The sequence below is a fragment of the Enterococcus sp. HMSC076E04 genome (genome assembly GCF_001814285.1).
In the GTDB taxonomy this organism is placed as follows: Bacteria; Bacillota; Bacilli; order Lactobacillales; family Enterococcaceae; genus Enterococcus_B; species Enterococcus_B lactis.
The window spans coordinates 30,417-77,760 of the sequence record NZ_KV815607.1 but is presented as its reverse complement, the minus strand read 5'-3'; the positions used below and the strand labels follow the sequence as shown (position 1 = coordinate 77,760).

At 37.7% G+C, this 47,344-nt stretch carries 44 protein-coding genes and 1 pseudogene; 15 read left to right on the top strand and 30 right to left on the bottom strand.

What is annotated here, in order from left to right:
- Nucleotides 1-198: 198 nt before the first annotated feature.
- The 3 genes from HMPREF2961_RS08860 to HMPREF2961_RS08850 are packed head-to-tail and all read left to right on the top strand — an operon-like array spanning nucleotide 199 to nucleotide 2,053.
- Nucleotides 199-1,011, top strand: a complete 813-nt coding sequence (locus tag HMPREF2961_RS08860) for a hydroxymethylpyrimidine/phosphomethylpyrimidine kinase (RefSeq protein WP_002315008.1) — start codon at nucleotides 199-201, stop codon at nucleotides 1,009-1,011.
- Entirely contained in the window at nucleotides 1,001-1,486 is a 486-nt protein-coding gene (locus tag HMPREF2961_RS08855) for an ECF transporter S component (protein WP_002290784.1), read from the top strand. Before HMPREF2961_RS08860 ends, HMPREF2961_RS08855 begins: the two co-directional genes overlap by 11 nt.
- A gap of 21 nt (nucleotides 1,487-1,507) precedes the next feature.
- A complete protein-coding gene (locus HMPREF2961_RS08850) occupies nucleotides 1,508-2,053 on the top strand; it encodes a TIGR01440 family protein (RefSeq protein ID WP_002290783.1) in 546 nt (181 codons plus the stop codon).
- Between the two features lie 63 nt (nucleotides 2,054-2,116).
- Here the strand turns inward: HMPREF2961_RS08850 and HMPREF2961_RS08845 are convergent, their stop codons facing one another.
- The 13 genes from HMPREF2961_RS08845 to HMPREF2961_RS08785 all read right to left on the bottom strand — a co-directional run bounded on the left by HMPREF2961_RS08845 (nucleotide 2,117) and on the right by HMPREF2961_RS08785 (nucleotide 15,406).
- A complete protein-coding gene (locus tag HMPREF2961_RS08845; RefSeq protein ID WP_002315007.1) occupies nucleotides 2,117-3,769 on the bottom strand; it encodes a glycoside hydrolase family 13 protein in 1,653 nt (550 codons plus the stop codon).
- Between the two features lie 128 nt (nucleotides 3,770-3,897).
- Complete coding sequence (locus HMPREF2961_RS08840) at nucleotides 3,898-6,141, bottom strand: AAA family ATPase (RefSeq protein WP_002315006.1); 2,244 nt, start codon at nucleotides 6,139-6,141, stop codon at nucleotides 3,898-3,900.
- 32 nt (nucleotides 6,142-6,173) lie between these two features.
- The gene (locus HMPREF2961_RS08835; protein ID WP_002290778.1) at nucleotides 6,174-6,653 is read right to left on the bottom strand and encodes a DUF6530 family protein; all 480 of its coding nucleotides are present in this window, start codon (nucleotides 6,651-6,653) and stop codon (nucleotides 6,174-6,176) included.
- A 233-nt stretch (nucleotides 6,654-6,886) separates the two neighbouring features.
- Nucleotides 6,887-7,735 carry a DegV family protein gene (locus HMPREF2961_RS08830; RefSeq protein ID WP_002315005.1) on the bottom strand — a complete coding sequence of 283 codons (849 nt, stop codon included), beginning with the start codon at nucleotides 7,733-7,735 and terminating at the stop codon, nucleotides 6,887-6,889.
- Between the two features lie 157 nt (nucleotides 7,736-7,892).
- Entirely contained in the window at nucleotides 7,893-9,503 is a 1,611-nt protein-coding gene (locus HMPREF2961_RS08825; protein ID WP_002315003.1) for a polysaccharide biosynthesis protein, read from the bottom strand.
- Between the two features lie 243 nt (nucleotides 9,504-9,746).
- On the bottom strand, nucleotides 9,747-10,064 hold the full coding sequence (locus HMPREF2961_RS08820; RefSeq protein ID WP_002290769.1) for an AzlD domain-containing protein: 318 nt from the start codon (nucleotides 10,062-10,064) through the stop codon (nucleotides 9,747-9,749).
- Nucleotides 10,057-10,836, bottom strand: coding sequence for an AzlC family ABC transporter permease (locus tag HMPREF2961_RS08815; RefSeq protein WP_002306712.1), 780 nt, complete (start codon nucleotides 10,834-10,836; stop codon nucleotides 10,057-10,059). The genes HMPREF2961_RS08820 and HMPREF2961_RS08815 overlap by 8 nt, the downstream gene beginning before the upstream one ends.
- A 132-nt stretch (nucleotides 10,837-10,968) precedes the next feature.
- Nucleotides 10,969-11,904, bottom strand: coding sequence for a cation diffusion facilitator family transporter (locus tag HMPREF2961_RS08810; protein ID WP_002315000.1), 936 nt, complete (start codon nucleotides 11,902-11,904; stop codon nucleotides 10,969-10,971).
- 74 nt (nucleotides 11,905-11,978) lie between these two features.
- Nucleotides 11,979-12,371, bottom strand: coding sequence for a DUF4430 domain-containing protein (locus HMPREF2961_RS08805; protein ID WP_070704588.1), 393 nt, complete (start codon nucleotides 12,369-12,371; stop codon nucleotides 11,979-11,981).
- On the bottom strand, nucleotides 12,352-12,870 hold the full coding sequence (locus HMPREF2961_RS08800) for a hypothetical protein (RefSeq protein WP_002290764.1): 519 nt from the start codon (nucleotides 12,868-12,870) through the stop codon (nucleotides 12,352-12,354). Before HMPREF2961_RS08800 ends, HMPREF2961_RS08805 begins: the two co-directional genes overlap by 20 nt.
- Nucleotides 12,871-13,017: 147 nt before the next feature.
- Nucleotides 13,018-14,091: a hypothetical protein gene (locus HMPREF2961_RS08795; RefSeq protein ID WP_002290763.1), complete on the bottom strand. Its 1,074-nt coding sequence runs from the start codon at nucleotides 14,089-14,091 to the stop codon at nucleotides 13,018-13,020.
- On the bottom strand, nucleotides 14,084-15,001 hold the full coding sequence (locus HMPREF2961_RS08790; protein WP_070704585.1) for a coiled-coil domain-containing protein: 918 nt from the start codon (nucleotides 14,999-15,001) through the stop codon (nucleotides 14,084-14,086). Before HMPREF2961_RS08790 ends, HMPREF2961_RS08795 begins: the two co-directional genes overlap by 8 nt.
- 213 nt (nucleotides 15,002-15,214) lie before the next feature.
- Nucleotides 15,215-15,406 (bottom strand): hypothetical protein, encoded by a 192-nt coding sequence (locus tag HMPREF2961_RS08785; protein WP_002290760.1) that lies wholly within the window; start codon nucleotides 15,404-15,406, stop codon nucleotides 15,215-15,217.
- A gap of 158 nt (nucleotides 15,407-15,564) precedes the next feature.
- On the opposite strand from HMPREF2961_RS08785, the gene HMPREF2961_RS08780 reads away from it, so the two are divergent.
- The 3 genes from HMPREF2961_RS08780 to HMPREF2961_RS08770 all read left to right on the top strand — a co-directional run bounded on the left by HMPREF2961_RS08780 (nucleotide 15,565) and on the right by HMPREF2961_RS08770 (nucleotide 19,286).
- Nucleotides 15,565-17,073 carry a DUF1846 domain-containing protein gene (locus HMPREF2961_RS08780; RefSeq protein ID WP_002314997.1) on the top strand — a complete coding sequence of 503 codons (1,509 nt, stop codon included), beginning with the start codon at nucleotides 15,565-15,567 and terminating at the stop codon, nucleotides 17,071-17,073.
- A 386-nt stretch (nucleotides 17,074-17,459) separates the two neighbouring features.
- Nucleotides 17,460-18,641, top strand: a complete 1,182-nt coding sequence (locus HMPREF2961_RS08775; protein WP_002314996.1) for a NupC/NupG family nucleoside CNT transporter — start codon at nucleotides 17,460-17,462, stop codon at nucleotides 18,639-18,641.
- A gap of 87 nt (nucleotides 18,642-18,728) precedes the next feature.
- A complete protein-coding gene (locus HMPREF2961_RS08770; protein ID WP_024635212.1) occupies nucleotides 18,729-19,286 on the top strand; it encodes a guanylate kinase in 558 nt (185 codons plus the stop codon).
- 192 nt (nucleotides 19,287-19,478) lie between these two features.
- On the opposite strand, the gene HMPREF2961_RS08765 is transcribed toward HMPREF2961_RS08770, so the two are convergent.
- The 14 genes from HMPREF2961_RS08765 to HMPREF2961_RS08700 all read right to left on the bottom strand — a co-directional run bounded on the left by HMPREF2961_RS08765 (nucleotide 19,479) and on the right by HMPREF2961_RS08700 (nucleotide 34,400).
- On the bottom strand, nucleotides 19,479-19,991 hold the full coding sequence (locus tag HMPREF2961_RS08765) for a GNAT family N-acetyltransferase (protein ID WP_002335053.1): 513 nt from the start codon (nucleotides 19,989-19,991) through the stop codon (nucleotides 19,479-19,481).
- A 6-nt stretch (nucleotides 19,992-19,997) separates the two neighbouring features.
- Nucleotides 19,998-20,993, bottom strand: a complete 996-nt coding sequence (locus tag HMPREF2961_RS08760; RefSeq protein WP_002314994.1) for a sce7725 family protein — start codon at nucleotides 20,991-20,993, stop codon at nucleotides 19,998-20,000.
- Between the two features lie 5 nt (nucleotides 20,994-20,998).
- Nucleotides 20,999-21,688 (bottom strand): hypothetical protein, encoded by a 690-nt coding sequence (locus HMPREF2961_RS08755; RefSeq protein WP_025477249.1) that lies wholly within the window; start codon nucleotides 21,686-21,688, stop codon nucleotides 20,999-21,001.
- 123 nt (nucleotides 21,689-21,811) lie between these two features.
- On the bottom strand, nucleotides 21,812-22,471 hold the full coding sequence (locus tag HMPREF2961_RS08750; protein WP_002306693.1) for an amino acid ABC transporter permease: 660 nt from the start codon (nucleotides 22,469-22,471) through the stop codon (nucleotides 21,812-21,814).
- On the bottom strand, nucleotides 22,471-23,307 hold the full coding sequence (locus HMPREF2961_RS08745) for a transporter substrate-binding domain-containing protein (protein WP_002306692.1): 837 nt from the start codon (nucleotides 23,305-23,307) through the stop codon (nucleotides 22,471-22,473). Before HMPREF2961_RS08745 ends, HMPREF2961_RS08750 begins: the two co-directional genes overlap by 1 nt.
- A gap of 21 nt (nucleotides 23,308-23,328) precedes the next feature.
- Nucleotides 23,329-24,780 carry an amidase gene (locus HMPREF2961_RS08740; protein WP_002314992.1) on the bottom strand — a complete coding sequence of 484 codons (1,452 nt, stop codon included), beginning with the start codon at nucleotides 24,778-24,780 and terminating at the stop codon, nucleotides 23,329-23,331.
- A gap of 134 nt (nucleotides 24,781-24,914) precedes the next feature.
- On the bottom strand, nucleotides 24,915-25,859 hold the full coding sequence (locus tag HMPREF2961_RS08735; protein WP_002314991.1) for a dihydroorotate oxidase: 945 nt from the start codon (nucleotides 25,857-25,859) through the stop codon (nucleotides 24,915-24,917).
- Between the two features lie 83 nt (nucleotides 25,860-25,942).
- A complete protein-coding gene (locus tag HMPREF2961_RS08730) occupies nucleotides 25,943-26,590 on the bottom strand; it encodes a PepSY domain-containing protein (RefSeq protein ID WP_025477248.1) in 648 nt (215 codons plus the stop codon).
- A gap of 233 nt (nucleotides 26,591-26,823) precedes the next feature.
- On the bottom strand, nucleotides 26,824-27,990 hold the full coding sequence (locus tag HMPREF2961_RS08725; RefSeq protein WP_002314989.1) for a class I SAM-dependent methyltransferase: 1,167 nt from the start codon (nucleotides 27,988-27,990) through the stop codon (nucleotides 26,824-26,826).
- 150 nt (nucleotides 27,991-28,140) lie between these two features.
- Nucleotides 28,141-28,956: a maltodextrose utilization protein MalA gene (locus tag HMPREF2961_RS08720; RefSeq protein ID WP_002309215.1), complete on the bottom strand. Its 816-nt coding sequence runs from the start codon at nucleotides 28,954-28,956 to the stop codon at nucleotides 28,141-28,143.
- A gap of 12 nt (nucleotides 28,957-28,968) precedes the next feature.
- The gene (locus HMPREF2961_RS08715) at nucleotides 28,969-29,820 is read right to left on the bottom strand and encodes a sugar ABC transporter permease (RefSeq protein WP_002290731.1); all 852 of its coding nucleotides are present in this window, start codon (nucleotides 29,818-29,820) and stop codon (nucleotides 28,969-28,971) included.
- Nucleotides 29,821-29,823: 3 nt separating this feature from the next.
- The gene (locus tag HMPREF2961_RS08710; RefSeq protein WP_002290728.1) at nucleotides 29,824-31,125 is read right to left on the bottom strand and encodes a carbohydrate ABC transporter permease; all 1,302 of its coding nucleotides are present in this window, start codon (nucleotides 31,123-31,125) and stop codon (nucleotides 29,824-29,826) included.
- A 147-nt stretch (nucleotides 31,126-31,272) separates the two neighbouring features.
- Complete coding sequence (locus tag HMPREF2961_RS08705) at nucleotides 31,273-32,532, bottom strand: extracellular solute-binding protein (RefSeq protein ID WP_002306680.1); 1,260 nt, start codon at nucleotides 32,530-32,532, stop codon at nucleotides 31,273-31,275.
- A 101-nt stretch (nucleotides 32,533-32,633) separates the two neighbouring features.
- Nucleotides 32,634-34,400, bottom strand: a complete 1,767-nt coding sequence (locus HMPREF2961_RS08700) for a glycoside hydrolase family 13 protein (RefSeq protein WP_002314987.1) — start codon at nucleotides 34,398-34,400, stop codon at nucleotides 32,634-32,636.
- Nucleotides 34,401-34,807: 407 nt separating this feature from the next.
- On the opposite strand from HMPREF2961_RS08700, the gene HMPREF2961_RS08695 reads away from it, so the two are divergent.
- The 5 genes from HMPREF2961_RS08695 (at nucleotide 34,808) to HMPREF2961_RS08675 (ending at nucleotide 38,465) form a co-directional block, all read left to right on the top strand.
- Nucleotides 34,808-35,656, top strand: coding sequence for a YitT family protein (locus tag HMPREF2961_RS08695; protein ID WP_002314986.1), 849 nt, complete (start codon nucleotides 34,808-34,810; stop codon nucleotides 35,654-35,656).
- Nucleotides 35,657-35,759: 103 nt separating this feature from the next.
- A complete protein-coding gene (locus HMPREF2961_RS08690) occupies nucleotides 35,760-36,194 on the top strand; it encodes a VOC family protein (RefSeq protein WP_002314985.1) in 435 nt (144 codons plus the stop codon).
- A gap of 176 nt (nucleotides 36,195-36,370) precedes the next feature.
- The gene (locus HMPREF2961_RS08685; RefSeq protein WP_002290719.1) at nucleotides 36,371-36,781 is read left to right on the top strand and encodes an organic hydroperoxide resistance protein; all 411 of its coding nucleotides are present in this window, start codon (nucleotides 36,371-36,373) and stop codon (nucleotides 36,779-36,781) included.
- 56 nt (nucleotides 36,782-36,837) lie between these two features.
- Nucleotides 36,838-37,278, top strand: coding sequence for a MarR family winged helix-turn-helix transcriptional regulator (locus HMPREF2961_RS08680; RefSeq protein WP_002290718.1), 441 nt, complete (start codon nucleotides 36,838-36,840; stop codon nucleotides 37,276-37,278).
- Nucleotides 37,279-37,427: 149 nt separating this feature from the next.
- The gene (locus HMPREF2961_RS08675; RefSeq protein ID WP_002319949.1) at nucleotides 37,428-38,465 is read left to right on the top strand and encodes an AI-2E family transporter; all 1,038 of its coding nucleotides are present in this window, start codon (nucleotides 37,428-37,430) and stop codon (nucleotides 38,463-38,465) included.
- A 134-nt stretch (nucleotides 38,466-38,599) separates the two neighbouring features.
- Here the strand turns inward: HMPREF2961_RS08675 and HMPREF2961_RS08670 are convergent, their stop codons facing one another.
- Nucleotides 38,600-39,697 (bottom strand): LPXTG cell wall anchor domain-containing protein, encoded by a 1,098-nt coding sequence (locus HMPREF2961_RS08670; protein WP_002319950.1) that lies wholly within the window; start codon nucleotides 39,695-39,697, stop codon nucleotides 38,600-38,602.
- A gap of 147 nt (nucleotides 39,698-39,844) precedes the next feature.
- On the opposite strand from HMPREF2961_RS08670, the pseudogene HMPREF2961_RS08660 reads away from it, so the two are divergent.
- A pseudogene (locus HMPREF2961_RS08660) lies at nucleotides 39,845-41,397 on the top strand (helix-turn-helix domain-containing protein).
- A 110-nt stretch (nucleotides 41,398-41,507) separates the two neighbouring features.
- On the opposite strand, the gene uxuA reads toward HMPREF2961_RS08660, so the two are convergent.
- Together uxuA and HMPREF2961_RS08650 are read right to left on the bottom strand one after the other, a co-directional pair.
- The gene (gene uxuA, locus HMPREF2961_RS08655) at nucleotides 41,508-42,593 is read right to left on the bottom strand and encodes a mannonate dehydratase (RefSeq protein ID WP_070704582.1); all 1,086 of its coding nucleotides are present in this window, start codon (nucleotides 42,591-42,593) and stop codon (nucleotides 41,508-41,510) included.
- Nucleotides 42,593-44,230 (bottom strand): mannitol dehydrogenase family protein, encoded by a 1,638-nt coding sequence (locus HMPREF2961_RS08650; RefSeq protein ID WP_070704577.1) that lies wholly within the window; start codon nucleotides 44,228-44,230, stop codon nucleotides 42,593-42,595. Before HMPREF2961_RS08650 ends, uxuA begins: the two co-directional genes overlap by 1 nt.
- A gap of 183 nt (nucleotides 44,231-44,413) precedes the next feature.
- Between HMPREF2961_RS08650 and HMPREF2961_RS08645 the strand changes: the two genes are divergently transcribed.
- From HMPREF2961_RS08645 to ahpF, 3 genes are all read left to right on the top strand, one after another.
- Nucleotides 44,414-45,073: a GntR family transcriptional regulator gene (locus HMPREF2961_RS08645; RefSeq protein ID WP_002316279.1), complete on the top strand. Its 660-nt coding sequence runs from the start codon at nucleotides 44,414-44,416 to the stop codon at nucleotides 45,071-45,073.
- Nucleotides 45,074-45,217: 144 nt separating this feature from the next.
- The gene (ahpC, locus tag HMPREF2961_RS08640; RefSeq protein ID WP_002314981.1) at nucleotides 45,218-45,781 is read left to right on the top strand and encodes an alkyl hydroperoxide reductase subunit C; all 564 of its coding nucleotides are present in this window, start codon (nucleotides 45,218-45,220) and stop codon (nucleotides 45,779-45,781) included.
- Between the two features lie 9 nt (nucleotides 45,782-45,790).
- Nucleotides 45,791-47,320, top strand: a complete 1,530-nt coding sequence (gene ahpF / locus HMPREF2961_RS08635; protein ID WP_070704574.1) for an alkyl hydroperoxide reductase subunit F — start codon at nucleotides 45,791-45,793, stop codon at nucleotides 47,318-47,320.
- The last annotated feature ends 24 nt before the right edge of the window (nucleotides 47,321-47,344 follow it).

Here is a 47,344-nt window from a genome sequence, read left to right as displayed (position 1 = left end):
TCATATTTTGCCGTTTGTTGAGCTAATATCGAGGACCAGCTAATTGAAGACCGTTTATTGGAAAAAGGGAATGTGACACGATTTTTGTCACATTCCCTTTTCGCTTCTTTTGAAAATTGGATGAGATAAAAATATGCCAATTGGCTGTTTTTCTTTTTTGAAAATTTCGTTATACTCTTATTCATGGAGGGAAATGTTATGAAAAGAATCTTGACGATTGGTGGTTCTGATCCATTTGCTGGCGGAGGAATCCAAACAGACTTAAAAACTTTTGAAGATTTTGGTCTATTCGGGCTAAGCGCCCTGACATCTATAGGGGTACTAGATACGAATGGGCGATTTATCTTGGAATCTATTCCTTCAGAATTGCTTGAACGACAGTTGGCTTCAATTGATCAAATGACTACATTAGATGGAATCAAGATCGGGTTATTAAATTCAAGTGAAGCAATCATGGTTGTTCGAGACTTCATAAAAGCAAAACAAAATATCCCAATCATCTTAGACCCTGTTTTGGCATTCAAAGAAACTGAATCTGTGATCAATCAATTGTATATTTCACAGCTCATCGAAGAACTTTTTCCACTTGTTACGATGATTACGCCTAATTTGGCAGAAGCTGCTTTACTTTCTGGTCAAGCTCTCCCCTCTTCGTTGATAGAAATGATCCATCTCGCTAAAGAGCTCACTGCTTCAGGAGCAAAGAAAATTGTAATAAAAGGCGGCACAAGGATGGCTGGCGAACAAGCTGTGGATCTTCTCTATTCAGTTGACCATCAGGAGGTGTTTTCTCAGAAAAAAGTCGACACCCCAACAGTAAATGGTGCCGGTTGTGCCTTTTCTTCTGCAATAACAGCGAATCTTGTATTAGGATTAGATGTTTCAAAAGCCGTAGCAGAAAGTAAAAAATTTGTTGCCCATTGTATTTCCAATGGTGTGCTGATGAATGATCATACGGGAAGCGTCTGGTCTGGCGGTATCCAAAAAGGAGGAACGATAAATGAAAACTAAACAACTAACAATCTATGCGATGCTGATTGCGTTGACCGTTGCACTTTCATTAACTATTTTGATCCCTGTGCCGGCTACGAACGGTTTTGTGACATTATGTGAGGCTGGAATCTATACTGCTTCTTTTCTTTATGGTCCAATGGGTGGATTAGTTGTCGGTGCTTCCAGTGGACTATTAATCGATTTGATTTCAGGGTATCCGCAATGGGCTATTTTTTCATTAGTGATTCACGGATTACAAGGATATGTTGCCGGATCTTTCAGTAAATCTTCTACTCGCATGTGGCTATTTGGTCTTTTTTTAGGAAGCTTAGTTATGATCGTCGGCTATGGTATCGCCGGTTGGATTTTGTATGATTGGCCGGCTGGAGTGGCTTCTATCCCAGGGAATATCTTTCAAAATCTTATCGGTATGGGCCTTGCCTTTCCTATAACTGCAAGTCTTCAACGTATTCAAGCACGGAAGCAATATTAATTGAAAAGAAGGTTTTAGAGAATGAAGTTGTCAGAAAAAGAATTGAAAGTTCAATTGACTGAAATAGTTAATGACGTATTGGCTGAGGCACACTTGAAAAAAGGAGATCTCTTTGTTTTAGGGTGCAGCACAAGCGAAGTCGTCGGTGGACATATTGGAAAAAATTCCAGTGCGGAAGTTGGTCAGTGGATCATTCGTACGTTAAAAGAGCTATTAGATCCTAAAGAAATTGCGTTAGCTGTCCAAGGTTGCGAACATCTGAATCGAGCATTGGTGGTAGAACGAACAGTGGCAGAAGCAAAAAAATTCGAAATCGTCTCTGTTATTCCTGCATTACATGCTGGAGGTGCTTGTTCTGTTGCTGCTTTTGAGCAGTTCAATGATCCTGTCGAAGTAGAGCATGTAATTGGGCAAGCCGGCATCGATATCGGTGACACTTCGATTGGTATGCATATCAAACATGTCCAAGTGCCTGTCAGACCTCGTTTGAAAACCTTGGGACAAGCCCATGTGACAGCCCTTCGCTCTCGTCCTAAATATATCGGTGGTCCTAGAGCAAATTATTAAGATGGGTAAATCAGAAAAACTTCCTCGGAAAGTCCAACTATTGAACTTTAACGAGGAAGTTTTTTAATTGTTTGTTTTATACAGACAAGCTTCATAAGGTGCTAGTGTTCCTTTTTTTTCAAAGTTTCCGTTAGAAGAATTTGACAAGAGTAATGTCCATGACTGATCTGCTTCTTTTGGGAGTTCATAGTCAGCAAATGATTCTGTCAAGTTTACCATAATAAGATACTGTTCATCTTCTAAATCTCTTTCATAGACATATAGTTGTGGATGTTCATGAAGATACTCTTTAAAAGAACCGTATATCAGGCCTCTATTGATTTGTCTAATGCGGATCATGTTCTTATAGAATTGCAAGATCGAATCCGGTTCATGTTCTTGTTGTTCTACATTGATCGTTTTGGTATTTGGATTAGTGATCATCCAAGGCTCCTGTGTAGAAAAGCCAGCATATTCTTCTGAAGTCCATTGCATGGGTGTTCTGCTATTGTCTCTGGTGGTTTCACGAATAATATCCAATGCTTCTTCTCTTGTCTTATAATCCGGAAATCCAAGTAGTCTTTCGTATAGTCTTTTCGAATCCACTGCATCAACTTGATCGATCGATTCAAAAGGCATATTCGTCATTCCAATTTCTTGTCCTTGATAAATAAATGGCGTTCCTTGCAAAAAGAAATACATCATAGCAATTGCTTTTGCAGACATAGCCCAAAATTCGGGACGGGTATCTCCGAACACAGAAACGGCACGAGGAACATCATGGTTTTCCATATATAAAGCGTTCCATCCGATACCATCTAGGGAAGTTTGCCAAGCACTTAATGCATGTTTTAACTTAAGGACGTCTAATTGCCCTTCTTTTTCTTGCTGCCAAATATGGATATGATCGAATTCAAAGATCATATCGAAATAACCGTCTTTTCCTACCCATTCCGGCCCTTCTTCTGCAGTGACGCCGCTTGCTTCTCCGACTGTCATGATATCGTATTCTTCGAAAACATGTTTCAAATCAGTCAAATGTTCTTCGATTCCCGAGACATTCTGAAAGGGTGAAAAAAAAGGGTTCTCTGTGGCTTTTACTGAATATTCATCTTTTTTTACATGAGAAATCGCATCTAAGCGAAATCCGTCTATCCCTTTATCTAGCCACCATCGAATCATATTGAATAGTTCTTCTTTCAATTTCTCACTTTCCCAATTTAAGTCTGGTTGTTCTTTCGCAAAGACATGCAGATAATACTGTCCTGTTTCGTGAGAATATTCCCAAGCAGAGCCGCCGAAAATCGATGTCCAATTATTTGGTTCTTTGCCATCTACTCCATCGACCCAAATGTAATAATCTCGATAAGGGCTTTCTTTGGATTTCTTCGATTCTTCAAACCATTGATGCTGATCCGAACTGTGGTTGATGACAAGATCCATAATGACTTTGATTCCCAGTTCATGTGCTTCTTTCAGCAATAAATCAAACTCTTCCATCGTCCCGAATCGCTTTTCTATGTCTTGATAGTCACTTACGTCATAACCATTATCGATAAATGGAGATTGATAGATTGGATTGATCCAGATAAATCCGATGCCAAGATCTTTCAAGTATCCAAGTTTTTCGCGGATCCCATTGATATCTCCTTGTCCATCGCCGTTGCTATCTTTGAAACTGGCCGGATAGATTTGATAGCCTACTGCTTCTTTCCACCATTTTTGTTCTTGTATCATATCGTTTCACTCCTTTAACGGTCCCTCTTGATTATAACCGATTCTATTTTAGAAGTATCCTTGTTACCGGTAACTAGAAACGAAAAGCTCAACGAATCTGCTAAGTGCGTTCGTTGAGCTTTATTTTATCATAGATAACGGGCAATCAATTGAATCATTTGCTTGGGAAATTCATTTAGGTCAGTAATATCTACAAAACGGCTTTCACCGTAGATCGACTTGATCTCTTCTTTGTCTTGACCAATAGCTGCGGAAACAAATAATATGCCTTGACGCTCGTATTCTTTCAAAACAGACTGGATGTCCTCTTTTGCTTTTTTGCCAGTATAATCTGGCAACGCCTTTGGCTGACCGTCACTAATATTAAGCAACAGTTTGGTTGTGGCGGATTGTCTGTTTAATTTTTCTGCTGCTAAACGAAGTGCCGCTCCATCACGATTGTTTTGTCTTGGTTTCATAGTGACTAATTTTTCATTTAACCATTGAAACCCGTCTTCAAATTCTTTATAAGAAAACAAAGAAGTTTTTTCTCTTGCTGAACGGTCTGCTGTATCCCCGTAAATCAACAAGGGGATATCAACTTTCTTAGCAAATTCTGCAATAGCAATCGCTGCTTTTTTTGCCGCTTCGATCCGATCATCCCGTATCATTGATCCAGATTCATCGATCCGCACAGCTACCGCTAAGGAAGGTTGCTCATGTGGCGGGTTCTTTTTGTCAAAATTTCTCAAATCACCATATGCTACTCTACTTGCGTTAAACCGCTGTCCTTCATATTTTCCCTTTTGGTACGTCTCTGTTTGTTCATTATCCAGTAATTCTAAAATTTGTCGGCTAAGTGATTCTACTATCGGCATGACTTGCATTTGTAGCTCACGTGCTTCTTGCGTTTTTCCTTGGAAAGCTGGTCGGTGAACGATGAGACCTTCTTTTTCATGAATCGTTTCCTTCATGATTTGCCGCGCTTCTTTATTTAATTGCTTCTTGATTTCCTTATCATGTGTTTCCATGTCAGAGGCAGACATTTCTTGGGAATCCTCTTCTGTTTGTTGTTGTTCCTTCTGATTTTTCCCTTCGATATCGCTCTTGCGTTCTTTTTGCATTTGAGGAGGCATCTCGTTTTTTTCTGTTGTTTTCTCTAGTCTCTCTGCTCCCTCATTTGGTTCTTCAGCAGACAGTTGTTTCTTTTCATCTAAGCGCAAAGTTTCTTCAGCATCTTCAGTGATGTTTCGTTCGTTTGCTTCTTCGGCGCCGATAGTTCTTCCTTTTGCATGCTCAGATTGAGGTTCTATTTGAGGATAGCCCCATTTTTCTTTTCTCAAAATGTCTTGAAGTTCCAATAGCAATCCACTCTCAGACAAAGCTTGCTCAAGGATCGCCAATTCATCTGGATCAGTGGATAATTTATACAAAACTTTTGGATAAATCGACTGGAGTAAATCTTGTCCTTGCTTATAGGTATTCGCCCAATAAAAATATGAACGCATTCCTGCTACACCTTTGATGGCATTTGCTTTTGCAGTTTCATCCAATAAACGGATAATCTCTGCCATCTTCATAAGGAGTTCTTGATTTTGAATCTGGGTTTTCGCCATCGCACGTTCTGCCATGACTTCTAAGGCAGGAAGATCCATTTTTTCCGCATGCTGCATCCGATCTCTTAAGGATTCATTTAAGGGTCGATTTCCTTGATAGTTTCGATTTGTGGTAATGACAATAATACAATCTGGATGGCGACGAATGATTCCTGTTGGCAAATTCAATATCCCATTGGGTTCGAGCGCTGAGTTAAGTGCCACAAGAACAGAAGCATCACGGATGACAGTCGGCTCTTGGATCTCTAATAGATATCCTTTTTCGATCGCTCGAACGATTTCAGAAGGATAATAACTATAATGGATTGCATCTGGATAATCGGCTTCGATTCTTTGAACTAACTCTGCTAATTTTTCTTTGGCAGAAAAAGAATCAATGCCGTAATGGTTCTGGATCAGTGTCAGTACAGCTTCAAGTGTATCTGTTTGGTAAATAGCTTCCAGCAATTCTTGGTCTTGTTCTTTATCGGAATCTACTACAGGTAATAAGGCGCCGAACACATCTGATTTATCCATATCTGCAAAACATGTCACTTTTGTATAGGGAAGTTGCAAATCAGCAGATAGTGCTTTTGCTAACTGTGTCTTACCCGATCCGGCGTCTCCTTCTAAAAGAACGTTACTGATTTTCATTTCAGGATCTTGCCAATTTTCTTTGATTTCAGAGGCGATCCGCCACTCTTCTGCACTTGTCCGATGGCTTTTCGGTTTCTTCCAGATCATTTGCTTTTCTAGCCGTGAAAAGGTCCGGTTTTCTGTTAGTGAGAAATTCTCCATGCTTCTCTTCCCCTTTTGATCATCTCTGTCTATTAATATCCTAACTCATCTAAAAGACGTTTTAAAATACGGAATCGTTCCCCAATCAGTTCTCCGTCTTTTTGTAGTGTATCGTAATACAAAATAATGTCTTCATCGATCTTTGGATTTTTGGTATCTACCTCGACTGTCATCCGGTTTCCCTGCAAACCAATGATGTCCACAACTGGATTTTCTGGATCATAGAATTTTTCATAACGATAAGCATCTTGAAAGTATAAACTTCCTTGTGCAGCTAAGATCGCTAAATCTAAAATACGTGTAATTGGTAATTCTTCTGATTGTCGAGACCATTTTTCTCCAGTATGTCGCCATACTTTGCCTGATATGTCGACTTTTCCACGGTCATTCCATTGAGCGAGACCCAAAGAAAGACCTTTTGCGTCCGTATTCAATGCATTTCTTCCATCAACTTTATCGTAGTCTTCTACAACGAGCACTGGTTTATGTTTTAAATTTGTAGGTATTTCCATGATTTTAATTCCTCGTCTTTCTATTTTTAGTAAATTAGTAAATCAGTAGTTTACTAATTTACTAAACTATATGCGACATTATAAATGACTGAAGAGAGAAATGCAAAGAAAAAGAGCCTGTTTGTTAGAAATACATAAAAACATCATCTTGCTCTTCTGCACGTTCATTTATCGCGTGAATAAAGAGCAAGATGATGTAGAATATTTTTGGTTTGTTTTTTGAATAAAAGGAATTATTGCGCTGAAATGGCGATGCCGATGGCTTTTTCGCCTAAATGTGTACCAATGACTGGTCCAAAATGACCAACTTCGATTTCTGCATTTGGATATTTTTTCTGCAATTTCTCTTTTTCCGCAATCGCTACTTCTAAATTGTTTGCATGTATCACGTAAAGTTTGACTGGCGGTTGTATTTCGTTATTTCTTTTGCCAATGATTTCTTCAGCCCGAGCAAATGCTTTTTTACTTGAACGGATTTTTTCGAATAAAACAATTTTTCCTTCAGAAAATGTCAGGATCGGTTTGATTTTCAATAGGCTACCAATCAGTGCAGCGCCATTGGTCAATCGCCCTCCCCGTACTAAATTGTTCAAATCATCTACAATTAGATAAGCGTAAGTATTATCTCGAATTCGATCGACATGCGCAAGTATCTCATCAAGGGGCTGACCTTCATCATTTAAGTCTAAGGCAGCTTCTACCATATGTCCCATCGGCATACTAGTGATCTTAGAGTCATAAGGAATGACCGTTACTCCACTGATATTGTCTTTCATCGCAAATAAGGTGTTGACGAAACCAGAAATACCTGAAGAAAGATGGATACTTAAAATCGTGTCATACCCTTTCTCTTTCAATTCCTCATATAAAGCCAAAACTTCCCCTACGACAGGTTGTGAAGTAGTAGGAAAATCTTTACTGTTTTTTAAAAGTCCATAATATTCATCCGCTTCGATATCGATTCCTTCGTTATAAATTTTCCCATCCATAATCAAAGGGATTGGAATCACGAATAAGTCGGGATGGTTCTTGATACGTTCCGGCAGATACGCCGAACTATCTGTAACTACTGCAAGTTTCATGTGTTTAATTTCCTCGTTTCAAAGAATTTTTCCAGACCTCATAACTATATCATAAGTAAGATTAGATATGAAACTAAAATTGGAAAATAGAAAAACGACAAGCGTAATCATACGAATTGCCGTTTTTCTAGCGACAGCAAAAAGACGACTAGTTAGCCTATTCTTTGCTTCCGCTACGATGTTTAACATTTTTCAACATTCGGAACCCATTTTTTCCGAATTGAGAAAATAAAAATACTAAACCCCCAATACTTCCTAAAGCCACACAATAAACCATTGCATAACTTTTTGATTCCATTGACAATCGCTGATTCAGCAAAAAGAAAATGATAAAACATACCGCAAGCATAATCAAGGTAGATCGGAAAGTTTTTAAGAAAAAACTGCTGATTTTTGCTAAAGGTGCTATTCGGTATTCTTTGCACATAAAGTGATAACCACGAACAAAGACGATGCCGAATGCCAAGCCATTTGATAAGCTCATCCCGTATCCGCCAACTAGACCTAGTCCGATTACTTGGAAGATGACTTTCAGGATAATTGCTTCTACAGTTAGTCGAATCGCAAAACGATGGTGGTTCAGAGATTGAAGCATCGTAGACAGAATCGTGAATAAAGAGAAAAACAAAGAAGCTAACAAAGCCATTTGGAAATAACCAACACTTTCAGGATCATAACCAAAAAACAATGTGTATAATGGACCAGCTAATAAAGACATCCCGGTCAATGAAGGAAGAAGGATCAATAACGCAATCGAAAAACTGTCTCCTACTGTCTTTTCGATTTGTAAACGATCTTTTTTCTTCATTGTGCTTAGTATTGGCAAACTACTTATAGCAACTGTTCCTACCATGGAAATCAGGATCAATGTCAGTTTGTTTGGATTAACAGAAGCACGACTGAATAAGAATTCCAGTTGCTGATCTGCAATATCTGGACGGAAAAAGTGAAGCAGTGGTTTCATCGTTACTTGGTCGATCATCTGAACGATAGTAATGACGGAGCCGACAAAAATGAACGGTAGTGTTTCCCGAATGATAGAGACAGAGGCAGATCGGTTTTCTCTTTCGAAGTAACGGCTGGAAATCAAAAAGTCTTTAAGTTCAAAGAAGTCTTTTCTGCGTCCGACGATATACATATGGATAATCGCAGCTAACCCGCCAAAGAAAGAAGCAACTGTACTGATCAATACAGCTTCTAATATGGTTCCGTCAGTCAATACGCGCAAGTAATAAGTACCAGCCAAGATAACGATCACTCGTACAGCTTGTTCAATAATCAAAGAAGTTCCATAAGGTCGTAAATCGTTTTTCCCTTGGAAGTATCCTCTCATTGCACTCAAAATCGGGATAGCAACCAAAGATGGGCATAAACTTCGGATAGCTAGTATCCCGTTGTTAACGTTAGCGATTGGACTGATTCCGGCTAATAAAGGAGCAAATAAATACATCAACGCAGCAGAGGCGATACCGATGACGAACATAATATTGATCGTACTTCGAAAAATCAGCCGACAAGCAGCGTTATCTCCTTCTTTTGTTGCTACAGCTACTTTTTTTGCAATCGCATTTGGAAATCCGACTGTACCAAGCATCAGGAACAATCCATATGGAAGATAGCCAACATTGTATAATGTCGTAGCAAGCATACCATCTTGATTGTTCCCCATCATACTTAGCCAGGGAATCAAATAGACTACCCCTAAAACTTTACATAGAAGATTAGCAAAGGTTAGCCAAAATGTTCCTTGCATCAATTTTTTATTCATCTAATTTCCCTCAACTATTCTTTCATAAAATAAACATCTTCCCTATTATAGCAAAAAAACATAGAAGGACAAATCCCTCTTTAATTCTTAAAACAAAAAAGAGCTTGCATCATAAGTCAACACTAATCTTTTTCTCCGAATAAATGAACTTGCATCCACAATTGGCTGATGCAAATGCAGTTTGGATAGATCAGTTTGAACAACTTATGTCGCAATCTCTGTTTTTTTAGGGAATAAAACAGTTTAAAGCATGGACAGTAAAAAGACAGACGCAAGTCCTGTCAAAACTGACAATGCCATCGAACGTGTTTTGTAAGCCACACCTGCTACTAGAATCATTGCAGCTATTTTGATATTCCAAGCAATATCCAGATGTTCATGAGTAATGAAGACATCTTTGAAAGCTAACGCCGCAAACAATGCTACTGGTACATACTTCATCCAGTCACTAAACCAAGATGGCACTTTTCGATGAGTAAAATAAAGCATCGGGAACAAGCGCGGAATATACGCAACGATGAACAGACAAGCAACTAAAAACAGCAAATATAGTTTAGTCATGATGGTTGGCCTCCTGTTCCGGGAAGTTGAAGAGCGGTTCATTGACATCTTTGCCGCGATCCCTTAGTTTCTTGGCTTTTTCTTTTTTAAATGCCTTCTCCAACATAAATCCGGCAAATGAAGCAATAACAGTAGCTGCAATCAAGCCGAATGTGTTTTGGAATAATACCATGAAGATCACCCCTAATACACCTGAAAACAAACCTGTAAAGATCAGTAGTGCGTTTTTCATTTGCATGACAAACATAAATATGAACATAGCAGTCAAAGCAAAATGGACAAGGTCAGCATCTACACGAATCACCGAGCCAAAAAAATTACCGATCATGTTGCTACCGGCCCATGCAGCCATTGAGAACCAATTGACATATAAAGCCTTTCTTTTGTTCCAAGAGGGGTCAGTTGAGAACTTTAAGTAGTTCACCGCATAGTTTTCATCATTCAGGGATTGAGAAAAGACAGCTAAAAACGTCCGCTTTTCTTTTTTCATAAAACCGGCAAGACTTGCTCCTAATAATGTATAGCGTAATTCTAAAAAGAAAACCATCAATAATGTCGTTGCAAATGATGCTTGCGTCGTAAGCATAGATGCAACTAAAAACTGCGCGCCGCCGGAAAAGACCAGAATCGATAACAGCCCTGATAAGAGAGGATCAAATCCAACTTTTTGCAACAATACTCCGCAAGCTAATCCCACTGGTATATAGCTTATACAAAGCGGCATCACTGCATGCAAAGCTTGAAGCCATGGCGCACTTTTCTTTTTGTTCATTAAAATATCTCCTTTAATTACAACAAATAAACAGCGGACTCATTGTAACATAAATTCGCTAAATTGTAGCCGTTTTATTTAAAAACAAGATTATATTTTTCTCATTTTTGCTTCAATTCATGAACATACGTTTTATTTGTGAGAATAATTTGGGTCATATTTATCTGTTTCAATGTATATATACATCTTCTTGTCAGGAAGAGACTGACGCATATTTTTTTCAATATCATTGATGATCGAATACGTTTCATTTTCTTTGTTTCCAACAATATCTGCTTTTGCAGCGACTAAAATTTCCGTTGGACTTAAATGAACGGTTTTGATATCAATTAGCCGACTGATCTCAGGTCGTTCAAAGGCTAACTTGATTTTTGATAAATCGCTTGCTGTCACACTTTCACCAATGATCAGACTATAAAATTCTTTTGCTAGGAAAATCGCAGCTCCCATCAGTAAGAAACCTATCAGTAATCCGCTGATAGCATCAAATGCAGCAATCCCGGTTGCATAAGTCAAGATTGTTCCCACTAAAGCCAAGACCAAACCGATTACAGCACACAAGTCTTCCGTAAATATAATCAGTATTTCACTATGTCGACTTTCGCGCAAAAAGCGCATCGTGGAAAGATTTTCAGTATTCAATTCTTTGATTTCCTTCATTGCGACACGCAAAGAACTTCCTTCGATTACCAAACCAAATAACAAAATGGCAATGACAATGATTGGATTACCAACTTCATGGGATGGATGCGTCAATTTTTCAAAAGCTTCCATCACCCCTAGTGCTCCCCCACCGAAGAAAAGCATCATTGCGACGATCGTACTAAAAAAGTATTTTGCTCGGCCTTCACCAAATTGATGCAAGTCGCTCTGACCTTTATTAGCTTGTTTATCGCCAAATAGCAGCAAAATCTGATTACTACAATCAACGATACTATGGATGCTTTCATTCAGCATGGCGGCACTGCCACTGATTGCATAGCCGACAAATTTGCTGATAGCGACTAGAATATTAGCCCCTAGAGCAGCAATTACGGAAAACATTCCGCTTTTTTTAAAATTTTCCATATTCTTTTCCTTCTTTCATCAAGTGAACTGGCTAAAGTGCGGCAATATCCGCCCTTTAACAGTTTTTATGAAACTTATAGTTTAGATAAATTGAAAATGACCGATTGTCCATTGTTCAATTCGATCTCTTTTGCCCCAGTAGTAGCACTTTTCCCATCCACAGTAAACATCCAATAGGTTTGATTCTTTTCATCCTGAGAATGCCCTTCAAGCGAAGTGATGAAGCCATCATTTTCCTCGACTTCAAAATTTTGTTTCAAAATAGTCAGCAAAGTTTCTCCTTTTTTGAAAGTCACTTCTTTTTTCAAAAAGTTTTGACCATTTTCTTGTAACGTGATCGTTGCTTTTTTCGATGTTTTTACTTCCTCCTTTTGGTTGGAAGTCGATGGTGTGTTGGTTGTACTACAGCTTGTCAACATGAGTACACTGACACTCATTGCAAGCAGACTATAAATTATTTTTTTCATTTTTTCCTCCTGAATGATTGTAAAAACGTTTGACGACTGGCAGAAAAACAAGGAAGAACACAACATTACCTATACTGTGCATCAGATCAAACGACACCCCTTGAAGGTAATAGACCCAAGGTTGAGGTAAATGATAGAGGAGCGTATCGAAAACAGTCATCCCTATTCCATAAACTATACCTGCTAGAAAAAAGCAGGTTCCTTTTAACCAGAGATTCCTTCGGATTGTTCTTCTCGAGCAGAAAATTGAAAACAACGCCAGAACGACGGTATAGCTGAGCCACTGACCGAAGACCCATGGCCCCACACCAAAATAAAAACTGCTGATTGCGATAGAAAGACTCATGACAATTAGCGCATCTTTCAAGCTTAAGTAAAGAACTATAAACAAAAAAATAGCAGTCATTGGCTGGAAATTCGGAATAAATTGAAAAGCGATCCTACCTGCTACACAAGCAGCAGACAATAAGCTAAGCTGGGCGATTTTATTTGTGGACATTCTTGATGTAACTCCTCCTTCACCAGCAGATGATTCACGTTCATTCAGTACATACAGAAAAGACTTGTGACAATTATTCTGGATAACTGCCGCAAGTCCTTTGGAACAGAATTATCTGAATGACCTCTGGTAATCCAACTTATCCAATCAGGACTTTCTCACCATTAACGGAACCAAGAATTCGTAATTGATAAAGAAATCAATGACGGATCGTGGGTAATCTCCAGATGAGATCGACAAGACCGTTTGATCTTTTTCGTTTGTTGCTATCGTTAAAGACTGTCCTTTATCTAATCGTACTTGATAAGTAGTTTCGTTGATCTTTTCCATATCATAGGATGGATTTTTCATCGCCACGATAAAAATATCATCCAATACTTCATTCGTCAATTCAAATTCGCTCTGAAGGTTCAAACGAAGTGGCTTCGTATTGTCTAGTAGTGTCTGATTAACTGTAAAACCAAGTGTTCTAGCGTGGGCTAATAATTGATTCAATTTGTGATTGAAAATCGTGATCTGTCCTGCTGAGAATACTCGATCAACTGACCAGTATCGGATCAAAGAAAGCACTCGATCATCTTGGACATCGATTTCCATCGTCTCTGGTGATACATTTAGAAGACTCATCGATTCCACTTGGTATCGTTGATCGATGGTCGGTAATACAAAGGAAAAGACTAATTCGTTTTGTCCATTCAACGTATAATTGATAGAGAAATGTCTTGTTTTCCATGTGTCATAAGCTGAATTTGATCGTTCCAGACCAATATCATTCAACGGTTTCAGTAATTCATATGTGAAGTATTCGATCAGACTTGTCTTTCCAATCGTTGAGATCGGTTCTTCATTCAATATAAAGCGGTCATATGATTCTAATAATTCGGGAAAATCTGATTCAATCAAATATTTTCTCATACGTAAATCCGCTAATTCTGCTTCCGCTGTTTCAATCAAACTGACGATATCTTGATGATCTTGCTCTTTTCCTTCTAAATACCCGGGATTTTCAGATACTTCATAAGCATGCGTGTTTTCTGAAGTATCCGTATTCGTCGGAGTTACTTTTTCTTTTTCATGGATTTTTGTTTCTTCTGGCATAGGGACTTCTTCTGTGTCATCCAGTGGCTTACTTGTTTGTTCCTCTAATGAAGTGTTCGTTTCTTCATGATCTTCTGTCTGTGCTTCATTTTTTGTCCATTCTGCTTCATCGTGTTCATTCATACTCGGAACCTCCTTCATTAGATTGATTATTAGGATTTTCATTACCAAGATAATTCATCAAGAATTCATGGATTGCTTGACCAAACCCCTCTTTGCTACCGAAATAGCGACTGATTTGCCGTTGCTCTTTTTCTACGATGGCTGCGCGAAGTTGGTCCGCTCTTGCTTCTTGTTTCAATGCTTCTTTTTGCTGCTGGATTGTTTCAGGTGTCTCGATATAAGGAAGCCAGCCTAATTTTTCATTAGATAGCACTTGCTTCTTCTTCTCTAATTCTTGAATTTCTTCCTCGATTTTCTTACGATTCAAGAATCCTTTATTATCGTCCAAATCAGTCATCTGCCGATTGATTTCTTTTATCTGTTCGTCTAGACGTTCGATCTCTGTCTGGGCTGTGATCACCTTCGCGTCTAGCTCATTGATTTTTTTGTCATAGTCCGTTGTCTCCGGTTGGGAATATTTCTCCCACTCTTCATCGATCCTAGGCAAAACAAAAATTTCTGGCAAACTTGCATCGATACCAATTGTAGGGCGATCATGGTAATAAGTGCCGATTTTGTAATAGCTCATCGTTGGTGAGATGCTTTCTACTTGTTCCATAAAAGGAAATTCTTGCAAAAAACGATCATGGATCTTACGCATCAGCAATTGGTCAATCTCGTGATTTTCATTTGAGCTTCGTTTTAATTCTTCGTTCAATCGGCCGTTGTACAAACGGTAGATCTCAGGAATATCTTCTTCGCGGACAGCTTTTTCAAAAGCCTGTAAATCTTCTAATAATTGGGAAAGATTCATGCTTGCTTTTTCTTTGATATCATAAAAAGAAGACGATTCTTTTGCTGTATCCTGATTCGTGCTCGTCTCCTCTAGTTCGCCTTGCTCATAATTTGTGTTTGTATTTGGCTCTTTCATACTACTTGCCTCCTCTTACTCATCTGATTTTCACTTATTAATACTTCAATAGTACCATTTTCTGTAAAAAATTGTTATAAAAAAGAGCGGGCAATGCTCCATAAAACAGGCTGCACCAAAATTTGGCACAGCCTTTTTTTCGATCAACTAGTCTTTGATATCTGATTCATCTGATAGGACAGAATCGAATGCAATGACTTTTATCATATTCTTTTATTTACTAGGCAGATCTCTTGTTGTGAAATGAATGCGCTGATGGTCATCACGAGTTAGTTGCGTTTCTTCGTTTAAATAAGTAAACGTCAATTGTTCTAATTCGGGATCTTCAAGCATTTTTTCATAACCGGTAAAAATCGAACGGATATAGTGTTTATATGCGTTTTTCTTTTTCTGTCTTTTTTTCATGTAGCACCTTCCTTATCAAAAACTATCATACCAATGAATAACTATCTAGACAAGTTGGTTTAAACCATTTTCTTTGTTTTTTTGAGGAATTTTGCTCTTCCAGTTGACGAATCCAAAAAAAAATGAAAAAATGCTTTAGTACTTAAGGAGGGAACCCAGTGAAAAAAATTGGTTTTGATTCAGAGAAATATATTGAAGAGCAGTCCGCGTATATTTTGGAACGAGTGAACCACTATGATAAGTTATATTTGGAATTTGGTGGAAAGCTAGTGGATGACAAACATGCAAAACGTGTACTTCCAGGATTTGAAGAAGATGCGAAAATCAAACTGCTACAAAAATTAAAAGATCAGGCTGAAATACTGATTTGCGTCTATGCCGGAGACATTGAACGTAATAAGATCCGCGGTGATTATGGGATTACTTATGATATGGATATCTTGCGGCTGATTGATGAATTACGTGGTTATGGATTATTGATCAACAGTGTCGTTATCACTCGCTATAGCGGCCAGCCTGCCACGAAAGTCTTTATCAATAAACTAGAAAGACGAAATATCAAAGTCTATAAACATTCAGAAATCGAAGACTATCCAGTCAACGTAGAAAAAATCGTTTCAGAAGATGGGTTTGGGAAAAACGAATACATTGAAACAACTAAACCAATCGTTGTAGTGACAGCTCCTGGACCAGGAAGCGGAAAACTCGCTACTTGTTTGAACCAACTGTATCATGAAAGCCAAAAAGGACATGCAGCTGGTTACTCCAAGTTCGAAACTTTTCCAGTATGGAACGTTCCGTTGAAACATCCATTGAACATTGCCTATGAAGCAGCCACAGTCGATTTGAAGGATGTCAATATGATCGATTCCTTCCACTTTGACGCCTACAATAAAGTAGCTGTAAATTATAATCGAGATGTTGAAACCTTCCCTGTAATCAAACGTATTATTGAAAAAATTACTGGTAAAGAATCTGTTTATCAATCTCCTACTGACATGGGTGTGAATCGTGTAGGATTTGGTATCGTGGATGATGCGGTTGTCCAAGAAGCTTCTAAACAAGAAATCATCCGCCGCTATTTCCAAACAGAGTGTGACTTCAAAAAAGGATTGATTGACGAAGAAGCAGTTAATCGAATCAAACTGATTATGGAAGAAGTCGGATTACGCCCTGAAGACCGAAACGTTGTCGTTCCTGCCCATGATTATGCAGATAAAATTCAAGAACAAAGTCCTACAAAAGATCCTTCTGCTGTGATTGCAATCGAATTACCAGACGAAGTCATTATTACCGGACGTACAAGCTCATTGATGGATGCGTCAGCGGCAGTCATCTTAAATGCAGTAAAACATTTAGCGCATATTGCAGATGACATTCCTTTATTATCACCATTAGTTCTTGAAACAATACAAGGATTGAAATCAAAGACACTTCATTCCTCTTTGGATGCACTAAGCATCAATGAAGTCTTGATCGCTTTATCAATCAGTGCAGTAACGAATCCAATCGCTCAAGTTGCTTATGATAAACTAGCTGAACTTGAGGGAGCACAAGCCCACTCCACTGTGATGGTCAATAAAAATGATGAACAAACATTGAAAAAACTAGGAATCGATATTACTTGCGCACCTGTCTACCCTTCAGAAAATCTATACTACCAATAGAAAAAATTCACTTATAAAGGATGAAAACGAAACTATTAGCATTAGCTTAAACAATAGTTTCGTTTTTTTATAGCCATCACTAAGTGGATACACTTCTTGTCCCTTCTTGAGAGATATTCAGTTTGAAAGAAAAAACAAGAGTGTGATAAATTTTATTTCTCATACTTTAACTTGCTTTCTCTCTCTATTTGAAATACGAAAAAACAATGGAACATCAGTTTTTTTAGCGTCTTTTATCTGTTTTTTCGATTTATTTTGGTTGCTTTATATTCTAATGGAAAATGAATGCGTTTTACTCTAAAAAAGTAATGAAAATTTCACTAAAGATTAGTATTTTATTTACAAAACAGGTAAAATAAAACGGAATTTGGAATAGGAGTGATTATTTGAGTTATTTATTAGGTATTATTGGTTTATTTGTCACATTAGGTCTTGCTTTTTTGATCAGCAGCAACAAAAAAGCAATCAAATTGAAACCACTAATTGTGATGTTCGTTTTACAGCTTGTTCTTGGTTTCGTATTATTACGTACAACTTTTGGTACAGCGGTTGTTTCTGTATTGGCAAAAATGTTTGATCATCTTCTTGCTTTTGCTGGGCAGGGTGTTGACTTTGTTTTTGCCGGTGTAGCAAATAAAGGAAGTGCACCTTTCTTTCTTTCCGTATTGATGCCAATCGTATTTATTTCTGCTATTATCGGGATTTTACGCTACATCAAAATTCTTCCATTGTTTATGAAAGCTGTTGGTCTTGGGTTAAGCAAAATCAACGGAATGGGCAAATTAGAATCCTACAACGGAGTAGCTTCTGCTATTTTAGGGCAATCGGAAGTATTTATTTCCATAAAGAAGGAATTACCTTTCTTATCTGAGAAACGTTTATTCACCATGAGTGTCTCGGCTATGTCTACCGTGTCTATGTCAATCGTCGGATCTTATATGGCACTAATCGATTCTAAATATGTGATCACTGCCCTTGTTTTGAATTTATTTGGCGGATATATTCTGGCTTCGATTGTGAATCCCTATGTATTAGAAGAAAAAGAAGACGAACTAATTATTGAAGAAAACAAAGAACAGACCTTTTTCCAAATGTTGGGAGAATACATTCTTGATGGTTTCCATGTGGCAATCACGGTTGCTGCCATGCTTATCGGTTTTGTTGCCTTGATTGCTATGATCAATGCTATCTTTCACGGGATATTCGGTATTACTTTCCAAGAGATCTTAGGTTATATCTTTGCCCCTCTTGCCTTCATCAGTGGAATCCCATGGAAAGAAGCAGTGGATGCTGGTAGTATCATGGCGACTAAATTGGTTACAAATGAATTTGTTGCTATGACAGAATTAGCTAACGGTCATTTCCATTTTACTGAACGCACAACAGCGATCATATCTGTTTTCCTTGTTTCATTTGCCAACTTCTCTTCTATCGGGATCATTTCCGGTGCGATGAAGGGGTTAAACGAAGAAAAAGGAAATCTTGTTGCAAAACATGGGTTGAAGATCTTGTTAACAGCGACTTTAGTCAGCTTTTTAAGTGCTATTGTGACTGGATTACTGGTATAATAAACAAAAAAGCAACGTTGCTTTCAAAAGCTTTGGAAATATTTCCAAAGCTTTTTCAGTTGCTCAAATATCAAAGGAGAAATGATGATGAATTATTGCTATGTGTTTATCGGTCCTTCTGGTTCTGGGAAAACTTCGCTCGCAGAAGCTGTTTTTCAGCCGGAACAAAAGATCATTACTTACACGAATCGATCACCAAGACCTGGAGAAAAAGATCAAGAGGATTATTATTTTGTATCTGACGATACATTCAATCAGATGATCAAGCGAGACGAATTTGCAGAGTGGGATCAATATGCTCAACATAAATATGGTTCCAGCAAAGCAGAGATTACCAAAAAACTGAAGGAAGGAAATTGTTATGCCGTTTTGACGGCAAATGGTTTTTGGCATTTATACGAGTATTTTGGCACGGTAGTCCGTCCGATCTTTATTACGATTTCTAAAGAAACACTACAATCACGCCTGAAAAAGCGTGGAGATTCACCCGAACAGATTTCGGCCAGAATGGCAGTTTATGTAGAAGACTTAGCTCAACTGGAACGGTTGGCAGCTATTCCCACACTTTTAGTCGTGTCAAACGATGGAGCGTTCCAAGAAGCAGCAGATAAAATAAAAAAAGGATTATTGATAGAAACAGATTAGCTAAATATCCATAAGATAAGCTGAGAGGCCGCGACAAAAATGGTGTCACGACCTCTCGATGAACGGTGTTTCAGAAGTAGCTTCTTCGAAAATTATTTCTTGAAGATCACCACTACTGTCCCACTCTCTTAGCGATCAGCTAGTTGTTTTTCGTATTATTAAGTCTTCATCCTTGTGAAGATGCTTTTATACTCACTTGATTATTTTTTGATACGCTTTTCTTTCACCATGTTCAAAAGGGAATTCAATCATCCCTTGATAAGTGAATCCAGCAGAATAGATGGTCTTTTCCATCGGTTCATTAGCTGGATAAGTATCGATACGGACATCTTGGATATCTTTGCTGGCTGCAATCGTCAACAAATGTTCTAAGAACGGTTTTGCTAGTTTTTTCCCTCGAGTACTTTCTGCTAAAGCAACACGATGAATCGATAAATAAGGACCAGTTGATTCTTTCCAACTACCATCTATTTTTGTGTAAACGGGATCCACGCCTGAGACTAATGCAGCTGTTCCAACAATTTGATCTTCGACTATTAATACATAGCTTTCTTTTCTTTCAATATCGTTCAAAATCGTTTCTTTTGTTGGTTTCTGCCCGTTCTGCCATTGGGGAGAGCCTTGCGAAGCAATAAATTCCGCTGCAGCATCAATAATTTTTACCACTTCTTCTACTTCTTCTTTTCTTGTTAGCCGAATATACACATCCAGTTACCTCTTTTCTGTTTCTTTTTCATTTATATTCTCTAATTTTTGAATCACTTCATACAGTTCAGGAACTTTTGAATAACTTCTAAGCCAATTTTTTGGATGATCCAGTAGTTGACTGATAAGTTCCAAATGATGCATTAGCGACCATTTTTTCAATACTCCGAGTCCTGGAAATTTTTGTTGCTGGTAGAGAGCCAGTAATTCAATCATTCCTGAAGTGATTAAGAGCTGATGATGGTGACGCATGATCCATTTTTTCATTTTATCTCCTGCTTCAAGAAACTTCAATGCTTGATCTTTAGCGGAATCATTACTGTCAGAGACAAAATGCTTTACGCGGATATTACCGTAAGCATCGATATACGTTAGATGGATAGCAAGCGCTCGGCTAGGAAACCCTTTATCGAAATAACGGCTGCCTTCGATCGTGAAATCAGAAAATCCACTATATCCGTCTTCGTGGAAAAAAAGATAGTCATCGCTAAAAAAGTCGTCCGTTTTATCTGCATAACTTTCAACATGCTTTCTCGTTTGAAAAGAGTCACGGATCACAATTTTGTTTTCGGGCAGCCAGATGCGAAAGCGACTAGCATCTGGTATCAAGAATTTCGAATCGACTCCTGCCAGCTGTTTCCATACCTCTGCGTCTTTTGGGTAGTGTTGTCCATCGAAAATCAGAAACGTTGGAGGTGAATCCAGTACGTCGTTAAGATTTTCTGGCGTTAAAATCTGTGCAGAGACGACAGAGCTATGTTCCTTGACTGTCCAACTGTGCACATGCTGATCGAATAATTTAAATTGTCCTACTTGGGGATTTTGGATCACAGCGATTGGATGGTGCTTTTTTTGAAATAATTCGATCACGTTTTTAAGCGTAGCGGAATCACGTACTGGTTCGATCACCGGTTGGATTTTATTGGAGAGCAATCCTCGCGACAATGCTTCTTTTAATGCTAATAGGTCAAATTGTTTTCCTCTTAAATAAGGATAGTACATATTTTTCACTCCAATGGCTCTGTGGGCAACCGCCGGATCTGCTGTTGTTGCCTTAAGTATTCATAATCATGTTGAAGCGCCGCAACTTCTTCTTGCAACTCATTGATTGCCTGACTAGCTATTTCCTCTAAAAACCGTTCATAATATCGTTCGTTAGAAAATGGATCTTGGTTTTCTGAACGTCTTTTCAATTCTTTGTACAATTGATCTGTTGGAAAATATTTTACGCCTCGCTCCATTTGCTTTGCTTTTCTTACTTCTCTGAATAAAGAAGCCATAAAACGGTTTGTCAAAGCTTCTTCCGGTACAGCAAGCTCCTTCTTTGCTGCTTTTTTCGCAATCATAAATGTACCAGATGCAGGCATTTCCTCTTCGATCGTGTACGGGCGATATACTAGTACACCTATTCCTGTAGGGATCTCTGTTTTCACTTCTTCATATAGTTTACTTGGCAAAACAAAATAATTATAATGCCCGACAAATGACAGTTTGGCTGTAGAACGAAAATCTGCTTTTGTCACTTTCAGCTCATAGCATCGCCATTCTCGGCTTCCATCAAATTTTGTCAAGCAGCTAAGCGTATCTACAATTCCTTGGTCATCAGGCATCGTGACTTCTTCTACGACTAAGCCGCCCTGCTCGATGCAATATTGGTATAATGAGGATTCTATTTCGATGGTTTGCGGGGTTTTCATGTTTTTACCTCCGAACATATTTTCGTCTTACATTTTACATGAAATGATTTTAAAATACTAGACAGAATACACAAGAAACAAAAATAGAAATGATGCTTGCCACGCTAGCACCATTTCTATTTTTCAGATTGACTGATGGACGGAACGTTTTTCTAAATACTGTTGCACTTTTTCGATCCCGATACAAATGATCCAATAAATCAGTGCAACTAAAATATAAAGAGAAAAATAGTCGAATGTCCGACCACCTATGATCTTTGCTTTTTGAAATATTTCTGGCACTGTGATCGTTGCCGCTAATGAGGTACCTTTCACTAAATCCATAGCTACGTTACTGAGTGCCGGTACCGAGATTCGAAAGGCTTGCGGTAAAACGATATATTTCAATACCCCAAAGAAAGAAAAACCAGAAGCTAAACCAGCGTCCCACTGACCTGAAGAAACGCCTGCTAGTGATCCTCGATAGATTTCACCAATAAATGCACTGCTGGTAATCGTGAAGCAGATGACTGAAGCCGTTAAGGCACTTAATTGATAAGGTAACCCGAAATATAGCAAGAACAGCAAGACTAGTGCTGGAATACCTCTAAAGAACGATAAATAAAAACGAATAAATACATTCAGAGGTAGCCAATCCAAAAGACCTAGAACTGTCAAAAGCAATCCTACCAAGTTTCCTAAAACAAAAGACACGAAGCCAATCCCTAATGTGTATACCAAGCCTTGCAGTACGAAAGGAAGTGAAGTCCACATGAGGGAAAAATCAATGAGAGGAAAGTACATCAATCACTCACCGACTCAGTCATCGTTTCTTTCGGTTTGACTGAAACATCAGTTTGAAAATATTTTTCAGATATTTTCTTTGTCGTCCCATCTTCTTTCATCTCTTTTAATACGCCATCGATTTTCTTTTTCAAAGCATCATTTCCTTCTTTCAATAAAAAACCACTTTCGTTTTCATTGAAATAAACGTTCTCCAAGATTTTTACGGGGATATCTGGTAAAGCAGATACGGCCATTTTCTGCAAATAATAATCATTTAGAATAACGTCTGTTCGACCGTTTGCTACATCGCTTAAATATTGATCATTCGTGGCGTTATCGTAAGTGACTAGTTTAGCTCCGTGTTTTTCCGCTAAACGCATATAGCTAGTATTGGGTTCGCCAGCTGCTTTTTTTCCTTTAAGATCATCAAGTGAGTGGATTCCTGAATCATCTTTTTTTCGTACGATCATACTGTCAAATGAATATTTGAAAGGCTCTGAAAGGGAGAATTTTTTTTCTCTTTCTTTTGTGATACCAAAATCGTTCGCAGCAAAATCTGATTCTCCTTTTGAAACAGAAGTGATTTGTCCATCCACATTGTATTCTTTAAAGGAGATCTTGACATTTAAACGTTTGGCTACCTCTTTCGCCAAGTCTACGTCATAACCAACTAATTCATTTTGATCATTATAATAAGAAGCGGGAAATAGTGTGCCAGAAGTTGCTACTACCAATTCTTTCTTTTTTTCCACATTACTCCAGCTGTGATCTTCTTGGTTAGCGGCAGCTGTACCGCAAGCGCTTAAAATAAAAAAGACGCTAGTTATTAGAGCAAACAATCTTTTTTTCTTCATTTTTTCTTCTCCTTGTTTCTGCTATTTCCATGGATTTGGTAAATGGAACTGGTGACTTGCTTCAAATAGATAGCCGATTTGAAGCAGCAAATCTTCTCTTCCTCTGGCGGACATAAATTGAATCCCGAGAGGCATGTTTTCTTTTGTCAAATGAGTAGGCAAGCTGATTGCTGGTTGTCCAGTCAGATTAGCCAATTGTGTATAAGGTGTGATCTTCAAGCTTTCCTCAAACATAGAAGAAACAACTTCTAAAGCTTGTACTTCAGAACAATCATGGATGTGTTCCATCTGTGCTCTTATCGTATCACTTTGCAAATCTTCGCTGATTTTAGGGGCAGTAAATGCAGTCGTTGGTGAAAGGAATAAATCATATTCTTGATGCAAGTGTTCCATGACAATTGCTGCTTCATCCCATACATGCAGAGAATCAATGTAAGTAGCGGCAGAAAGTTTCTGACCATATTGGAACAAAGTCCAAGAGATCGGCTCAAGTTCTTCTTTTCTGACAGTTCGCTGGATGCCTGCTTCAATCGAGTGGATCATTGCTGCTGTCTCTGCGCCATTCATCTGATAATAAGACCTAATCAGTTTACGACCATCTAGTGGGTAAGGAATCTCCGTCAAATCATGTCCTTCTTTTTCAAGGAAATCTACAGCTTTTTTTACAGCAAGTACTGCCTCTTCACTAATCTGTGAGTGGATCGGTGAATCAACACAAAAAGCTATCTTCAAATGTTTTTTTCTTGGATGTGTTTGCCACTCAACTGGCGATACTTGATATGGCGCACCGGAATGGATGCTTCTCATCCCATAAAATAAAGCCTCCGTGTCTCTCATAGAAACCGTCAAACCGAAATCAATAGCAGCTCCTTGCCATCCTCGCCAAGCATATGGACCAACTGGCATCGTCCCTCGCGAAGGTTTCAGCCCGATCAATCCGCAAAACGAAGCGGGTATTCTAATAGAACCACCACCGTCACTAGCGCCAGCTAAAGGAACGATTCCCGCTGAAACTGCAGCAGCAGCGCCTCCACTTGATCCGCCAGGTGTACATTCAAGGTTCCAGGGGTTTCTTGCTGGGCCATAGATGACGGGGTCTGTAATATTTTTGAAACCAAACTCTGGCGCATTGGTTTGTCCAAAAGGAACTAGCCCTATCGCTTCTGCTTGCTGTACATAATTGGATGTATGAGAAGCTCGATGTGTTTCAAATAAACGAGATCCTGAAGTAGCTAGCCACCCCTTTTTTTCTTGACCGAGCATTTTTAAAGGGAATGGAATACCTGCCAATGGTCCTTTTTCTGACTGGGGAATCAATCGTTCAGTGGAACTATTCTCGAATGGTTCAAGTGCAACAAACGCATTCAATTCATGATTTTGTTTTTTTATTTTTTTCTGTACATCCTCAGCTAATTCTTGAAAACTAAATTCTTTTTCTTTAAGTCCTTTCGCTAATTCTGTTGCATCTTTCATAGTATCCTCCTTTTTGCCCCTGTTATTTTCCCACAAGTTCGTCTAACATACAATGAGTACGCTTGCACATGAATGAACAGACGAGTGTTTTTTATAAAAAAAGACGAAGATCAATCATGACCTTCGTCTTTTTGCTATGAAATGTTGCGTAATTTGCCTTTAAATTCGTCAATTGACGTATATCCTTTTTCTGACATAATCTGCGTTAATTCTTTTATGATTCTAGAAAAAATTTCCGGCCTTTCTTTATGAAGCTCGGTACCAATCTGTAACATGCTTGCGCCACATAGCAGATGTTCAAATGCATCTTGTCCTGTCCGAATCCCACCTGTACCAATGATTTGGATTTCTGGTTTCAAACGCGTATAAAAAGCGCGGACATTTGCTAAAGCAGTCGGCTTGATATACTCTCCCCCAATGCCGCCGAACCCTTCTTTTGGTTTGATGACCACTGCTTCTTTGTCTGTATCGATATACAACCCGTTACCCACACTGTTGATAGCATTGACATATGTCAACGGGAACTGATTCAAGATATCTGCCATCTGATCAAAATGAGCAAAATCAAAATAAGGAGGCAATTTGATCCCTAACGGCTTAGAAAAGATGCTGAATACTTCTTTCAATGTTTCATAAGTGGCCTCAAAATCGTAAGCTAGTTGTGGTTTACCAGGCACATTTGGACAAGATAAATTTAGTTCAGTAATCCCCTTGAATCCACTTTTTTCTATTTCCCCAAGCATTTCCAAGTTTTCTTGGACACTCATCCCGGCGATCGAAAAAAATAATGGTTGATTTGGTTTTTTCTGCGCTTTTTCATACGCAAGAGCATACTCTAGATAATAAGAAAAGCCTAAGTTTGGAAGCCCCATAGAATTGATACTGCCTAAAGGAACATCAAAATAACGTGGTTCGGGATTTCCTTTTCGTTCATTGATTGTACAGCTCTTAGTGATAAATGCTCCTGCTTCTGAATGAGCCAGCTCGTCTAATTCCTGGGTAGTCATGCAGTGTACACCAGATGCATTCATAAAAGGGTTAGCAAAGGTATGATTGGCAAAGGTCGTTTCTAAACTCAAGTAAATCGCTCCTTCAAACAAGTTATTTTATCTAGTGTATCATGACTAAAAGAAAAATCAACTCTTGTTTTTCAACGTATTTCTTAATCACCCTGTTCGGTTGATAGCACTTCCCCTGTTTCACTATTAATCTTGACTGATGTACTTTGATTACCATTTTTTACTTTGACTTCCCAATAAGTAGTACCTAGATCTTTATCCAGATCCCAATCTGTTGCTGTACCGCTTCCTACTTTATCGACAGCAATCTTTGCTGCTTCCTCAATTGTAATTAATTTATCAACAGCTAGACCATCTTCTTTTTTCTTTTGACCATTTTGATCCTCTCGATCTAGCGTTTCTGGATTCTCTGTTTCCATTTTTTCATTCTGAGCATCAATTCTTGCTTCATATTCTTTTTGATCATCGACACCTTCTATCTTGTAGAAGTAAGATCCCCAATCACTATCTAGTTCCAAACTAGTAATAGCAGTATCTGGATACTTATCTTTAAACAATTCAATCGCACGAGCTGCAGACACTTTGATAGCTGACTGGCCCATTGCCTCGCTCGAATTCTTTGTTTGGCTAGACGAAGATGTACTTGCGTTTGTTGAGGATTCCGATACCTGAGAAGAGCGTTGTTCACTACTTGAAGATGTATTCCCAGATGTTCCTTGATTGGTGTTTGATTGACAAGCAGCTAAAAACAAAGCCGCAAATAAACTAGTATAAATAACAGTTTTCTTCATTGATTTTATCTCCTTTATTATAAAATAGTATTCTATACAAGTATAACGAAGAAAAAATTTTCTGTCATGTTTAAAAATTAAAGAACAACGTTATTATTATGAAAATAAAAAAGAAGCTAAGCTTTAGAGACAACCCTAGAAGTTAGACTAAAATCTCACTTCGGGAGCATCATAAAACTTAGCTTTCATTTATTAAATAATTAAATAGCTTTTAAACTGCCTTTTTATATCAATTATGCACGATGCATTGGGATATCATTATTTCCAGGTTGAACAAGCAAATATTGAATTACATCGATATTGCTTGACTCAAATGACGCTGCACAAGCTTGTAAATATAGATCCCACATTCGATAGAAGGAATCACCCATTTCTTTCGTGACTTGATCTTGGACTTGATGGAAATTTTTTGTCCAATGCTCTAATGTCAATTGATAGTCACGACGCAAACTTTCTAAATCGATCAATTGCAAATCGTTTTTTGTAATATTATCAACTAATTCAGTAACCCCAGGAACATAACCGCCAGGGAAAATATATTTATTGATCCAAGCATTTGTCGCACCGCCTTGTTGTCGACTGATTCCATGGATCAAAGCTGTTCCTTTTGGTTTCAATAAATCTTTTACGACTTTGAAATAACCTTCAAGATTTTCAGAACCTACATGTTCGAACATACCTACACTTGTGATATGATCAAACGTTTCGCCTTTTAGTTCACGGTAATCCATTAATAATACACGGCATTTATCTTCTAAATGTTCTTCTTTGATTTTTTTTGTGATCAAATCGTATTGTTCTTCACTTAGAGTAATCCCAGTTGCTTTGACGTTATATTCTTTGGCAGCAGTGAACATCAATGTTCCCCAGCCGCAACCGATATCAAGCAACGTTTCGCCTTCTTTGATAAAGAGTTTGTCTAAAATATGATGGACTTTATTGATTTGTGCTTGTTCCAACGTATCTTCAGGTGTGTTGAAATAGGCACAAGAATAAGTCAAAGTTGGGTCTAGCCAAAGTTTATAAAAGTCGTTACCTAAGTCATAATGCGCATGGATATCTTCTTTGTTTTTTTGTTTTGTATGTTTTTCTTTCTTTGGCAGCCATTTTAGATAATCTTTTCCTCGTAAAAAGCTGTTTGATTGCTGATAAGCATCGTTGATTAATGCTTGGATACTTCCCTCGATCTCGATTCGATGATCCATATAGGCTTCTCCTAGTGCCAAAGAAGCGTTGCTTGTAATCTCTTTCATTGGGATTTCTTCATGGATATTGATTTTGATTTGGGGAGGAGTGTCCGTATCTCCGTATTGTTTCGTTGTACCGTCCCAATAATTTACTTCGACAGGGAGCGAGAAAGAACGTGAAAATAATTGGTTGTATAAAGTTTTCTCTAACATGATTTTCCTCCTTAAAAAAACTACCCTATTACGTTAATACTAAAAAAGAAAAGAATCAACTAAGAAGTTTAATTTTTTCAGAAATTTTTCAAAAACTACTTTATTTTTCATTTTTTTCACATTCATTGTCGCACAAATCACTTAAACTTGTCATTCGACACGCTTATCTTTGAATTTTGTCTTAGCAAAAACCCATAAAAGCAGCAAGACAGTTATCATTGTTTGGACACTTAGCATCAAGATAAAGTCAAAGTGGATAAACCCTACAACTGCTGCTACCATGGATCCTATCCCCATCACATTCAGCATCAAATTTGCACTCTCTTTGAATGTATGAATGGATGAGAGTTGGCTTTTTCTTGTCATCCACAAGAAAAAGGAAGCACCGAATAAAATGAGACTCGTCATGATAAATAGGACAAGACCAAGACTTAAACTATAAGATAAAATGATTGTTGGACGATTACTGGCATAAAATTCTCTTTCTAAAAATCGTTGGAAATCTTCCGGCGTACGTACAGAATCCGGTTGGAAAGATGGACTATAATTCATCGTATAGCGGCGTATACCAGATTTATCCTTTTGTTGGATCACCCATTGTTCCTTCTCAAAATCAATAAAAGTTCCATGATCGGATTGTTGTTTCTCAGATAAAGACACACCTACCAAAATTTCAGGGGTCACAGCTATCGTTTGTTGCGATGATTGTAACCCAGTTTCAGATAATTCAAGTTCAGAAAATTTTTTGGTTCCTTGTTCATCGATCAACGAATGAACGGATAGAAATTGTTCTAATGGAATCCCTTGGATCTGATTGGCATAAAAAAGAGTCACAGGCATGACCATCAAGGAAACTAAAAATACAAATATCAAGAAAAATTTGGGCCATGATAATAGTTTGCGTCCCGCAAACACTTGAGTTGGCGTACGTAAAGTGGAAAAATAATTTAACGGAAATGTTTGCATGATCCTCTGCTCCTATCCTTTTGTCCCGCCAGATGTCAGGCCGGTTACAAAGTTCTTTTGTAAAAAGAAGAATAATAGACAAATCGGTAAAGCAATCAAAATTGCTCCAGCAGCAAAGAGGGAGACCCTTTGATTTGTCACGTCAGAAATAAATGTTTGCAGGCCGACAGCAACAGTCTGATTTTCAGGTGTTCGGAGCAGGAACTTCGCTAGCATGAAGTCGCCAAAAGGTCCCATGAATGCCCATAATGCTTGAACGGCGAGCATTGGTTTGACAAGAGGTAATACAATCTGGAAAAAAATCCTGAAATGCCCTGCCCCATCAAGTTTAGCAGATTCATCTAAATCTATTGGTACTGTGTCAAAGTATCCTTTCATCAGCCAAGTATTCATTGGAATCCCACCGCCTATATAAATCATCGTCAAGAACCAATACTTATCTAGTGCCTCTAATAAGAAAGCCATGACATAAAAGGCAGTCAATGCTGCCATAGTCGGTACCATCTGAATCACTAAAAAGAACATCAAACTTGATTTGCGGCCGATAAAACGATAACGGCTATACGTATAACCAGCTAAAGTTACTACAGTTACTTGTACGATCATCGTTAGGACAGAGATGATTAACGTATTTTTATACCACGTCCCGTAAAGTGTTTCACTGAACAGCCGCGTGAAATTCCCTAAAGTCCAGTCGCTTGAAAAATCCAAACTGAAAGCCGCAATGTTTCCTGACTTGAAGGCAGTACTTGCTGTGATCAAAAGTGGATAGATAATAATGACTGATAACAGTAAAAGAAAAAAGTAAGTAAAAAAGTGAGAAAGCCGTTTTTGGAATCGTGCACTCGAATGAAATTTTTTCATTGTTTAATCCCCCATATTGAACGCATTTGTCTTTTTGAACACTAGCAAAGATACGCAGATAACAATGATGGAGATAATCAACGTAATGGCTGAAGCCATAGAATACTGTGGAGAAGTTCCAGTCGTAAGTTTATAAATCCATGAAATCAGGATATCTGTAGAACCAGCTCCTCCACCCACGCTTCCGGGCCCTCCATTGTTAAATAGGTAGATCATAGAAAAATTATTGAAATTCCCAGTATATTGGGTAATAAACGTTGGTGCCGCAACTAGAAATACAGCTGGCAGTGTGATATTTGAGAAACGTTGCCAAGCATTTGCTCCATCGATTTTTGCTGCTTCATACAAATCTTCAGAAATCGACTGTAAAATCCCTGTAACCATTACATAGATATAGGGAAATCCTAACCATCCTTGAACTAAGATGATTGCCACTTTAGTCCAGTTCGGGTCCGTTTTCCAAGAGATTGCACTGATATCTACAAATGGAAGCTGGTTTATGAAAGGAATAACTTGAGTATTGATGGCACCTACGCTATCGTTGAATATATTCGAAAAACTCATGATAGTAATAAACGCTGGGACCGCCCACGGTAATAAGAAAATGATACCGAAAATACGTTTAAATTTAATAAATTTTTGGTGAGCAACAACCGCTGTGAGAATACCAAGGGTGATTTGTAAAGTTGTTGCACATAACGTCCAGATTACGGTCCATGAAAAGACTGCAAAAAAAGTATTGCGATATGAACTCAAGAAGAAGATGCTAAAAAAGTTTTTAGCCCCTACCCAATCAATCAAACTGGCTGGTGGAATATGATTAAAGTCATAATTGGTAAATGCAGTAAATAATGTGACTAAGACTGGGAAAATGATGGTAAAAATCATGAGAAGATACGCGGGAAGTGTCAATAGATAAGGAAAACCTTCATCACCTATATTATGTATGACTTCCTTCATCGTTCGATTGATTTTTTTCCCTTCTTTACGCATCCTTGCTACTCGATAGGCGTCTAGAAGATTCAAAGCGTAAAAAATCAAGAAAATGATTGTAATGATGAATTGCAAAGTGCCTTCAATCAAAATAAATAATGAATGATCTTCCATTGGTATACTTCCCAAAGTAACCAATCCTATCAATGCATGAAATCCGCCCAAGAACATCTGACCAATGAATAGGACGAATATTGCGAAAAAAACGATACCTTTAAAAGTTTGGCCATTTACAAACTGCCCCATACCCGGAATAAGTGAACAAAGCGTGATTTTTTTTTCGTTGATCTGGCTTGTTTTATCTTGCTGCATCTGAATGCCCCCTCTAAACTTGCTAAACCGCAAACTACTTTTAAGATAATGGCAACAAGAACAAGATAATTTTCCATCTCGCTCTTGCCACCTCTATCTGAAGCACCTGTTCCATTTTTTTATAAAAATGGACGGTTATCATTTTAATCAGTATTTTTGTTCTATGGCTTCACTGATTGTTTTCACTGCTTCATCTGCGGATTCTTTTGGTGTTTTTGAACCTGATGCTGCATCGAACATCAAGTTTTCTGCACCTGTCCAAACTTCACCCATTTCTGGGATGTTTGGCATTGCTTGAGCTGTTTCATATTGTTCGATCACAGCTGTTGTTAATTCATCGTTTTTAGCCTTGGCTGTTTCCCGAGCTTGTTGATTTGCAGGGATTTCATTTACCATTTCAAAGAATTTCTCTTGATTCTCCTGATTCGTTACATAATCGAGCCATTTTTGAGAGAGATCTTTATTTTTAGCATAATTGCTGACTACCCATCCTTTTCCTCCGCCAAATGGTTGATAAGGCTGTCCATTGTTTAGAGTAGGAATTTTTGCAACACCATAATTGATATTGTTTTCTTTGTATGTTTGCGCTTGCCATGGGCCGTCAATAATTGCTGCAGTTTTGTTGGACATGAATTGCTGGCTGGCGAAGTCTCCTGCACTTTTTATGTCTTGCATTCCCTTAGGCCAAACATTTTGGAACCAATCTGTTGCATAAGAAATTCCTTCTACAGCACCTGCATTATTCAAACCGATATCAGAAGGATCTGTACCATCATCACCGAATACATAGCCACCGTAACCTGCAATCAAACCATAAGAATAATAAAAGTCAGTCCATTTAGCTAAAAATCCTGTATTTTTTCCTGCTTCTGACTCAAAAGCAAAACGACTGTCTTTGGATAGATTTTCCAAATCTTTAAACGTCGCTGGTGCTGTATCGACTAAATCTTTGTTATAGTACAAAACAAGGGTCTCGATTACTGCAGGTTCTCCATAGATTTTTCCATCATAAGTCACTTGGGCTTTGTCTGTTTCATCGTAAGCTGATTCATTTCCCAGTTTTACTTCCGCCAGATGTCCTTGCTGTCCTAACGCACCGATCCGGTCATATGCTGCCATCATAACGTCAGGTCCCTTTCCAGCAGGCCCATCTAACGCTAATGATTCTAACTGATCGAACATGTCCTTTTCTACCAGCTTGATCTTCACATCGTTTTCTTTTTCGAATGTATCTTTTATTTCGTTTATATAATCTTTATATCCAGAATCAACGGAGACTGTTAACGTTTTCCCTTCTTCCGCTTCCCCTTCTGCTGAAGAATTACCATTGCCACAAGCCGCTAATCCGCCTAAGATTCCTAAAGAGACTAACCCTAAACCTAACTTTTTCGCGCTTCTTTTTTTCATCTTCATTTCCTCCTGTGTATTCAACGTGCTGTTACACCACTATTATAATGGGCACAAATCTTTATTTGCAAACGCTTTCTTTCTGTTACCGGTAACAGTTTTCAACACATAATCAAAAATCCGTATTGCTGTATCTCTGCTTTCCCATCTTCTAATAACTGACAATTTTGACTAAGAATAACCTCATTTTCCTGTTCTACTATCCAAGGTTCTGCTGACTGATTGAAGTAAATATGGATAATCTGCCCCTCTAGTTCACGTACAAAATAGAGCTTATCTTCACGATCATTTACTATTAACCATTGGGTAGCCCCTTCAGAAAGAATCTTAGACAACTGTTTCCTAAGAGAAACGAGTTCTTTTATAAAACCAAACAGTTCTAGATCTTGTTTTTCTTTTTCCCAGACCATACATTTTCGACAATCCGGGTCTTCTCCACCAGTCATCCCTACTTCTGTCCCATAATAGATACATGGAGATCCTTTTTGAAGAAACATAAAAGTCATCACAGATTTCATCAATTCCTTGTTCCCATTACAAAGAGTTAAGATCCTTGCAGTATCATGAGAATCTAATAAGTTAAATGTCCCTTCGTTCACCTGATCTCTGTAAAGCATTTGCTGATGATTCATTCCACTGACCATTTGCGAAGCTGTAATTTTCTTTTTTGCAAAATAATCTTTAATTGAATCTGTAAATGCGTAATTCATTACTGCGTGGAATTCATCCCCTTGCAGCCAGGCCTGTGAGGAATGCCAGATCTCTCCCAGGATATAGATATCAGGTTTGATGACTGTAACTTCTTCTCTAAATTTTTTCCAAAAATGATGATCCACTTCATTAGCAACATCTAGTCGCCATCCATCAATATCGAATTCTTTTATCCAATAGGTGGCAATATCTAATAAATATTTTTGAACCTCTGGATTTGCTGTATTTAGTTTGGGCATGAATGGAGTAAAAGCAAAAGTATCATATGGGATATTTTCAGCAGTTTCTGGCACATCAGTCATCTGATAGGAATCTACTGGGAAAAAGCGGATATGGAACCAGTCTTTATAGATTGATTTTTCTCCGTTTTCGAGTACATCTTGCCATTGGGGCGAATGGATTCCCATATGATTGAATACAGCATCAAACATGATACGTATCCCTCTTTTATGTGCTTCATCAATTAAATTTTTTAAAAGTTTTTTATCTCCAAACGCGGGATCGACTTCATAATAGTCGATCGTGTCGTACTTGTGATTGGATGTAGCTTTAAATATGGGACAAAAGTATATTCCGTTGATACCCAGGTCTGTCAAATAATCCAGATGATCCATCACACCTTGTAAATCCCCGCCAAAGAAATCTTCACGATCTGGATCTTTGCTTCCCCAAGCCAAAGTATGATCGGGATCATTTGCTTTATCCCCATTTGCAAATCTTTCAGGAAAAATTTGATACCATACTGTTTCTTTCACCCATTCTGGTACAACGAAGCGATCAATTTGATGGAAATAAGGCATTCGAAAATAAAAATTTGGTTCAACAATCACATTTTTTCGATAAGGAAAAACACCTTGATCACCATAGAAACAATCCGTGCTGTCTTCTCCAATAACATGGAACGCATATTGTAATCGTCTTGTTTCACTTGTCAATTCAACTTCCCAATAATCATGAACATTTGTACTTAAACACTTTTTAATTGGTCGTTCTTTTTGATACCATTTTTCAGTTGTTATGGTATACGGATCTCCGCTTAACACATATACTTTTTTGATATCATTCTTCCGAGTACGAAGCCGGATACGGAATTTTGTATTCGTATATAGAAATGCATATTCACTTTCCGGTCGATGATAAATTGCAGCTGTGTCCATTGATTTCCTCCTTGCGATTTAATATTACGTCCTCACTATAAGTGATAGAGATAGAAAAGACAACGTTTTCAAAAATGTTATCGGTAACAGTTTTTTTGGCACTTTTCTATTACTTTTTAAGCGAATTCAACAGATAGATTCAAAAACTTTTAAAAGTTTTTGAATCTATTTTCTACCTATTTCGAGTTCTATAATTATCTTAGTTTATCTGTTTCTCTGCTCTCTATATTCGATCTTCCTAATCGAAAAAGTTTTTTAAGAGTTTTTGTTTGATCGAGTGATTTCAGATAAGATGAGTTTCCTAAATTAGCCAAGCCTAATTTTTTTATTAAACGAAGTTAACTTATAGTGAAAAATAAGTTATAATAAGATAAGAATACTATTAATCAACTAAAGGAAGTGGATAAATGAAAGAAACAAGACAATATATATGGACATATGCCAAAATTATTTTTGCCCTCTTTATATTAGGAGTCGCTATAAATATGTTTTTAGGGCCTCATCATATCGCTGCTGGTGGTGTCAGCGGACTAGGAATATTACTGGAAGCTGCTTTCGGTTTTGACCGTGCTATAGTCATTTTAGTATTGAATATCGCTATGTTAGTGCTAGCTCTTCTGTTTTTAGGTAAAAAACCTTTTTTCAAAGTGCTTTTTGGAAGCTTAGTTTTTCCTTTGATCATCGCGGTAGTACCAGAGATGATGATTACTTCAGATCGGTTGTTATCTGTCATTTTTGGAAGTGCGATTTTTGCTTTAGGAGTGGCCATCTTATATAAAAATAACTCTTCCAGTGGTGGCACGACGATCCCTCCCCTCATTTTTAAAAAATATTTCCACTTGAACACTTCGATCGGCCTGTTTCTTACAGATGCTTTCGTCGTTTCTCTCAATCTGTTTGTTTTTGGAATAGAAGAATTTCTTTACGCTATCTTATCTATTGCAATCACTTCAATCGTCATGACCTATATCGAAACAGGGATCAATCGGAAGAAATCCGTCATGGTTATGAGCGAACATTCTTTGGAAGACATTCGCCTTCGCTTAAGTGCTGAAATCGGACGCGGGCTTACCTTGCTGGAGGCAAAAGGCGGCTATAACCGAAAGTCAAAAGAAGTGTTATTGATCGTTGTGACCGATCATGAATTCTCTCGAATGAAACCTCTGATAGAAGAAATTGATCCAAGCGCCTTTGTCATTGTCAACAGCGTAGCAGAAGTAATGGGACGCGGATTTACTTATCATCCAATCGAATGAGTTGGTAAGTAATCAACCCTATTATTTTGAATGCGTTTTCTTTAACTGGTATAATAATAGAAGAAGTAAGTAAATGTTCGATTGAAAAAGAGAGGAGAATTTTATGCATAAAGGAACAGAAATCGATTTTGTATTAAATGATAGTTTGAAAGCTCTAAAACTTTATCAAACGATCTTTGATGAAATAGAACTGATTGAGGCAACAGAGTATCCTAGAGGCAATAATGAAGTCATTTTTTCCTTGTATGGCACGCGGTTCCATATGCTGGATGACAATCCGCCCATTGGTCTGACTGCCCCTACTGCTGAACATCCAAATACGATCTGGTTCAATATCATCGTCTCTGACATTAAGGACACACATAATAAAGCATTACGAAATGGCTGTGTAGAGATCCAAGAAATGACAGAAATGATGGACTTTGGTGTGACCAATTCGATGTTCAGGGATCCTTTTGGTTATTTATGGATGCTTCATCAGGTTCATCGTGAAGTAAGTTTTGAAGAAAGAAAACAACTTTTTGAAAAATATATGTAAAGTTTATGATGGGATTAGTTCTTGTCACTGATATTTTTTTGTAAATATTCTTATTAGAGGAAGCAAGTTTGTTCCATGTGCTTTCTCTTTTTTCTTGAATAATCAATTTCTTTGCTTTTTATAATTAAATTGTGTACAATCTAATTGCATCAAATATAATAAAAGGTGGTAATCTTATGAAAAAAATGTATTCTACAAAAATGATCAACACAGGCGGACGTTCTGGAGAAGTCCATAATCCTGATCACACATTCGAATTAAATATTGCAGCTCCTGGTAAACGTGTTGAAAACGCAACAAATCCTGAACAATTGTTTGCAGCTGGTTTCAGTGCCTGTTTCAACAGTGCATTGGAGTTGATTAAACAACAAAAAAATATTTCTGGCGCTTCTACTGTCAGCGCACAAGTTTCTCTTTATTCCGAAAGTGAAATGAGCTTTGTCTTAGGCGTAGAGATTGAAGGATCTATCGAAGGCCTTTCTCTAGAAGAAACCCAAGAATTATTAGAAGCTGCACATAAAGTGTGCCCTTATTCAAAAGCGACAGCTGGAAATATCGAAGTTACTCTGAAAGCTGTTAGTGAATAGACTTTTTTGTGTAAATCCGCTATGATACACTATAGTGAAACAGCGGAGGTGGAAAAATGGAAGATCTATATTTAGCTAATCAAGTATGTTTTCCTTTATATGCCGCCTCTAAGGAGATCATCAGGCACTACACTCCCCTTCTCAAACCGCTGGATCTTACCTATACCCAGTATCTTGTGATGCTAGTTTTATGGGAAAAGAAAAAGACTACAGTGAAAGAGCTAGGAAATGATTTGTGTCTGGATTCTGGTACGCTAACCCCCTTACTGAAGAAGTTAGCAGAAAAAAATTATATCAAGCGTCAGCGTGAAACGGATGACGAAAGAATCGTAAATGTTACGCTCACTTCTCAAGGAGTTGCGTTGCAAAAACAAGCAGAAGGTATTCCACAAAAGATCAAGTCTTATCTTCCGCTTGAACAGGAAGAATTGGATACACTGCAACATCTGACCCGAAAAATGCTAGATAATTTTCATCAAGACCAGAAAAAGGGCTGAAACTGCTAGATGAACGATTTTATGAGGAAAACCAACTCATAAGATAACGTCATTTAGCGGTTTTTCTTTTTGCTCTTTCCCTTTCTTATTTTCGTATTCCATCATATAATGAATAACGTGTTTATTTTTGTTATTTGGAGGTTGTCAAATTGTCCGTTTATCAGCGTTTTTTGGCGAATGAAAAAATACGCCGCCTCACTGTTTTATTATCTGTCATTTTTGTACTTTTCTTAGTAAGAAGTATGATTACAACCATTTTACTCACATTTATCTTTACTTACTTGATGATCCACCTTGTTCAAATCATTCAGCGATTTGTCCGAATCCCTACAGGTATTTTAGCCATCATGATTTATACATTGATCGTTTATCTTATCTATCTGGCATTCACAAAGTATATCCCGATGCTTATTCATCAAACATTCGATATGATCCAATCTGTTATTGATTTTTACGAGCATCAACCAAAAGATGCAGATCCAGTTTTACAGTACATCCACAATTATATCGAGCGGAACGATTTCTTTGAACAGCTTCAAAATGGCGCGTCAATTGCGCTTGGCTATTTACAAGATATAGGAAAACTGGCAGTGGCGTTCGCTATGTCGTTCATCTTAAGTTTCTTTTTTATGATTGAAAAGCAAAAAACGATTTTTTTCTCACGGTTATTTCTAAAAAGTGAGTTTTCTTGGTTCTTTCAAGATCTATATTATTTCGCCGATAAGTTTGTCAATACATTTGGTTTAGTATTAGAAGCTCAATTTATTATTGCTCTTTTAAACACCCTGCTCACAACTATTGCCTTGGCCGCATTTGGCTTTCACCAACTGCTGAGCTTAGCAATTATGATATTCATTCTAAGTCTGATCCCAGTAGCAGGCGTTATTATTTCTTGTATTCCTCTATCTTTCATTGCTTATTCACAAGGAGGAATCAGAGATGTTGTTTACATCCTGATGACGATTTTGGTTGTACATCTGATCGAATCTTATGTACTGAACCCAAAATTAATGTCTAGCAAAACAGACTTGCCGATTTTTTATACATTCGTGGTCTTGCTTGTTAGTGAACGATTCTTTGGCGTTTGGGGATTGATTGTCGGCATTCCGATCTTCACCTTCTTTTTAGATGTGCTGAAAGTGAAAAAGATTCCGAATCATTCACCAAGAGAAACAGATCTCCTTTAAATTAAAAATGAAGAAAGATAAAAATTAGAACGACCCTAAATATCAGATTTAGAATCTGCTATTCAGGGTCGTTTTATTAATATTACTTTTTCGTTTGTAAAAATGTGTTCTCCGACATTCTTCAAATGTCAGTGTCATCTATTTTGTTTAAATCTTTTTACAGAAAACATCATTGTTATGCCTAATAGAATGATTCCGCTCCACAGTATGACTTTATTTTGTGCTTCTCCAGATTTTGGCAGCTGTTTATTTTTCGTATCAGGACTAGCAAGGATTGTATCTTTGCTACTTTTTAAAGTCTCAGCTGGGTGAGGGTTATCAAATCGTTGTGTTTGTGTATTCTGCTTCTCTTTATTTATTTGTTGAATGGTTGTATCTATTTTTTGACTCTCTTTCTTTTCATCCTTTTGGGTGCTTATCTCTTTTGCCGTTATATTTGTTTCAGGTGTTTTTTCTGGCATTTCTGGGGACACATCTGGCTTTTCTTCAGGAACCCTATTTGGTGGTTCTGGAGTCACATCTGGTTTCTCTGGATTCTCGGTTTCATTATCTGTGCCTGGTTTTTCTTCGGGAGTTGTTTCAGGTTTTGATTCATTGTCTGGCTCCGGCTTCATTTCTGTATCAGGCTCTTCACCAGATTCTATTTCCGGTTGCTGTTCTCCGTCTGGATTTTCTGTAGGCGGTATATCAGGCTTGTTTTCATTTTCTGGTTTATCCGTTGGTTCCCCAACAAGATCTCCTCCTCCTGAGTCGATTGCTGAATCTTGCTCAACTGTCTGCCGTTGACTATACGGCGTCAAATAATGAAGATCGTTCGGTAAGCCATCTGCTACTTTGACAGTAAACAGTGCTGGTTTTAGCAAGTCCTGATTTAATGTGACGGTGAAAGTAAATGTTGCTTGCTTGTGTTGGATAGACAAAGTATTCTCGTCGTAACTGATCAATAAAGCAGGGTCAACATTCTCAAATGTAACAGCTGATTGTCGTATCGGTGCTAAGTCTCCCGAATAATCAACTGTTGCTTTGATGGTCGCTGTTTGTCCTTTTTTCAATTTTGTGACACCTGAATTGAAGGAAGAAAATTCATCTTGGAAAGTAATTCGATTAACATTGGCCCATTTGGTTTCTGCCCAATTTGCTGTTCCTATCTCCTCTGTATGCACTGTCTGATTTATAGTAAGCGATAAGCTTAAGGCTGTAAATGTTGAGATTAAGATGGTTGGATATCTCATAACTCTCTCACTCCTTGATTTTTTTGTATGCAAGAAATAAGATAGTAGAGATTGTGCCTATATGTTTACTGTCTTTTTGTCTAGATTCATGAAAAAAACAGTAATATTTTCAAGTTTTAACAATTTAAGTAAAAAGGAGCGCCCTTCATGCAAACCCAAGAAGCGATAAAAACGTATCTTTTAAAGAAAAAAAGCAATACAAAATTAGATATTTTTCTTTTCCTGTCTGAACATCGTTTCTTTATTACTACACAATATTTAGCAGATCATTTCCATATGTCTGAATCAAATTTTCTATTATACATCAAAGAATTAGAACAAGATTTTGAGCGTCTAAATCTAACAGAATTGCATATTGATAAACAAAAACCTTTTTTGAAGTTGAATTTTGAAGGAATTGATCCGGCTTATTGCTACTATCGTCTATTTGGAAGGTACTGCAACGAATCGGTCAGTTATGAGATCTTGACTTCTTAGTTCAGTTGTCAGACAAATTCGATTATCAGTTTAAGTCAGCAAACGAACTATAGTGCCTCTTATCTGTATACGAAAATGAAAAAAATCAATGCATTTTTAGCATTGTATGGTTTGTCTGTCTCCTTTTCTAATAATGGAAGAAAGTCCTTTTCTGGAAAAGAAGTACAAATCCAATATGCAGCATTAGATATTTATTGGAATATCTTTTCAAGTACTGCTACAGATTTTTATGATGAAGAACCACAGGTAGTTGCTTTTATGATGAATACTTTTTTTAAAAAAGAGGTACTTGACCGACTGAATAGCGGTATGATGGATAAATTATATTTGCTGTTGAAAATATGTAAAGAGAATTTTCCGGCTACTTCTGTGAAAGGTGTGCAAAGAGAGTTTGAGGAGTATGAATATATTGACTTTTTTATTGATCCCTCTGTCGATATTTTGCGTCCCAATCTGCCAATTTGTCGCGAACAACGCATCCTAGTGAATATTTTAGCTCGGCTCTCTATCACGAAAATCGAATCAGAAAAAACAAGTTTGGAGCAATACGAACTTTTAAGAAAAGCAAATGTTCCTCATGTTCTTTATTCAAGAAAAATGGTGGAATCCTTTTGTACTGTATTTGATTTGTTTATGCCTGAAAAAGAAAAGATTCTTTACTCGTTGGCGTTCGCACGAAATAAACTTTATAATGGATTTCTTAACTTCAATCAACCAAATACGCCCCTTCCTACTTTTATGCTTTATCAAGAGCATAACGTATTGAAAGAAATCCAAACAGCTATTGAACGATTTTACATGGATTTCAGAGAACAAAATCAACATATGCTGCCAGATATTTTAGAAAAAGAAAATGTGCTATGGATGGTCGAAGATCTAGTACATTTATATGATCGTTACAAAAAACAACCGCTGATCGTGATTGGTGTGAACTATACGCGTGATTTTTATATCAGTAAAGATTTGATTGTTAAGATAGAACAAATTTTTTCAAATGAATCGATCAAAATACAAAACGATTTTATGGAGAACTGTAACATCGTTATCAGTGACTGCCCTTTGAAACAGTTGCCTTCCCACATCAAAAAATATATATTTTAAAGGGAATCATCACACCAGAAGATTGGAAAAAAGTGATTATGAGGATTTCAGAATATATTTTTGAATTAAAAGAAGAGGCTCTTATGAACCAATCGGAAAAAGAAAATCAAGATAACCTCTAGTTCCTAGACCAAAGAAGTGACATAAATCCGTATACTGTTGAAAAGCATACGGATTTATGTCACAAAAATTTGAATATCTTTTTCTTTTACATAATAAAATTATAAATTATTTACTGGTTTTCTTTACGTTCGTTTCCTTTTTCAATTGCTTCCCATAATCCATTTAGATATACCGCACCTAATGCTCGATCATATAAGCCATATCCTGGTCTTCCTGTCTCATTCCAAATCATTCTGCCATGATCAGGGCGGATGTATCCGTCAAATCCGTTGTCATACATTGTTTTTAGTATACGGTACATGTCTAATGAACCGTATTCTGATTTATGCGGTGCCTCATAGAAATCTCGATTATCTAAAAACTTGATATTTCGAACGTGAGCAAATGGGATCCGGTCTCTTTGGCAAAATTCTGCTAAAATTTCATACACATCATTTTCTGGATCTTCTGCAATACTTCCTGTACAAAGAGTGATTCCGTTAGAAGGACTGTCTACTACTCGGCACAACCAATCTAGGTCTTCTCGATTCTTTACGATTCGAGGTAATCCAAAAATCGAGTACGGCGGGTCATCTGGGTGTACAGCCATTTTGACCCCTACCTCTTCACATGTCGGGATGATTGATTGAAGAAAATAAGCAAAATTTTCTCGAAGTTTTTCTTCGTCTATTGATGCATACGCTTCAAGCAAAGATTTGATATGAGCTAAGCGTTCAGGTTCCCACCCCGGCAACTCGAATTCATTGCTGGACTGTTCGATGCGTTCGACGATTTCTTTTGGATCAGCTGGAATATCAGCGGATATAAAAGCTAACGTAGATGAGCCATCTTCTAAGCGGTAATCAAGATCAGATTTGACCCAATCAAATACAGGCATAAAATTATAGCAGATGACTTCTATTCCATATTCTGCCAAGTTTCGAATCGTCTGCTTATAGTTTTCGATATACTGCTCACGGGATGGTAAACCAATTTTAATGGCATCATGCACATTGACGCTTTCGATAACCTTTAGTGTCACTCCACGAGACTCAATTTCTTCTTTTAATTCTTTGATCCGTTCCCTAGGCCACACTTCTCCTACTGGTATATCCATCAATGTGCCTACAATACCTTTGACTGCAGGTATTTGTCTGATTTCATCTAAAGCAATCTTTTCCTCTTGTGAACCGTACCATCTAAAAGTCATTTCCATTATAAAGTTCTTCCATGTTCTTGTAAGTAATTCTGTAATGTTTTTCGTACGGCATTGGGTCCTGCCAACATTTTGATGAACATTCCTTCTATTTTTCTGCCAATCTCAGCTTGATAAAGATCTACACCAAAAATTTCTTTATTTGACAAAATAGGAACAATTTTCTCTTGGATATGTGAGGTATCTTGCGTACCCAATTGAATATCAGAAAGCCTGTGCTGAAGTTCCACCAGCAAAGGATCTGGACTCGGTGTGAATGGTTTTCCTTGATCATCAAGGCCAATAAGGTATCGAAGCCAAGCAGCGAGAATCAATGGGATGAACACAAGAGTCTGCGGGTCCTTATTTTCTATTTCCATATATTTTTTAATCGTCTCACCGTAACGAATCGCCACCTTTTGAGAGGTATCCGTGGCGATTCGCTGAGGCATGTCAGGAATATTTGGATTAGAAAATCGCACAGTGACTACTTCTTCAAGAAAGGTCTTTGGATCAATGATTCCAGGCGATTCTACGACTGGAGGACCTTCATTGTACCCGATTTCAGAAACTAACAGTGACAAATCTGGATCTTTCATCTCTTCAGCTATACTCCTATAACCCAGTAAACAACCCATAATAGCTAAAGCCGTATGCAAAGGATTAAGACAAGTCGTCACTTTCATCGTATCTGCTTTATCTACCGTTGCACGATCAGTCAAGAACACTCCAGCTTTTTCGAATCTCGGACGTCCGTTTGGAAAATGATCTTCCATGATTAAATAATGGATATCTTCTGTATTGACGAATGGCGCAATATTGGTTCCCTTTGCGGTTTGCAAGATCGACATATTTAAAAAGCCTTCTTCTGCCAACATTCTGCTAACTGATATGGAAGGATTCGGAGTGATACGATCAATCATTGTCCATGGAAACGCAACGATTTCTTCATTCGATAAGTATTGGATAAATGTTTCTGGTACATAACCTTCCTTTTGCCATTCTTTTGCGATCGCTAGCAACGAAGTACGTAATTGACTGCCGTTTTGTGAAAAATTATCTGTAGAGACAAGTGCAATCGGCCAAGCTCCCGATAAAAACCGTCTATAAAGTAGTGCAGCAAGAATACTCATCGTATGTGATGGCTTTTTCGGACCATTTTTTATATCAACTGCAATCGGTCCTATATATTTATTACTTGTATCTTTCAATCGATAACCTTTTTCAGTAATAGCAAAAGTAACTAATTGTAAACTCGGATTTTCAAAGTGACCAATCATCTTAGCAAAGTGTTCCGAACAATCTGGATGACAATACAGACTGTCAGCTGTCGCAGCTAATACACGTTTGATAAATTTTCCACTGCTTGGCATGACCACTTCAAGAACCAAATCATCAAAAACTAGGTAAGCCTTTTCAATTATTTCTTCATCGAATGTTTCACAAACAATGACACCAGTGGGCAATTCGCCTTGATCCGCTAAACATTGAGCGATTTCTGCATGAAATCCTCGATAAAGATTTCCGCCACCAAAATGGATCCAGACAGGATTTCTTTGTCCAGTTTCTCTTAATGATGCACGGTCAAAATGAGGTATTTCTACTTCTTTTTGAGATAATTCAGGAATAAAGTTCTCCCAGTTGTTTAAATCAATCATTTTTCCCCTCCTAAACTAACATATCAGTTTTTGTCTTCAAATGAATTTTATGCAATAAAAACCGCTATGTCAATCAAAATTTTACTATTTGTACAAATCTACGAGTTAAAGTGACATATCAGATTGTTTTTCAGATCTCTTCTGTTATACTACGTTCATAGAAATGATTTTGGAGGTATAAAAATGAAAAGTAGCTTGCAATCTCAAGCTTACCAAGCGATTCGTAAACAAATCATCTATGCGGACCTAGAACCTGGAAGAAAAATATCTGAAAAAGCGCTGGAGGAACATCTTTCTATCGGCCGGACCCCCATTCGCGAAGCATTGATTCAACTACGTCAGCAAGAACTCGTGTACACAGTTCCTCAAAGTGGTACGTATGTTTCAAGAATCAATCTCTATTCTGCAGAAAATGCTCGATTTGTTCGAGAACAATTAGAACAGCAAATCATGATTGAATGCTGTTCTAAATTGGACCATCAAACACGAATAGTGTTAGAAACGATTTTAAAAGAACAAGAAAAAGCAGCCCAAATAAAGGATGAACGTGCGTTTTTTCGTGCAGATAATTTATTTCATGAAGCTTGTTTCGAAATTGCCGGCAGAAAAGAAGTTTGGAACTGGTTAGATGACCACAATACCCATTTAGAACGTTTTCGTTGGTTAAGAGTGACCATACAAGGGCTTCCATGGGAAACGATCATGGAACAACATGAAGATTTATTCAGAGCATTAGTCGATAAAAAACCAGAAGAAGCTCGTTTTCAAACGGGATTGCACTTGCACATGATGCTGAAAGAACAAGAAACTGTCACTCAACGTTATCCTGAGTATTTCAAGTAGTTGTATTTTCTTATGCCTCTTCCATTTTATAATTAACCAGCGTTTTTGAGTAATCTTTATTAAATAACAAAATATTCATTGACTTTCTAACTCCAACTAAATTACAATCATTATAAATAAATAATTATTATTGGAGGTTTTACTATGTCATTGATTGGGAAAAAAATCGAAGAATTTAACGTTCAAGCTTATCATCAAGGAGAATTTTTAGAAATTAGCGAGAAAGACCTTATGGGGAATTGGAGCATCCTATGTTTCTACCCAGCAGATTTCACTTTTGTTTGCCCCACTGAACTAGAAGACTTACAAGAACAATACAGCACCTTGAAATCTTTGGGTGTTGAAGTCTTTTCTTGCTCTACAGATACCCATTTTACTCACAAAGCATGGCATGATACATCAGATGCTATCGGTAAAATCGAATACACGATGATTGGCGATCCTTCGCATCGGATTTCTCGTATTTTTGATGTGTTGGATGAAGAACAAGGATTAGCTCAACGAGGAACATTTATTATTGATCCAGACGGCATCGTTCAAGCTATGGAAATCAATGCAGATGGAATTGGCCGTGATGCTAGTGCACTGATTGATAAGATACGGGCTGCTCAATATGTACGTACCCACCCAGGTGAAGTTTGTCCGGCAAAATGGAAAGAAAGTGGCGAAACATTGAAACCAAGTTTTGATCTTGTTGGAAAAATTTAGGTGGTCGACATGTTAGATAAAGAAACTAAACAAAACCTCGAACAATATTTAGCACTGATTGAATCTCCTATTGTTTTTTCTGTTAGTTTGGATACTAGTGAAAATAGTCAAAAATTAGCAGAATTTACGAAGGAAATATCAGAAATGTCTCCTAAAATCTCTTGGGAAAAAAAAGAGTTGATGCGGACACCTAGTTTTTCTATCAGCCCTCTTGGCAAAGAAAGTGGAATTATTTTTGCTGGTATCCCCCTCGGTCATGAATTTGCTTCTTTTTTACTAGCACTGTTACAAATTAGTGGACGGGCACCAAAAATCAGTGAGTCTTTGAGTCTCAAAATCAAACAAATCAAACAAAAGCTGCATTTTGACAGTTATGTTAGCTTGACTTGTCACAATTGCCCGGACGTTGTACAGGCATTGAATATATTAGCTGTATTAAATCCAAATATTACTCATACGATGATTGAAGGCGGTATGTTCCAAAAAGAAATTGATGATAAACAAATCATGGCAGTGCCAACAGTGTTTTTAAATGGTGAAGAATTTAGTAGCGGACGCATGACGATCGAACAAATCGTTGAAAAAATCACTGGTCCTTTGGTTGAAGAAGAATTATTTGAAAAAAAACCTTATGATGTATTAGTGGTCGGTGGCGGACCAGCAGCTAGTAGTGCAGCTATCTATGCAGCACGTAAAGGAATCCGCACAGGGATTGTTGCTGACTCCTTCGGTGGACAAGTCGTTGAAACACTGGGAATTGAAAACATGATTGGTACCCTTTACACAGAAGGGCCAAAATTAATGCAGCAAGTAGAAAATCATGTGCGTAGTTACCCTATCGATATTATGATCAATCAAGAGGCTGTTTCCTTAAATAAAGAGCAAGATTTTATCAATATCGGCTTGGCTAACGGTATATCACTTCAAGCAAAAACTGCAATTATTGCGACAGGTGCGCACTGGCGTTCTATCAATGTACCGGGCGAAAAAGAGTTTAAAAATAAAGGAATTGCTTATTGTCCACACTGTGACGGTCCTCTATTTAAAGGAAAAGAGATTGCTGTTATCGGCGGTGGTAATTCTGGTGTTGAAGCAGCAATTGATTTGGCTGGGTTAGCAAAACATGTATATGTTCTAGAATTCTTACCAGAATTAAAAGCAGATCAAATCTTACAGGATAAACTAGTCTCTCTTGCGAATGTCACTGTTATCAAACATGCAGCGACGAAAGAAATCAGCGGTACGAATCAGGTAGAATCTCTCTCCTATATCGATCGCCGTACGATGGAGATGCATACACTAGCTGTTTCAGGAGTATTCATTCTAGTCGGCTTACTCCCTAATACGGATTGGCTAGATGGAACGATCGAAATGAATCCAAGAAATGAAATAGTGACCGAGAAAAATGGCGCAACGAATATCCCCGGCGTTTTCGCAGCTGGTGATTGTACAGATAGTCCATACAAACAAATCATCGTTTCAATGGGTTCAGGAGCTACTGCAGCTTTAGGAGCATTCGATTATCTGATGCGCACTTGAACTATAAAGATTGTACAAAAGACA

Excerpts from the sequence above, each read along its gene's own strand:
- HMPREF2961_RS08725 (WP_002314989.1), bottom strand. The coding sequence starts at position 27,990 with ATGTTAGAGAAAACTTTATACAACCAATTATTTTCACGTTCTTTCTCG.
- HMPREF2961_RS08830 (WP_002315005.1), bottom strand. The coding sequence starts at position 7,735 with ATGAAACTTGCAGTAGTTACAGATAGTTCGGCGTATCTGCCGGAACGT.
- HMPREF2961_RS08730 (WP_025477248.1), bottom strand. The coding sequence starts at position 26,590 with ATGAAGAAAACTGTTATTTATACTAGTTTATTTGCGGCTTTGTTTTTA.
- HMPREF2961_RS08825 (WP_002315003.1), bottom strand. The coding sequence starts at position 9,503 with ATGAATAAAAAATTGATGCAAGGAACATTTTGGCTAACCTTTGCTAAT.
- HMPREF2961_RS08850 (WP_002290783.1), top strand. The coding sequence starts at position 1,508 with ATGAAGTTGTCAGAAAAAGAATTGAAAGTTCAATTGACTGAAATAGTT.
- HMPREF2961_RS08670 (WP_002319950.1), bottom strand. The coding sequence starts at position 39,697 with ATGAGATATCCAACCATCTTAATCTCAACATTTACAGCCTTAAGCTTA.
- HMPREF2961_RS08740 (WP_002314992.1), bottom strand. The coding sequence starts at position 24,780 with ATGAAAGATGCAACAGAATTAGCGAAAGGACTTAAAGAAAAAGAATTT.
- HMPREF2961_RS08750 (WP_002306693.1), bottom strand. The coding sequence starts at position 22,471 with ATGTACTTTCCTCTCATTGATTTTTCCCTCATGTGGACTTCACTTCCT.
- ahpC (WP_002314981.1), top strand. The coding sequence starts at position 45,218 with ATGTCATTGATTGGGAAAAAAATCGAAGAATTTAACGTTCAAGCTTAT.
- HMPREF2961_RS08845 (WP_002315007.1), bottom strand. The coding sequence starts at position 3,769 with ATGATACAAGAACAAAAATGGTGGAAAGAAGCAGTAGGCTATCAAATC.
- HMPREF2961_RS08790 (WP_070704585.1), bottom strand. The coding sequence starts at position 15,001 with ATGAAAGAGCCAAATACAAACACAAATTATGAGCAAGGCGAACTAGAG.
- HMPREF2961_RS08710 (WP_002290728.1), bottom strand. The coding sequence starts at position 31,125 with ATGCAGCAAGATAAAACAAGCCAGATCAACGAAAAAAAAATCACGCTT.
- HMPREF2961_RS08820 (WP_002290769.1), bottom strand. The coding sequence starts at position 10,064 with ATGACTAAACTATATTTGCTGTTTTTAGTTGCTTGTCTGTTCATCGTT.
- HMPREF2961_RS08840 (WP_002315006.1), bottom strand. The coding sequence starts at position 6,141 with ATGGAGAATTTCTCACTAACAGAAAACCGGACCTTTTCACGGCTAGAA.
- HMPREF2961_RS08695 (WP_002314986.1), top strand. The coding sequence starts at position 34,808 with ATGAAAGAAACAAGACAATATATATGGACATATGCCAAAATTATTTTT.
- HMPREF2961_RS08745 (WP_002306692.1), bottom strand. The coding sequence starts at position 23,307 with ATGAAGAAAAAAAGATTGTTTGCTCTAATAACTAGCGTCTTTTTTATT.
- HMPREF2961_RS08855 (WP_002290784.1), top strand. The coding sequence starts at position 1,001 with ATGAAAACTAAACAACTAACAATCTATGCGATGCTGATTGCGTTGACC.
- HMPREF2961_RS08835 (WP_002290778.1), bottom strand. The coding sequence starts at position 6,653 with ATGGAAATACCTACAAATTTAAAACATAAACCAGTGCTCGTTGTAGAA.
- HMPREF2961_RS08645 (WP_002316279.1), top strand. The coding sequence starts at position 44,414 with ATGAAAAGTAGCTTGCAATCTCAAGCTTACCAAGCGATTCGTAAACAA.
- HMPREF2961_RS08805 (WP_070704588.1), bottom strand. The coding sequence starts at position 12,371 with ATGAAAAAAATAATTTATAGTCTGCTTGCAATGAGTGTCAGTGTACTC.
- HMPREF2961_RS08720 (WP_002309215.1), bottom strand. The coding sequence starts at position 28,956 with ATGCAAACATTTCCGTTAAATTATTTTTCCACTTTACGTACGCCAACT.
- HMPREF2961_RS08800 (WP_002290764.1), bottom strand. The coding sequence starts at position 12,870 with ATGTCCACAAATAAAATCGCCCAGCTTAGCTTATTGTCTGCTGCTTGT.
- HMPREF2961_RS08685 (WP_002290719.1), top strand. The coding sequence starts at position 36,371 with ATGAAAAAAATGTATTCTACAAAAATGATCAACACAGGCGGACGTTCT.
- ahpF (WP_070704574.1), top strand. The coding sequence starts at position 45,791 with ATGTTAGATAAAGAAACTAAACAAAACCTCGAACAATATTTAGCACTG.
- HMPREF2961_RS08760 (WP_002314994.1), bottom strand. The coding sequence starts at position 20,993 with ATGTACTATCCTTATTTAAGAGGAAAACAATTTGACCTATTAGCATTA.
- HMPREF2961_RS08680 (WP_002290718.1), top strand. The coding sequence starts at position 36,838 with ATGGAAGATCTATATTTAGCTAATCAAGTATGTTTTCCTTTATATGCC.
- HMPREF2961_RS08690 (WP_002314985.1), top strand. The coding sequence starts at position 35,760 with ATGCATAAAGGAACAGAAATCGATTTTGTATTAAATGATAGTTTGAAA.
- HMPREF2961_RS08810 (WP_002315000.1), bottom strand. The coding sequence starts at position 11,904 with ATGGAAAATTTTAAAAAAAGCGGAATGTTTTCCGTAATTGCTGCTCTA.
- HMPREF2961_RS08715 (WP_002290731.1), bottom strand. The coding sequence starts at position 29,820 with ATGAAAAAATTTCATTCGAGTGCACGATTCCAAAAACGGCTTTCTCAC.
- HMPREF2961_RS08705 (WP_002306680.1), bottom strand. The coding sequence starts at position 32,532 with ATGAAAAAAAGAAGCGCGAAAAAGTTAGGTTTAGGGTTAGTCTCTTTA.
- uxuA (WP_070704582.1), bottom strand. The coding sequence starts at position 42,593 with ATGGAAATGACTTTTAGATGGTACGGTTCACAAGAGGAAAAGATTGCT.
- HMPREF2961_RS08860 (WP_002315008.1), top strand. The coding sequence starts at position 199 with ATGAAAAGAATCTTGACGATTGGTGGTTCTGATCCATTTGCTGGCGGA.
- HMPREF2961_RS08795 (WP_002290763.1), bottom strand. The coding sequence starts at position 14,091 with ATGAATGAACACGATGAAGCAGAATGGACAAAAAATGAAGCACAGACA.
- HMPREF2961_RS08755 (WP_025477249.1), bottom strand. The coding sequence starts at position 21,688 with ATGAAAACCCCGCAAACCATCGAAATAGAATCCTCATTATACCAATAT.
- HMPREF2961_RS08785 (WP_002290760.1), bottom strand. The coding sequence starts at position 15,406 with ATGAAAAAAAGACAGAAAAAGAAAAACGCATATAAACACTATATCCGT.
- HMPREF2961_RS08770 (WP_024635212.1), top strand. The coding sequence starts at position 18,729 with ATGAATTATTGCTATGTGTTTATCGGTCCTTCTGGTTCTGGGAAAACT.
- HMPREF2961_RS08815 (WP_002306712.1), bottom strand. The coding sequence starts at position 10,836 with ATGAACAAAAAGAAAAGTGCGCCATGGCTTCAAGCTTTGCATGCAGTG.
- HMPREF2961_RS08650 (WP_070704577.1), bottom strand. The coding sequence starts at position 44,230 with ATGATTGATTTAAACAACTGGGAGAACTTTATTCCTGAATTATCTCAA.
- HMPREF2961_RS08700 (WP_002314987.1), bottom strand. The coding sequence starts at position 34,400 with ATGGACACAGCTGCAATTTATCATCGACCGGAAAGTGAATATGCATTT.